The 56,242-nt window shown below is 69.2% G+C and carries 54 protein-coding genes (2 of these 54 cut by a window edge); 31 read left to right on the forward strand and 23 right to left on the reverse strand.

What is annotated here, in order from left to right; all coding sequences use genetic code 11:
- The 6 genes from aceE to ACFY5A_RS15355 form a co-directional block, all read left to right on the forward strand.
- Positions 1-2,222 carry the 3' portion of a pyruvate dehydrogenase (acetyl-transferring), homodimeric type gene (gene aceE / locus ACFY5A_RS15330; RefSeq protein WP_223586350.1) on the forward strand. It extends 505 nt beyond the left edge of the window, so the window shows 2,222 of its 2,727 coding nt (coding positions 506-2,727); its start codon lies beyond the left edge, outside the window; it ends in the stop codon at positions 2,220-2,222.
- Positions 2,223-2,254: 32 nt separating this feature from the next.
- Positions 2,255-3,451 (forward strand): CdaR family transcriptional regulator, encoded by a 1,197-nt coding sequence (locus ACFY5A_RS15335; protein WP_105673024.1) that lies wholly within the window; start codon positions 2,255-2,257, stop codon positions 3,449-3,451.
- 94 nt (positions 3,452-3,545) lie between these two features.
- On the forward strand, positions 3,546-4,466 hold the full coding sequence (locus tag ACFY5A_RS15340; RefSeq protein ID WP_223586349.1) for an ACP S-malonyltransferase: 921 nt from the start codon (positions 3,546-3,548) through the stop codon (positions 4,464-4,466).
- On the forward strand, positions 4,463-5,464 hold the full coding sequence (locus ACFY5A_RS15345; protein WP_341942037.1) for a beta-ketoacyl-ACP synthase III: 1,002 nt from the start codon (positions 4,463-4,465) through the stop codon (positions 5,462-5,464). The genes ACFY5A_RS15340 and ACFY5A_RS15345 overlap by 4 nt, the downstream gene beginning before the upstream one ends.
- 68 nt (positions 5,465-5,532) lie before the next feature.
- Positions 5,533-5,781 carry an acyl carrier protein gene (locus ACFY5A_RS15350; protein WP_017830435.1) on the forward strand — a complete coding sequence of 83 codons (249 nt, stop codon included), beginning with the start codon at positions 5,533-5,535 and terminating at the stop codon, positions 5,779-5,781.
- Positions 5,782-5,878: 97 nt separating this feature from the next.
- Entirely contained in the window at positions 5,879-7,117 is a 1,239-nt protein-coding gene (locus ACFY5A_RS15355; protein WP_223586347.1) for a beta-ketoacyl synthase, read from the forward strand.
- A 63-nt stretch (positions 7,118-7,180) separates the two neighbouring features.
- On the opposite strand, the gene ACFY5A_RS15360 is transcribed toward ACFY5A_RS15355, so the two are convergent.
- Positions 7,181-7,846: a hypothetical protein gene (locus tag ACFY5A_RS15360; RefSeq protein ID WP_341942035.1), complete on the reverse strand. Its 666-nt coding sequence runs from the start codon at positions 7,844-7,846 to the stop codon at positions 7,181-7,183.
- A 95-nt stretch (positions 7,847-7,941) separates the two neighbouring features.
- On the opposite strand from ACFY5A_RS15360, the gene ACFY5A_RS15365 reads away from it, so the two are divergent.
- The gene (locus tag ACFY5A_RS15365; protein WP_387235288.1) at positions 7,942-9,342 is read left to right on the forward strand and encodes a PLP-dependent aminotransferase family protein; all 1,401 of its coding nucleotides are present in this window, start codon (positions 7,942-7,944) and stop codon (positions 9,340-9,342) included.
- A gap of 135 nt (positions 9,343-9,477) precedes the next feature.
- Here ACFY5A_RS15365 and ACFY5A_RS15370 read toward each other — a convergent pair whose 3' ends face one another.
- Both ACFY5A_RS15370 and ACFY5A_RS15375 read right to left on the reverse strand, forming a co-directional pair.
- Positions 9,478-9,981, reverse strand: a complete 504-nt coding sequence (locus ACFY5A_RS15370; protein WP_105673019.1) for a DUF3145 domain-containing protein — start codon at positions 9,979-9,981, stop codon at positions 9,478-9,480.
- A 176-nt stretch (positions 9,982-10,157) separates the two neighbouring features.
- On the reverse strand, positions 10,158-10,931 hold the full coding sequence (locus tag ACFY5A_RS15375; RefSeq protein WP_105673018.1) for a hypothetical protein: 774 nt from the start codon (positions 10,929-10,931) through the stop codon (positions 10,158-10,160).
- Between the two features lie 125 nt (positions 10,932-11,056).
- On the opposite strand from ACFY5A_RS15375, the gene ACFY5A_RS15380 reads away from it, so the two are divergent.
- The 3 genes from ACFY5A_RS15380 to ACFY5A_RS15390 are packed head-to-tail and all read left to right on the forward strand — an operon-like array spanning position 11,057 to position 14,689.
- Positions 11,057-13,057 carry a DUF262 domain-containing HNH endonuclease family protein gene (locus ACFY5A_RS15380; protein WP_341942032.1) on the forward strand — a complete coding sequence of 667 codons (2,001 nt, stop codon included), beginning with the start codon at positions 11,057-11,059 and terminating at the stop codon, positions 13,055-13,057.
- A 46-nt stretch (positions 13,058-13,103) separates the two neighbouring features.
- Entirely contained in the window at positions 13,104-14,351 is a 1,248-nt protein-coding gene (locus tag ACFY5A_RS15385; protein ID WP_387235291.1) for an alpha/beta fold hydrolase, read from the forward strand.
- A gap of 53 nt (positions 14,352-14,404) precedes the next feature.
- The gene (locus ACFY5A_RS15390) at positions 14,405-14,689 is read left to right on the forward strand and encodes a hypothetical protein (protein WP_341942030.1); all 285 of its coding nucleotides are present in this window, start codon (positions 14,405-14,407) and stop codon (positions 14,687-14,689) included.
- Positions 14,690-14,753: 64 nt separating this feature from the next.
- Here the strand turns inward: ACFY5A_RS15390 and ACFY5A_RS15395 are convergent, their stop codons facing one another.
- The 3 genes from ACFY5A_RS15395 to glgA all read right to left on the reverse strand — a co-directional run bounded on the left by ACFY5A_RS15395 (position 14,754) and on the right by glgA (position 17,090).
- Positions 14,754-15,011: a type B 50S ribosomal protein L31 gene (locus ACFY5A_RS15395; RefSeq protein ID WP_017202258.1), complete on the reverse strand. Its 258-nt coding sequence runs from the start codon at positions 15,009-15,011 to the stop codon at positions 14,754-14,756.
- A 91-nt stretch (positions 15,012-15,102) separates the two neighbouring features.
- Complete coding sequence (locus ACFY5A_RS15400; protein WP_341942029.1) at positions 15,103-15,888, reverse strand: ABC transporter ATP-binding protein; 786 nt, start codon at positions 15,886-15,888, stop codon at positions 15,103-15,105.
- Positions 15,889-15,905: 17 nt separating this feature from the next.
- Positions 15,906-17,090 carry a glycogen synthase gene (gene glgA, locus ACFY5A_RS15405; protein WP_223586341.1) on the reverse strand — a complete coding sequence of 395 codons (1,185 nt, stop codon included), beginning with the start codon at positions 17,088-17,090 and terminating at the stop codon, positions 15,906-15,908.
- Between the two features lie 47 nt (positions 17,091-17,137).
- Between glgA and glgC the strand changes: the two genes are divergently transcribed.
- The 4 genes from glgC (at position 17,138) to ACFY5A_RS15425 (ending at position 25,474) form a co-directional block, all read left to right on the forward strand.
- Positions 17,138-18,379 (forward strand): glucose-1-phosphate adenylyltransferase, encoded by a 1,242-nt coding sequence (glgC, locus tag ACFY5A_RS15410; RefSeq protein WP_105673013.1) that lies wholly within the window; start codon positions 17,138-17,140, stop codon positions 18,377-18,379.
- A 46-nt stretch (positions 18,380-18,425) separates the two neighbouring features.
- Entirely contained in the window at positions 18,426-19,061 is a 636-nt protein-coding gene (serB, locus tag ACFY5A_RS15415; protein WP_341942027.1) for a phosphoserine phosphatase SerB, read from the forward strand.
- 200 nt (positions 19,062-19,261) lie between these two features.
- On the forward strand, positions 19,262-24,769 hold the full coding sequence (locus tag ACFY5A_RS15420) for a glycosyl hydrolase family 8 (RefSeq protein WP_387235296.1): 5,508 nt from the start codon (positions 19,262-19,264) through the stop codon (positions 24,767-24,769).
- A gap of 9 nt (positions 24,770-24,778) precedes the next feature.
- Entirely contained in the window at positions 24,779-25,474 is a 696-nt protein-coding gene (locus ACFY5A_RS15425; protein WP_341942025.1) for an alpha/beta fold hydrolase, read from the forward strand.
- Positions 25,475-25,477: 3 nt separating this feature from the next.
- On the opposite strand, the gene ACFY5A_RS15430 is transcribed toward ACFY5A_RS15425, so the two are convergent.
- On the reverse strand, positions 25,478-26,188 hold the full coding sequence (locus ACFY5A_RS15430) for a beta-ketoacyl-ACP reductase (RefSeq protein WP_341942024.1): 711 nt from the start codon (positions 26,186-26,188) through the stop codon (positions 25,478-25,480).
- A gap of 135 nt (positions 26,189-26,323) precedes the next feature.
- Here ACFY5A_RS15430 and ACFY5A_RS15435 point away from each other — a divergent pair, with 135 nt between their 5' ends.
- Genes ACFY5A_RS15435 through ACFY5A_RS15450 form a run of 4 tightly spaced genes read left to right on the forward strand, consistent with a single transcriptional unit; the run spans position 26,324 to position 28,322 of the window.
- On the forward strand, positions 26,324-26,920 hold the full coding sequence (locus tag ACFY5A_RS15435) for a DUF4190 domain-containing protein (RefSeq protein ID WP_341942023.1): 597 nt from the start codon (positions 26,324-26,326) through the stop codon (positions 26,918-26,920).
- 51 nt (positions 26,921-26,971) lie between these two features.
- Positions 26,972-27,322 carry a DUF3099 domain-containing protein gene (locus ACFY5A_RS15440; protein WP_341942022.1) on the forward strand — a complete coding sequence of 117 codons (351 nt, stop codon included), beginning with the start codon at positions 26,972-26,974 and terminating at the stop codon, positions 27,320-27,322.
- Entirely contained in the window at positions 27,319-27,513 is a 195-nt protein-coding gene (locus ACFY5A_RS15445; RefSeq protein WP_105673006.1) for a hypothetical protein, read from the forward strand. The genes ACFY5A_RS15440 and ACFY5A_RS15445 overlap by 4 nt, the downstream gene beginning before the upstream one ends.
- Complete coding sequence (locus ACFY5A_RS15450) at positions 27,510-28,322, forward strand: SURF1 family protein (RefSeq protein ID WP_341942021.1); 813 nt, start codon at positions 27,510-27,512, stop codon at positions 28,320-28,322. The genes ACFY5A_RS15445 and ACFY5A_RS15450 overlap by 4 nt, the downstream gene beginning before the upstream one ends.
- 4 nt (positions 28,323-28,326) lie before the next feature.
- Here the strand turns inward: ACFY5A_RS15450 and ACFY5A_RS15455 are convergent, their stop codons facing one another.
- The 5 genes from ACFY5A_RS15455 to ACFY5A_RS15475 form a co-directional block, all read right to left on the reverse strand.
- Positions 28,327-29,058 (reverse strand): hypothetical protein, encoded by a 732-nt coding sequence (locus ACFY5A_RS15455; RefSeq protein ID WP_387235302.1) that lies wholly within the window; start codon positions 29,056-29,058, stop codon positions 28,327-28,329.
- 76 nt (positions 29,059-29,134) lie between these two features.
- The gene (locus ACFY5A_RS15460) at positions 29,135-29,773 is read right to left on the reverse strand and encodes an HAD hydrolase-like protein (RefSeq protein WP_341942019.1); all 639 of its coding nucleotides are present in this window, start codon (positions 29,771-29,773) and stop codon (positions 29,135-29,137) included.
- A complete protein-coding gene (locus ACFY5A_RS15465; protein WP_387235305.1) occupies positions 29,761-30,195 on the reverse strand; it encodes a cupin domain-containing protein in 435 nt (144 codons plus the stop codon). Before ACFY5A_RS15465 ends, ACFY5A_RS15460 begins: the two co-directional genes overlap by 13 nt.
- Positions 30,192-30,776, reverse strand: coding sequence for a pyridoxal 5'-phosphate synthase (locus ACFY5A_RS15470; RefSeq protein WP_387235308.1), 585 nt, complete (start codon positions 30,774-30,776; stop codon positions 30,192-30,194). The genes ACFY5A_RS15465 and ACFY5A_RS15470 overlap by 4 nt, the downstream gene beginning before the upstream one ends.
- A gap of 59 nt (positions 30,777-30,835) precedes the next feature.
- Positions 30,836-32,434 carry an ABC-F family ATP-binding cassette domain-containing protein gene (locus ACFY5A_RS15475; protein ID WP_105673000.1) on the reverse strand — a complete coding sequence of 533 codons (1,599 nt, stop codon included), beginning with the start codon at positions 32,432-32,434 and terminating at the stop codon, positions 30,836-30,838.
- 164 nt (positions 32,435-32,598) lie between these two features.
- Between ACFY5A_RS15475 and ACFY5A_RS15480 the strand changes: the two genes are divergently transcribed.
- The 4 genes from ACFY5A_RS15480 (at position 32,599) to ACFY5A_RS15495 (ending at position 36,587) form a co-directional block, all read left to right on the forward strand.
- Positions 32,599-33,219, forward strand: coding sequence for a DedA family protein (locus ACFY5A_RS15480; RefSeq protein ID WP_387235311.1), 621 nt, complete (start codon positions 32,599-32,601; stop codon positions 33,217-33,219).
- A 4-nt stretch (positions 33,220-33,223) separates the two neighbouring features.
- Positions 33,224-34,423 (forward strand): histidine kinase, encoded by a 1,200-nt coding sequence (locus ACFY5A_RS15485; RefSeq protein ID WP_341942014.1) that lies wholly within the window; start codon positions 33,224-33,226, stop codon positions 34,421-34,423.
- A complete protein-coding gene (locus ACFY5A_RS15490; RefSeq protein WP_105672997.1) occupies positions 34,420-35,091 on the forward strand; it encodes a response regulator transcription factor in 672 nt (223 codons plus the stop codon). The genes ACFY5A_RS15485 and ACFY5A_RS15490 overlap by 4 nt, the downstream gene beginning before the upstream one ends.
- A 116-nt stretch (positions 35,092-35,207) precedes the next feature.
- Positions 35,208-36,587, forward strand: coding sequence for an acyltransferase (locus tag ACFY5A_RS15495; RefSeq protein ID WP_387235314.1), 1,380 nt, complete (start codon positions 35,208-35,210; stop codon positions 36,585-36,587).
- Here ACFY5A_RS15495 and ACFY5A_RS15500 read toward each other — a convergent pair.
- Genes ACFY5A_RS15500 through ACFY5A_RS15510 form a run of 3 tightly spaced genes read right to left on the reverse strand, consistent with a single transcriptional unit; the run spans position 36,473 to position 38,332 of the window.
- Positions 36,473-37,066 (reverse strand): energy-coupling factor transporter transmembrane component T family protein, encoded by a 594-nt coding sequence (locus ACFY5A_RS15500; protein WP_387235317.1) that lies wholly within the window; start codon positions 37,064-37,066, stop codon positions 36,473-36,475. The genes ACFY5A_RS15495 and ACFY5A_RS15500 overlap by 115 nt on opposite strands.
- Positions 37,063-37,755 carry an ABC transporter ATP-binding protein gene (locus ACFY5A_RS15505; protein WP_341942011.1) on the reverse strand — a complete coding sequence of 231 codons (693 nt, stop codon included), beginning with the start codon at positions 37,753-37,755 and terminating at the stop codon, positions 37,063-37,065. The genes ACFY5A_RS15500 and ACFY5A_RS15505 overlap by 4 nt, the downstream gene beginning before the upstream one ends.
- Positions 37,745-38,332 (reverse strand): biotin transporter BioY, encoded by a 588-nt coding sequence (locus tag ACFY5A_RS15510; protein WP_387235320.1) that lies wholly within the window; start codon positions 38,330-38,332, stop codon positions 37,745-37,747. The genes ACFY5A_RS15505 and ACFY5A_RS15510 overlap by 11 nt, the downstream gene beginning before the upstream one ends.
- Positions 38,333-38,426: 94 nt before the next feature.
- On the opposite strand from ACFY5A_RS15510, the gene ACFY5A_RS15515 reads away from it, so the two are divergent.
- Positions 38,427-39,005, forward strand: coding sequence for a TetR family transcriptional regulator (locus ACFY5A_RS15515; RefSeq protein WP_387235323.1), 579 nt, complete (start codon positions 38,427-38,429; stop codon positions 39,003-39,005).
- Here the strand turns inward: ACFY5A_RS15515 and ACFY5A_RS15520 are convergent.
- The 7 genes from ACFY5A_RS15520 to sufB form a co-directional block, all read right to left on the reverse strand.
- Positions 38,968-40,338, reverse strand: a complete 1,371-nt coding sequence (locus tag ACFY5A_RS15520) for an MFS transporter (protein ID WP_341942008.1) — start codon at positions 40,336-40,338, stop codon at positions 38,968-38,970. The genes ACFY5A_RS15515 and ACFY5A_RS15520 overlap by 38 nt on opposite strands.
- Positions 40,335-41,489 (reverse strand): aminotransferase class I/II-fold pyridoxal phosphate-dependent enzyme, encoded by a 1,155-nt coding sequence (locus ACFY5A_RS15525; protein ID WP_341942007.1) that lies wholly within the window; start codon positions 41,487-41,489, stop codon positions 40,335-40,337. Before ACFY5A_RS15525 ends, ACFY5A_RS15520 begins: the two co-directional genes overlap by 4 nt.
- An 86-nt stretch (positions 41,490-41,575) precedes the next feature.
- A complete protein-coding gene (locus tag ACFY5A_RS15530; RefSeq protein WP_105672990.1) occupies positions 41,576-41,905 on the reverse strand; it encodes a metal-sulfur cluster assembly factor in 330 nt (109 codons plus the stop codon).
- 10 nt (positions 41,906-41,915) lie between these two features.
- Positions 41,916-42,686 (reverse strand): Fe-S cluster assembly ATPase SufC, encoded by a 771-nt coding sequence (gene sufC / locus ACFY5A_RS15535; protein ID WP_105672989.1) that lies wholly within the window; start codon positions 42,684-42,686, stop codon positions 41,916-41,918.
- Positions 42,687-43,013: a non-heme iron oxygenase ferredoxin subunit gene (locus ACFY5A_RS15540; protein WP_105672988.1), complete on the reverse strand. Its 327-nt coding sequence runs from the start codon at positions 43,011-43,013 to the stop codon at positions 42,687-42,689.
- On the reverse strand, positions 43,010-44,215 hold the full coding sequence (gene sufD, locus ACFY5A_RS15545) for a Fe-S cluster assembly protein SufD (protein WP_387235328.1): 1,206 nt from the start codon (positions 44,213-44,215) through the stop codon (positions 43,010-43,012). The genes ACFY5A_RS15540 and sufD overlap by 4 nt, the downstream gene beginning before the upstream one ends.
- The gene (sufB, locus tag ACFY5A_RS15550; RefSeq protein ID WP_105672986.1) at positions 44,215-45,633 is read right to left on the reverse strand and encodes a Fe-S cluster assembly protein SufB; all 1,419 of its coding nucleotides are present in this window, start codon (positions 45,631-45,633) and stop codon (positions 44,215-44,217) included. Before sufB ends, sufD begins: the two co-directional genes overlap by 1 nt.
- A gap of 234 nt (positions 45,634-45,867) precedes the next feature.
- Between sufB and ACFY5A_RS15555 the strand changes: the two genes are divergently transcribed.
- Together ACFY5A_RS15555 and ACFY5A_RS15560 are read left to right on the forward strand one after the other, a co-directional pair.
- Complete coding sequence (locus tag ACFY5A_RS15555; RefSeq protein WP_341942005.1) at positions 45,868-46,818, forward strand: COX15/CtaA family protein; 951 nt, start codon at positions 45,868-45,870, stop codon at positions 46,816-46,818.
- Positions 46,819-46,883: 65 nt separating this feature from the next.
- Positions 46,884-47,351 (forward strand): hypothetical protein, encoded by a 468-nt coding sequence (locus tag ACFY5A_RS15560; RefSeq protein WP_341942004.1) that lies wholly within the window; start codon positions 46,884-46,886, stop codon positions 47,349-47,351.
- Here ACFY5A_RS15560 and ACFY5A_RS15565 read toward each other — a convergent pair.
- Positions 47,297-48,202: a heme o synthase gene (locus ACFY5A_RS15565; protein WP_341942003.1), complete on the reverse strand. Its 906-nt coding sequence runs from the start codon at positions 48,200-48,202 to the stop codon at positions 47,297-47,299. The genes ACFY5A_RS15560 and ACFY5A_RS15565 overlap by 55 nt on opposite strands.
- Before the next feature lie 265 nt (positions 48,203-48,467).
- Here ACFY5A_RS15565 and tkt point away from each other — a divergent pair, with 265 nt between their 5' ends.
- The 6 genes in view from tkt to pgl are tightly spaced (at most 23 nt apart) and all read left to right on the forward strand, a layout consistent with a single transcriptional unit that may run on beyond the window.
- On the forward strand, positions 48,468-50,564 hold the full coding sequence (tkt, locus tag ACFY5A_RS15570) for a transketolase (RefSeq protein ID WP_105672982.1): 2,097 nt from the start codon (positions 48,468-48,470) through the stop codon (positions 50,562-50,564).
- Positions 50,561-51,673, forward strand: a complete 1,113-nt coding sequence (gene tal / locus ACFY5A_RS15575) for a transaldolase (RefSeq protein ID WP_386952090.1) — start codon at positions 50,561-50,563, stop codon at positions 51,671-51,673. The genes tkt and tal overlap by 4 nt, the downstream gene beginning before the upstream one ends.
- The gene (locus tag ACFY5A_RS15580; protein ID WP_387235333.1) at positions 51,670-53,277 is read left to right on the forward strand and encodes a glucose-6-phosphate isomerase; all 1,608 of its coding nucleotides are present in this window, start codon (positions 51,670-51,672) and stop codon (positions 53,275-53,277) included. The genes tal and ACFY5A_RS15580 overlap by 4 nt, the downstream gene beginning before the upstream one ends.
- Before the next feature lie 23 nt (positions 53,278-53,300).
- Positions 53,301-54,848 carry a glucose-6-phosphate dehydrogenase gene (gene zwf / locus ACFY5A_RS15585; protein WP_105672979.1) on the forward strand — a complete coding sequence of 516 codons (1,548 nt, stop codon included), beginning with the start codon at positions 53,301-53,303 and terminating at the stop codon, positions 54,846-54,848.
- Positions 54,845-55,780 carry a glucose-6-phosphate dehydrogenase assembly protein OpcA gene (locus ACFY5A_RS15590; protein WP_387235336.1) on the forward strand — a complete coding sequence of 312 codons (936 nt, stop codon included), beginning with the start codon at positions 54,845-54,847 and terminating at the stop codon, positions 55,778-55,780. The genes zwf and ACFY5A_RS15590 overlap by 4 nt, the downstream gene beginning before the upstream one ends.
- Positions 55,777-56,242 carry the 5' portion of a 6-phosphogluconolactonase gene (gene pgl, locus ACFY5A_RS15595; RefSeq protein ID WP_387235339.1) on the forward strand. The gene runs 323 nt beyond the window's last position, so only the first 466 of its 789 coding nucleotides appear in the window; its start codon is at positions 55,777-55,779; the stop codon falls past the right edge of the window. Before ACFY5A_RS15590 ends, pgl begins: the two co-directional genes overlap by 4 nt.

Below are 56,242 nucleotides of genomic sequence, written 5' to 3' on the forward strand. Positions count from 1 at the left end.
TCGACGGTTTCCGCCAGGAGCAGTCGCGTGCGCCGTTCGGCATCCCCTCGTACCCGCACCCCCGCCAGATGCAGGACTACTGGCAGTTCCCGACGGTGTCGATGGGTCTGGGCCCGATCAACGCGATCTACCAGGCCATGTCGAACCGTTACCTGGAGAACCGCGGCATCAAGGACACCTCGTCCTCGCAGGTGTGGGCGTTCCTCGGCGACGGCGAGATGGACGAGATCGAGAGCCGCGGTCAACTCCAGGTCGCAGCCAACGAGGGCCTGGACAACCTCAACTTCGTGATCAACTGCAACCTGCAGCGCCTCGACGGACCCGTCCGCGGCAACGGGAAGATCATCCAGGAGCTGGAGTCGTACTTCCGCGGCGCCGGCTGGAACGTCATCAAGGTGGTCTGGGGCCGCGAGTGGGACGACCTGCTCGCCCGCGACACCGAGGGCGCCCTGCTGAACATCATGAACGCCACGCCCGACGGCGACTACCAGACGTACAAGGCCGAGTCCGGCGCGTACATCCGCGAGCACTTCTTCGGCAAGGACGAGCGTGCGGCCGCCCTGGTCTCGGACTACACCGACGACCAGATCTGGCACCTCAAGCGCGGCGGTCACGACTACCGCAAGGTCTACGCGGCCTTCAAGGCGGCGGCCGAGCACAAGGGCCAGCCCACGGTCATCCTGGCGAAGACGGTCAAGGGCTACGGCCTCGGCCCCCACTTCGAGGGCCGCAACGCGACCCACCAGATGAAGAAGATGACGCTGGACAACCTCAAGACGTTCCGCGACACGATGCACATCCCGATCACGGACGCGCAGCTCGAGGAGAACCCGTACCTTCCCCCGTACTACAACCCCGGGGCGCAGGACGAGACGATCCAGTACATGCTGGAGCGCCGTCGCAACCTCGGAGGTTTCCTCCCCGAGCGCCGTTCGACGCACGTCGGTCTGTCCCTGCCCGACGACACCGCGTACGCCCTGCCCAAGAAGGGCTCCGGCACGCAGGAGATCGCCACCACCATGGCCTTCGTCCGCCTGCTGAAGGACCTGCTCCGCTCGAAGGACTTCGGCAACCGCATCGTGCCGATCATCCCCGACGAGGCGCGCACGTTCGGCATGGACGCGTACTTCCCGACCGCGAAGATCTACAACCCGAACGGCCAGCACTACACCTCGGTCGACCGTGAGCTCCTCCTCGCCTACAAGGAGAGCCCGCAGGGGCAGATCGTGCACGTCGGCATCAACGAGGCCGGAGCGCTGGCCGCCTTCACCGGCATCGGCACGTCCTACGCGACGCACGGCGAACCGCTGATCCCGATCTACATCTTCTACTCGATGTTCGGCTTCCAGCGCACCGGCGACGCCCAGTGGGCAGCCGGCGACCAGATGGCCCGCGGGTTCATCATGGGCGCAACGGCCGGCCGCACCACGCTGACCGGCGAGGGCCTGCAGCACGCGGACGGCCACTCGCACCTGCTCGCCTCGACCAACCCGGCGACGGTGTCCTATGACCCCGCGTACGGCTACGAGATCGCCCACATCGTGCGCGACGGCCTGGAGCGCATGTACGGCGGGAAGCACCCCGACCCGAACGTCATGTACTACATCACGCTGTACAACGAGCCTTACGTGCAGCCGGCTGAGCCGGAGAACGTGGACGTCGACGGCATCGTGCGCGGCATCCACCGCGTGTCCGCCGGCGAGGGCGAAGGCCCCCGCGCGCAGCTGTTCGCCTCGGGCGTCGGCCTGCCGTGGGCGCTGGAGGCGCAGGAGCTGCTCAAGAACGACTGGGGCGTGATCGCCGACGTGTGGTCGGTCACCTCGTGGACCGAGCTGCGCCGCGACGGCCTCGCCGCCGACGAGCACAACTTCCTGCACCCGGAGGAGGAGCCCCGCACGGCCTACCTCACCCAGAAGCTGCAGGGCGCCGAGGGTCCGGTCGTCGCGGTGAGCGACTTCATGCACGCCGTGCAGGACCAGATCCGTCCGTGGGTCCCGAACCGCTACGCCACGCTCGGCGCCGACGACTTCGGCTTCTCCGACACCCGCGCCGCCGCACGCCGGTACTTCAAGATCGACGGTCCGTCGATCGTGGTCCGCACGCTGCAGTCGCTGGCCGAGGAGGGCAAGGTCGACCGGTCGCTCGCAGCGCAGGCGATCCAGAAGTACGACCTGCACAACGTGAACGCCGGAACCAGCGGCAACGCGGGCGGCGAAAGCTGAGCCCTTCGGTGACAGACTCGTCTCCCACCGGCATGGACAAGGCCGCGACGCTCACCTGGCTGCGCCGGATCTCCGGCGACATCGCCTCGGTGACGATCAAGCGCCTGGAGGACACCCTCCCCTGGTACGCCGACATGCCACCGGCCCGCCGCTCTGCGGTCGGGCTGGTGGCTCAGGCCGGCATCACCTCGTTCATCCAGTGGTACGACGATCCGACCTCGACGCCGTGGATCGCGGCCGACATCTTCGCCGCGGCTCCTCGTGAGCTGCTGCGCAGCGTCAGCCTGCAGCAGACGCTGCAGCTGATCCGCGTCACCGTCGAGGTCACCGAGGAGCGCGTCGCGGGCAAGGGCGACCTGCTGCGCGAGGCGATCCTGCTGTACTCGCGCGACGTCGCGTTCGCCGCCGCCGACGTCTACGCGCGCGCCGCGGAGGCGCGCGGCCTGTGGGACGCGCGTCTGGAGGCGCTCGTCGTCGACTCGATCCTCACCGGCGAGGCCGACGAAGAGCTTCCGAGCCGCATCGCGGCTCTCGGGTGGCACGGTCACGGCGAGGTCGCCGTCCTGGTCGGCACGACTCCCCCGCAGTTCGACGTCGATCTCGTCCGGCGCACCGCCCGCAAGCTCGCGGTCGACGTGCTCATCGGCGTGCAGGGCTCCCGCCTCGTGCTGGTGCTCGGCCGTGCCCGCATCGCGGGTCAGGAGGGCGAGGACGAGGAGCTCGGCTTCCAGGAGATCGCCACCAGGCTGGAGCCGTCGTTCGGCCCCGGATACGTCGTGCTCGGTCCGGCCGTCGCGGCACTCGTCGACGCCAGCCAGAGCGCTCGGGCAGCCCTCGCCGGCTTCGCCGTCGCGCGGGCATGGCGCAACGCCCCCCGTCCGGTCGAGGCGGACGACCTGCTGCCGGAGCGCGCCCTCGCCGGCGACCCGCTCGCGAAGCAGACGCTGATCGAGCGGATCTACCGACCACTGCAGGCGCACTCGACCGATCTCGTCACGACCCTGTGGAGCTACCTCGACAACGGTCGCTCTCTCGAGGCCACGGCGCGTGAGCTCTTCGTGCACCCGAACACCGTGCGCTACCGGCTCAAGCGCGTCAGCGAGGTCATCGGCTGGGACGCGACGGGTCCGCGCGAGGCGCTGATCCTGCAGACGGCGCTGATCCTCGGCTCGATCGGCGCGGCCGAGCAGGTGCGCCGTCGCGCGCCGCTGCGTCGACCGACCCGCTGACCCGCCCCCGGGCTGTACGCCACACACAAGGGATCTTCGGAATCTTGTGATGGATCATCCACCGTTCCTGCGTGATCGTTGGCAGACTGGGGAGGTGATCGTCTACGCCTGCCCTGGACAGGGTTCTCAGACTCCCGGCTTCCTCTCCCCCTGGCTCGAGCTCGACGGCGTCGCCGAGCAGCTCGCCGCCTACTCCGAGGCGGCACAGGTCGACCTCATCGCCCACGGCACGGAATCGGATGCAGACACCATCCGCGACACGCGCATCGCGCAGCCGCTGATCGTCGCGGCCTCCCTCGTCGCGGGTCGCGCCCTGCTCGAGCGCTCCGGACGTCAGCCCGACGGCATCGCCGGCCACTCGGTCGGAGAGCTCGCCGCACTCGTCGGCTCCGGAGTGATCTCCGCTGCGGACGCGATGCGGCTCGTCGGCATCCGCGGCCGGGCGATGGCGGATGCCGCGGCCCAGGAGGCCACCGGCATGAGCGCCGTGCTCGGCGGCGACGAGGATGCGGTCCTCGCCCGTCTCGCGGAGCTCGGCCTCACCCCGGCCAACTACAACGGCGGAGGGCAGATCGTGGCCGCGGGTGCGCTCGACAGCCTCGCCGCGCTCGCGGCGGAGCCTCTGCGCGGCACCCGCGTCATCGCCCTGCAGGTCGCCGGCGCGTTCCACACGAGCTACATGGCCTCGGCCGTGGCCGCGCTGCGCGACGCCGTCCAGGGCGTCGACGCCGCCGACCCGAACATCACGCTGTGGACCAACCGCGACGGATCCGTCGTCACCGACGGTGCGACCGCGCTGGACTACCTCGTCGACCAGGTGTCCTCCCCCGTGCGGTGGGACCTGTGCATGGCATCCTTCGCCGACGCGGGGATCACCGGTCTCATCGAGCTCACGCCCGCCGGAGCGCTCACCGGCCTCGCCAAGCGCGGACTGCGCGGCGTGCCGACCGTCGCCGTGAAGACCCCCGAAGACCTCGATGCAGCCGTCGCGCTGCTGAACGGAGAAGCCGCATGAGCGTCACCCTGAACCAGCTCACCGGGCCGGCCTACACCCGCATCTACTCCTATGGAGCGGCGCGCGGCGAGAACGCCGTGCCCAACGACGACCTGGTCGGGCCGATCGACTCCAGCGACGAGTGGATCCGTCAGCGCACGGGCATCGTCACGCGCGTGCGCGCCGACAAGGGCACCGACGCGATCGATCTGGCGACGGCTGCGGGCATCGAGGCGATCGAGAAGGCCGGCGTCCCCGCTGATCAGGTCGACCTCGTGATCGTCGCGACCATCAGCAACCCGAAGCAGACGCCGTCGGTGTCGGCCATCGTCGCCGACCGCGTCGGGGCCAACCCCGCTGCCGCGTACGACATCAACGCCGCATGCGCCGGATACGCCTACGCCGTGGCACAGGCCGACGCGCTGATCCGCGCCGGCGCCGCACGCTACGCGCTGGTGATCGGCACCGAGAAGCTCTCCGACATCGTCGACCCGACCGACCGGAGCATCTCCTTCCTCCTCGGCGACGGCGCCGGCGCCGCGCTCATCGGCCCGAGCGACACCCCGGGGATCGCGCCCGCCGTGTGGGGCTCCGACGGCTCGAAGGCGGATGCCGTCGGCATGAACTTCACCCTCACCGAGTTCCGCGACGGAGAGTCCCCCTGGCCCACGCTGCGCCAGGAGGGCCAGACGGTGTTCCGCTGGGCCGTGTGGGAGATGGCCAAGGTCGCCCGCGAGGCTCTGGACAAGGCGGGCGTCGAGCCGTCCGACATCGCCGCGTTCATCCCTCATCAGGCGAACATGCGCATCATCGACGAGTTCGCCAAGCAGCTCAAGCTGCCGGAGACCACGGTGATCGCCCGCGACATCGAGACCACGGGCAACACGTCCGCGGCATCCATCCCGCTCGCCAGCCACCGGCTGATGGCCGAGCACCCCGAGCTGTCCGGCGGTCTCGCCCTGCAGATCGGCTTCGGCGCGGGCCTCGTCTTCGCCGCGCAGGTCGTCGTCCTCCCCTGAGAACGTCCTGACCTTCCCTAGACTGTTCCACGGTTCCGAATACAACCCGCAAGAAAGAGGAAGACCACATGGCTTTCACCAACGATGAGGTCCTCGCCGGCCTCGCAGAGCTGATCACCGACGAGACCGGCATCAACGCTTCCGAGGTCGCCCTCGAGAAGTCGTTCACCGACGACCTCGACATCGACTCGATCTCGATGATGACGATCGTCGTCAACGCCGAGGAGAAGTTCGGCGTCACCATCCCCGACGACGAGGTCAAGAACCTGAAGACCGTCGGCGACGCCGTCAGCTTCATCGTCGCAGGCCAGGAGTAATCCCGGGGCACGGATGCCACCCCCGCCACCCGCGGGGCGTGGCATCCTCACCCCTGCCCTCACCTCGCACGCAACCCGTACGACAAGGAACCACACCATGACCAAGCGCATCGTCGTCACCGGCATCGGCGCCACTTCCGCCATCGGCGGGACCGCCCCCGAGAACTGGAGCAACCTCCTCGCAGGCGTCTCCGGCACCCGGACCCTCGAGCACGACTGGGTCGCGCAGTACGAACTGCCCGTGACCTTCGCCGCAGAGGCGATCGTCCGCCCCGAGGAAGTGCTCCCCCGCCACGAGGCGAAGCGTCTCGACCCCTCCTCCCAGTTCGCCCTGATCGCCGCACGCGAGGCGTGGGAGGATGCCGGATCGCCCGAGGTCGCCCCCGAGCGCCTCGGCGTCGACTTCGCCACCGGTATCGGCGGCCTCTGGACCCTCCTCGACGCGTGGGACACGCTGCGCGAGAAGGGGCCCCGTCGCGTCATGCCGCTCACGGTCCCGATGCTCATGCCGAACGCGGCCGCGGGCAACCTGTCTCTGCAGTTCTCGGCGCGCGCCTACGCGCAGACCGTCGTCAGCGCCTGCGCCTCCAGCACCGAGTCGATCATCCACGCCTTCCATCACCTGCAGGAGGGGCTCGCCGACGTCGTGATCGCCGGCGGTGCCGAGTCGGCCATCCACCCGATCACGATGGCGTCGTTCGCGTCCGCGCAGGCGCTCTCGCGTCGCAACGACGACCCCGCGACCGCATCGCGCCCTGGCGCCATCGACCGTGACGGCTTCGTCATGGGAGAGGGCGCTGCTGTGCTCATCCTCGAGACCGAGGAGCACGCGAAGGCCCGCGGCGCCAAGATCTACGGCTACGTCCTCGGAGGCGGCGTGACGGCTGATGCGTACCACATCACCGGCAACGACCCCGAGGGCAACGGCGCCGCCCGCGCTGTCACCCACGCCCTCGGCGAGGCGGGCATCACCGCCGACCAGGTGACGCATATCAACGCGCACGCCACGTCCACCCCCGTGGGCGACCCCAACGAGTACGTGGCACTCAAGAAGGTCTTCGGCGACCGGATCGACGAGATCCCGGTGTCCGCGACCAAGGCCTCGACCGGGCACCTGCTCGGCGGCACCGGCGCGCTGGAGGCGATCTTCGCCCTGCTCGCGCTCCGCGACCGCGTCGCTCCTCCGACGATCAACATGACCGAGCCCGACCCGGCCGTGCCCTTCCGGCTGTCCGGCGAGCCGCAGCCGCTGGGCGACGGTCCTCAGATCGCCATCAGCAACTCGTTCGGCTTCGGCGGCCACAACGCCGTCGCCGTCTTCGCCAGCGCCGACTGACGACAGGACGAACGACGAAGGCCCTCGGGAATCTCCCGGGGGCCTTCGTCGTTGGCGCCGCGGCTAGCGGCTCGAAGCCGGGGACAGCCGGCGAGAACGCGCCGTGCGCACCCTCGTCATCCAGGGCAGGAACCAGCCGATGAGCGGCCCTACTCCGAAGGCGAAGAGGACGGTGCCGACTCCGACCGGTCCGCCGAGCAGGAACCCGACGACGAGCACGGTGCCCTCGATGAGCGTGCGGACGATCCACACGCGCCACCCGGTCCTGCGCACCAGCCCGGTCATCAGGCCGTCGCGCGGTCCTGGACCGAAGTCGGCTGAGATGTACAGCCCTGTGGCGAACGCGAGCAGGAGGAGGCCGGCGACGAACATCGGCGCTCCCACCCAGATCGACGATGGCGCGGGCACGAGCGCGAGGGTCAGGTCGGCGCTGGGGCCGATCAGCAGGGCGTTGAGGACCGTTCCCAGCCCGACCCGCTGTCGCAGCGGGATCCACAGGAGCAGCACGACGAGCGCGACGAGGTTCGTGACGACGCCGTATCCGATCCCGGTGCGGCCGGAGACTCCGAGCGCGAGAACATCCCAGGGCGAGACGCCGATGCCGCCGCGCACCATCAGTCCCAGCGCCACACCGTAGAGGAAGAGGCCGAGGACGAGCTGCACGATGCGCTCGACGAGGTCGCGCCGGCTCGTGGCGGTGATCGGGAGGAAGACGGATCGGAGGAGCATCCCTCCATGGTGGCCTGCCCCTGAGGGCCGAAAGGGAGGCCACTCGACGAGAAGTGGCCTGACGAGACGAGGCCACTTTGCGGCATGCTGGGTGCATGGGATCTCGTCTGGTCGATCAGCTCGGCGCGCAGCACGTCGCCGGCGCCACCGCCGCGGCCCTCGCCGAGCGGATCCGCGCCCTGATCCTCGACGGGCGTCTGACCGTCGGCGAACGTCTGCCGAGCGAACGCGCGCTCGCCCTCGAGCTGCGGCGTTCGCGTTCCACCACGACCCGCGTGTACGGGCTGCTGGAGACCGACGGCTTCGTGACACGCCTGCACGGCGGAAGCACGAGGGTGGCTCTTCCGAACGTCGCGCCGTCGGCGAGGAGCGGCGACGACGAGTCGGCCATCGACCTCTCCATCGCGTCGATGGACTCGACTCCCGGACTGTACGACGCGACCGTCCGCTCGCTCCCCCGTCTCGCGGCCATGCGCGGCACCAGCGGGTACTCGCTGCAGGGCCTCCCCGAACTCAGGGACGCCGTCGCGCAGCGGTTCACCCGACGCGGCGTCGACACCGATGCCGACGAGATCATCATCACCTCCGGCGCGCTGAACGCCGTGAACCTCATCCTCGCGGCGATGGGCCGACGCGGAGAGCGGGCGCTCGTCGAGCAGCCCACCTTCCCGCACGCCCTGGAGGCGCTGCACCGTCACGGGTACCGGCTGGTACCGACCCCGGTCGATGCCGACGGCTGGGACCACCGGCACTTCACCGACACGCTGCTGCGCAGCCGTCCGCACGTCGCGTACCTGATCCCCGATTTCCACAACCCCACCGGTGCGACGCTGCCGGAACCGGAGCGGGCGCGCATCGCGACCACGGCGCGCAGCTCCGGCACGCGGCTCATCGTCGATGAGACCACGACCGAGCTCGACATCGACCGCGGCTCGTCCCCGCTCCCGATGGCGGCGTTCAGCCCCGAGGTGATCACGGTCGGCTCGATGTCGAAGATCGCCTGGGGCGGCATGCGCGTCGGGTGGATCCGCGCCGATCGGGCGGTGATCACGAGGCTTCTCGCCACCCGTCCATCGTTCGAGCTGGGAACCGCGCTGCTCGAGCAGTGCATCGCGGTCGAGCTGCTCTCCGATATGTCTTCGCTCACCGATCACGTCCGCACCCGGCTGCGCGCCGGACGAGCGGCGGTGGCCGAGGGATTGATCGGGCTCGAGGGCATCACGATGCCACCCACTCCCGGCGGCCTCTCCGCCTGGGTCGACCTCGGCGCACCGATCTCGACGTCGCTGTCCCTGGCGGCGCGCTCCCACGGACTCGTCCTGCCGCCCGGCCCTCGCTTCACGACCGGGGGCGTCCTCGAGAGGCGCCTGAGGATCCCCATCACCCTCCCGCCTGAGCGCATGGCGGAGGCGATGAACCGGCTGCGCCTCGCCTGGGACGAGGTGCGGCACGGCTCGCCTCAGCGCGGCGAGCTGCGGCACGAGGCCGTGGTGTGACAGACGAGGACCCCGTCCCTTGATGGGGGCGGGGTCCTCGTCATTCAGGATGGGGATACGTCTTCTCAGCGTCCGGGGCGAATCACCGGCATCCGATACTCACGCCTTCCCATCCCAGGTCTCCGGAGCATGGGGCTAGCCCACCTTGTGGAGCCAGACCACGCGGGCGTCATCGCTCGCGTGCCGGAAGGGCTCCAGCTCCTCGTCCCAGGCCGAGCCGAGCGCGATGTCGAGTTCACGCTGCAGCTCGGCCACGTTTCCCGCCGCGATCTCCATCGCGTAGCGGATGCGGTCCTCGCCGATCACCACGTTGCCCGCGGCGTCCGTCTGCGCATAGTGGATGCCGAGATCGGGCGTGTGCATCCACCGGCCGCCGTCGCTGCGAGGAGTCGGATCCTCGCTCACCTCGAAACGGAGGTGCTCCCACCCGCGGATCGCGGTCGCCAGAGCTGCACCCGTTCCGACCGGACCGTCCCAGTAGAACTCGGCGCGACGGGCGCCGTCGAGCACCGGCTGCTCGGTCCAGTCGAAGTTCACCGCACGCCCGATAGCGCGTCCAACTGCCCACTCAAGGTGCGGGCAGAGCGCGCGAGGCGCAGAGTGGATGAACACCACTCCGCGTGCGTAAGCCGTCGCCATGATCTCTCCGTTTCATCAGGTGCGTCTTCCCCAACGACCTGAACCACGAGAACTGGCGAGAATATGCGGTTGTGCGCCTATTGTCGCCCAGATCAGGAGAAATCACAAGCATGTGATTCACAGAGAGAAAGGGCCCCGGTCGATGTCGACCGGGGCCCTTTCGATGAGACGGAGGCTCAGGCCTCGCTCATCGCCATCTTGACCTGCTGGCCCTTGGCCGCGTAGTAGGCGGCGCGAGCGGCGTCACGCTGAGCCTGCTCGGCGTAGCCCGCCTCGAGCACATCCTGCGGGACCTCGACGTTCGGGACGTCCTGCGTGCCGTTGTACTTCTCGATGTAGGCGTCGAGCTCGGGACCGGAGGTCCACGAGGTGATCAGGCAGTAGCGGGGGTCGGTGCCCACGTGCGTGGCGGCGTGCCACAGGCGCTGGGTGTCGACGATCAGCTGCGCGCCGGCCGGAAGGGCGATGCGGTACTCGATGCTCGGGTCGGTCCGGTTCTCACGGAGGACGAAGAAGCTGTCCTTGTCATCGGTGAGGTTGAAGAAGCCGCGCACGACCCAGCCGGTGCCGTCGGGGTTCAGACGGTTGTTGTCGTCCTGGTGGAGGTTGTAGAGGCACTCGCCGTACGGGGTCGGCTGCAGCTCGATCACGCGGCAGCGGCCGACGTTGGCTCCCGGCTCCTGCGCGCGGCGCGTGAGGTTCGGCGCCTTGGCGGTCTGCGAGTCGATCCACACGCCGTCCTTGTCGGTGCGCGGCGGCTTGTGGTTCCAGAAGCCGTTGCACTCGATCTCGCCCTTGGCGCTCGCGAGAGGCGCGAAACGGGTGTCGCCCGAGGACTTCCAGTCGTTGTACTCGATGTCGAGCCACTCCTGGGGATCGAGCTCCTGGTTGTAGCTGTCGAGGACGACGAAGCCCTTGTCCTCGAGTGCTGCGGACTTGATGTATCCCATGATCTGAACCAGATCCTTTCATCGGGGGCCAGCACGTTTTAACAGGCCCTGATAAGGCAAGCCTAACAGGGCGCCCTGATCGCGCACCGGAGGGTCGCCGTGCATAACCGAATAGACTTTTTCCCATGAGCTCTGCCACCAACGTCGAGGCGACAGCTGTCAACACGATCGAGTGGCTCTCCGCCGGATCCACCACGATCGTCGTTCCCGTATACCAGCGCCAGTACCGCTGGGACATCGGCGGATGCGAACGCCTCCTCAGCGACATCCGCGCGGTCGCCGATCAGGAGCACGGCCACCGGCACTTCATCGGGTCCATCCTCTCGGCGCACGACACGGCTGCCGACGGCGATCTCATCCTCATCGACGGACAGCAGCGTCTCACCACGCTGATGCTGCTCGTCGCCGCACTGCACCACGCGGTCGGAGACACCGACCCTGAGCTGGCCGCGGAGCTCAGCGCGGTCCTCGTCCGCGACGAGGACTCCTCCCGCACCCGGCTCCGCCCGCACGAGGCCTGGGCCGACCTGTACGAGTCGGTGGTGCTCGACCGTCGCGACGACGTCGACCGGGAGTCGCGGTTCGACGACAACTACGCCTTCTTCCGCAGCCAGGTGCACGTCGACGAAGCGCCCCGCATCTGGCGCGGGCTGCAGCGCCTCGAGCACGTCTCGATCACGCTCGGCGCCGACGCGAACGCGCAGCAGATCTTCGAGAGCCTGAACTCCACCGGGGAGCCGCTGCGCGACCACGAGCTCATCCACAACTACATCCTGATGGGACTCACGCACGCCGAGCAGCTCGACGTCGAGGCGCGCTTCTGGCTGCCGATCGAGCAGCACACCGGCGAGACGATCGGCGCGTTCTGGCGCCACTACCTCGTGATGACGACGGGGCGCGAGGTGGCGGCCAACGGCGAGCACGGCGTGTACAGCGCCTTCCGTCAGTCCTTCCCGCGGGTGGACGTCGAGCATCTCCAGTCGGATGCCGAGGTCTGGCGCCACTACGCGGAGATCTACGGCATCCTGCTCGATCCCTCTCGGGAGCCCGATGCGGAGATATCCCGGCAGCTCGGATACGTGAACACGTTCGGGCGCGCCGCGTATCCGCTGGTCCTGAGCGTCTACAGCGATCACTCCCGAGGGGTCATCGACCGCGACGAGCTCATCGAGACGCTGGAGTGGATCCAGACCCTCTATCTGCGCCGCACCCTGGTCAACCTGCCGAACGAGCGTCTGGTCGCCCGACTCTGCCGCGCGCGTGCGGAGGGTCGCGACGCGCTGGCCCGGGCGTTCGCCCGCATCACCCCCTCCGACGAGCGTGTGAGCGCGGTCCTCAAGTACAGCGAGCTCCCCCACGCCGCGTACGTGCTGGGCAGGCTGGAGGGCGTCGAGAATCCCCAGGACTACGACGTCGAACGGATCGTGCCCGCGGTCCCCCACGACACCTGGTCCGGCGACGGCGTCCGCAGCTGGAACGACTACAGCGACGACGAGCAGAACAGCCTCCGCGCGCTCGCCCCGACGCTCGGCAACCTCACCCTCCTGGAGCCGCGTCTCGCCGAGCGCGTCTTCGGCGCGGCCTATCCGGTGAAGCGGGCCGAGGCCTACGCTCGCAGCTCCGTGCCGGCGACCCGCGACCTCGAGCACACGGAGGCCTGGAGCACCGCGGCCATCACTCGGCGCACGATCCTCCTCACCTCCGATCTGCTGCGGATCTGGGCGCGTCCTGCGCTGCCGGAGATCGACGACGACGGCCTCACCCCGATCCTCGACGCCGTGCGGCGACGTGGCTGGCCGGCCGGCTGGGAGCGGGAGTTCGACTACGTCGAGTACCGCGGAGAGCGCTGGGAGGTGCCCGACGTCAAGTACCTCTTCAACCGGGTCATGCGACGCGCCTGGACCGACACGCGCGAGGCCGCCCTCTCCTACTGCGCGACGCACGGCGGGCCGATCTACGCGGAGATGGCGTGGAAGGGCCACTGGGACCAGCTCGACGAATCGCACTTCCTCTACATGGGCTGGGACAGCAACTACATGATGACCGCGGTGCAGGGCGTGCTCGACGAATCGGGCCTCGCCTCCGAGGTGTTCGTGAAGTACTCCTACATCGGCAACGTGATGTAGTCGCTCTCGACGGCATTCCCGTCATCGCGGACGATAGGCTCGACGGGTGAGCACCATTGTCCGTCGCCTGTTGGATCTGACCGTCGAAGAGCACACGCTCACCGTTCCCCTGGTGTGGTCGGATCCGTCCGATCCCCGCACCATCGACGTGTTCGCCCGTGTGGTGTCGCGCGAGGGCGGCGAGGCGCTCCCCTACCTGGTCTTCCTGCAGGGCGGCCCCGGCCACGAGGCTCCGCGGCCGTTCCACTCGTCGACCGCCCCCGCGTGGCTCGACGAGGCACTCGCCCACCACCGCGTCGTCATGATCGACCAGCGCGGAACGGGCCTGTCGACCCCGGTGGGAGACGCCGATCTGCAGCGGGGCTCGACGGCCGTCGCCGAGCACCTCACCCATCTGCGTGCAGACTCCATCGTGCGCGACTGCGAGGCGATGCGCGAGCACCTGGGCGCTGCGACCTGGAGCGTGCTCGGGCAGTCCTTCGGCGGGTTCACCACCCTCGCATACCTGACGACGGATGCCGCATCCCTCGAGAACGTCTTCATCACCGGCGGCCTCAGCACCGTCACGCGCTCCGCCGACGAGGTGTACACCCTCTGCTACGACAAGATGCGGACCGCATCCGAGAAGTACTACCGCCGCTTCCCGGAGCACCGCGACGCGATGCGCCGCCTCGTCGACCTCGCGAGCGCGGGTGGCATCACCCTGCCGGACGGCGAGGTCGTCTCCGCGTCCCGTCTGCGCTCCGTGGGCTCCGCCCTGGGAACGAACGACGGCTGGCAGACCCTCTGGTCGCTCCTGGAGCGGGAGCCCTCGTCGAACGCCTTCCGCTACGACCTGATGCACGCCATGCCGTTCGACGGCCGCAACCCGCTCTACTTCGCATTCCACGAGTCGAGCTACGCCAGCGGTGAGGCGACGCGGTGGTCGGCGGAGCGCGTCGAGCCCGCCGACTTCGTCGACGACGTCACGCTGTTCACCGGCGAGCACATCCGCCGCGAGTGGACGGAGACCGTCCCCGCGTTCCAGCCGTGGCGTGAGGTCGTCCTGGAGCTCGCCGAGTTCGAGTGGCCGTCGATCTACGACGCCGACACGATCGCGTCGTCCGGCGCCACCGGAGCGGCCGCGGTGTATGTGAACGACGTCTACGTGCCCCTGGAGTTCTCGCTCGAGACGGCCGCGCTGCTGCCGGGCGTGCAGCTCTGGGTCACCAGCGAGCACGAGCACAACGGCCTGCGGTCGGGCCCCGTGCTGTCGCACCTCGTCGATCTCGCGCAGGGCCGCCGCCTCCGCTGAGAATCCCCCGCACGACGGATGCCGACGTCGCGCGCCCCGCGTAGCCTGGGCGCATGGAGGACGTGCTGGGATGGGCGACGATCGTCATCGTGCTGGGCATCGGTCCCGTGATGCTCGTGTCGGGCATGGTGCACTCCTTCTCGCGCAGGCCGATCGAGAAGAAGTACGAGAAGATGGCGAACGGGGGCCTGGTCGGCGTGTTCGACAGCGTCTGGTCTCCCACCGCGCATGAGGCGGGCATCGAACGGGATCGCCAGACCAAGAGAACCGCCCCAGCGCCGGCTCCGGGGGATCCGCCCTGGACGATCGACGAGGGACGCATCACGGTCGATATCTGACTGTGTGCGCGCAAATGACGAAGGCCCCGCTCTCCGAGGAGAGCGGGGCCTTTCGCGGCGGTCCTTACTTGGAGGAGCCGCCGAAGCCCTTGAAGCGCTGGTTGAACTTCTCGACGCGACCGGCCGAGTCCATGATGCGCTGCTTGCCCGTGTAGAACGGGTGCGAGGCCGAGGAGATCTCGACGTCGATGACGGGGTACTCCACGCCGTCCAGCTCGATGGTCTTGTCGCTCGTGACGGTCGAACGGGTGAGGAAGGTCTCGCCCGAGCCGAGGTCGCGGAACACGACGGCCTTGTAGTCGGGGTGGATGTCAGTCTTCATGGGATTCCTTAGTTGATGCCCTGGATTGTGCCAGAGTCGGGGAAGTCTGCGGTGCGGTGAGCACCAAGGATCGAGTTTAGCAGATGGGCGGTCAGGATGCCGCGCGCGCGGCGTAGCGTCCGCCATCCTCGGTGAGCACGATCGGCATGCCGAACGCCTCGGTGAGGGACTCGGCCGTGAGGGTCTCCGCGATCGGCCCTGCCGCGACGACCCTGCCCTCGCGGATCAGCATCACGTGGGTGAAGCCGACGGGGATCTCCTCGACGTGATGCGTGACCATGAGCATGGCCGGGGTCGTGGGCGACGAGGCGTAGCCGCTGAGCAGGCTCAGCAGCTCCTCGCGGGATCCGAGATCGAGAGAGGCGGTCGGCTCGTCCAGCAGCAGGAGCTCCGGATCGGTCATCACGGCGCGCGCGATCTGCACGCGCTTCTGCTCGCCGTCGCTCAACGTGCCGAAGGTGCGGTCGGCGAGGTGGTCCAGCTTCCACTCGGCGAGGACGCGCAGCGCACGGCGCTCGTCGATGCTCTCGTAGAGCTCGTTCCAGCGGCCGAGAACCGAGTACGCGGCCGTGAGGACCGTGTTCAGCACCGTCTCGTCCCTCGGCACCCTCTTGGCCATCGCCGACGACGCGAAGCCGATGCGCGGGCGCACCTCGAAGACGTCCGTGCGACCCAGGGTCTCCCCCAGCACCGTCACCGTTCCCGAGGTCGGGTGCATGAGCGTGTCGGCCAGCTGGAGGAGCGTGGTCTTGCCCGCACCGTTGGGCCCGAGGACGACCCAGCGCTGATCGTCCTGGACCTGCCAGGTCACGTGATCGATGATGTTGCGCCCCTCGCGGCGCACGACGACGTCGGTGAATTCCAGAGCGCTTGGCATGCTGCCAGCCTATCTGCTCAGTCCGTCAGCTCCGCGTAGAGCGCGCGCGTGGTGTCGGCGATCGCACCCCAACTGAACTCGTCGCGTGCACGAGCGCGACCGGCCTCGCCGTACTCCCTCGCCCTCGCCGGATCCGACGCCACCTCGGTGAGCACCGCGGCGAGGTCTGCGACGTACTTCTCCGGATCGACGGGGGTGCCGGTGCCGTCCTGCACCTGCTCGATCGGGACCAGGCGTCCGGTGCGACCATCGGCGACGACCTCGGGGATGCCGCCGGTCGCAGTGCCGACCACAGCGGCGCCGCACGCCATCGCCTCGAGGTTCACGATGCCGAGGGGCTCGTAGACCGAGGGGCAGACGAACGTGGTCGCCGCCGTGAGGATCGCGGAGAGCTCGTCGCGCGGCAGCATCCGCTCGATCCAGATGACGCCCTCTCTGGTCTGCTGCAGCAGGCGCACGCCCTCCTGCACCTCCGCCATGATCTCGGGAGTGTCCGGAGCGCCGGCGCACAGGATCAGCTGAACATCGGCGGGCAGCCGCCCTGCGGCCTGCAGCAGGTACGGCAGCCCCTTCTGGCGCGTGATGCGTCCGACGAAGACCACCGAGGGCCTCGACGGGTCCATGCCGATCGACGCCAGGAACTCCGGGTTCTGGACCGGACGCCAGCGTTCGACGTCGATGCCGTTGTGGATGACGCGGACCTTCGCGGGGTCGACGTTCGGGTAGCTCCGCAGGATGTCGTTGCGCATGCCGGCGCTCACCGCGATCACCGCGGCGGCGTTCTCGTACGCGAGCTTCTCGATCCCGCTCGACACCGCGTAGCCACCGCCGAGCTGCTCGGCCTTCCATGGTCGGAGGGGTTCGAGGCTGTGCGCGGTGAGCACGTGCGGGATGCCGTGCAGCTGCGAGGCGATGTGACCGGCGAAGTTCGCGTACCAGGTGTGACTGTGCACGAGGTCGGCGTCGGCGATCGCGGAGACGATCTCGAGATCGGTGCCGAGCGTCTGCAGCGCGGCGTTCGCGTCGGCGAGCTCCGAGGGGGTCCGATACGCGAACGTCCCCGGTTCGTCACGGGGCGCGCCGAAGGCGCGGACACGCACCTCGATGCTCTCTCGCAGAGCCGTGACGAGCTCCGCGACGTGCACGCCAGCACCGCCGTAGATCTCCGGCGGATACTCCTTCGTGATCATTTCAACTCGCATGTGCGAAACGCTAGTACACGCAGGGATTGGCACTCTAGGGTGGAGCCATGTCCGCTCCAAAGAAGATCTTCGGCATCATCCTCGCCGGCGGCGAGGGCAAGCGTCTCATGCCCCTCACGGCTGACCGCGCAAAACCTGCAGTGCCCTTCGGCGGACAGTACCGATTGATCGATTTCGCCATCTCGAACCTCATAAACTCAGGCCTGAGACAGATCGTCGTCCTCACCCAGTACAAGTCCCACAGCCTCGACCGTCACATCTCGCAGACCTGGCGGATGTCCGCCCTCCTCGACTCGTACGTCACCTCGGTGCCCGCCCAGCAGCGGCTCGGCAAGCGCTGGTTCTCCGGCTCCGCCGACGCGATCCTGCAGAGCCTCAACCTGATCAACGACGAGAAGCCCGACATCGTGATCGTCATCGGCGCCGACCACGTCTACCGGATGGACTTCCAGCAGATGCTCGACGCGCACATCGCGTCGGGCGCGAAGGCCACGGTCGCCGGCATCCGACAGCCCCTGGCCCTCGCCTCGCAGTTCGGGGTCATCGACGCCGACATCGAGTCCGGACGCATCAAGCAGTTCCTGGAGAAGCCCACGGACGCCGAGGGGCTCGACGATTCGCCGCACGAGGTCCTCGCGTCGATGGGCAACTACATCTTCGACGCCGACGCGCTGATCGCCGCCGTCGAGGCAGACGGGGAGTCCCCGACCTCCGGCCACGACATGGGCGGCGACATCGTCCCCTACTTCGTCGAACGGGGCGAGGCCGGCTACTACGACATGAAGCAGAACGACGTGCCGGGCTCCTCGCCGCGCGACCGCTCGTACTGGCGGGACGTGGGTACGATCGACTCCTTCTTCGACGCGCACATGGATCTGATCTCCACGCTGCCCGTGTTCAACCTCTACAACATGGAGTGGCCGATCCACTCGCAGGCGGTGAACTCCCCGCCGGCGAAGTTCGTGCGCGACTCGGTCGGACGCATCGGCAACGCGATCGACTCGATCGTGTCCCTCGGCTGCGTGCTCTCCGGAACGCACGTCGAACGCAGCGTGGTCGGCCCGTGGACCCTCGCGGGAGGCGGCTCGACCATCACCGACTCTGTCCTGTTCGATCACGTCCGCGTGGGCGCCGGCGCCCGCGTGCACAGGGCGATCCTCGACAAGAACGTCGTGCTGGCCGACGGCGCGACGGTCGGCGTCGACCGCGAACGCGACCTGGCTCGTGGCTTCACCGTCACGGACTCGGGGATCACCGTGGTCGGCAAGGGCGTCTTCGTCGACCGCTGACGTCATGCGGCGTTCGAGCTCGGCGGCTGTCGCTAGGCTCGAATCCGTGACCTCCGCGCGCTTCCTCGTCGTCCTCGATGCCGATTCCACCCTCATCCGCAATGAGGTGATCGAGCTGCTCGCCGACGAAGCCGGACGGCGCGAGGAGGTGCAGGCGGCGACCGAGGCGGCCATGCGCGGCGAGGTCGATTTCGCCACGAGCCTGCGCTCGCGCGTCGCGGCCCTCCAGGGCGTGGAGGTGTCGTCGTTCGAACGGGTTCTGGCCCGCATCGAGCCCACGACCGGAGTCCGAGAGCTCACGGCGGCGGTGCACGAACGGGGCGGGGTCGTGGGCGTCGTGTCCGGCGGATTCCACGAGATCCTGGACCACGTGGCTCCGGGTCTCGGTGTGGACCGCTGGCGCGCCAATCGGCTCGAGGTCTCCGACGGAGCGCTGACGGGTCGCGTGGACGGCGAGATCGTCGACGCCGAAGCGAAGGCATCATCGCTGCGGGAATGGGCCGCGGATCTCGGCGTGCCGTCGTCTGCGACGATCGCGATCGGCGACGGCGCCAACGACCTGAGGATGATGGCGGCCGCGGGCCTCGGACTCGCGTTCAATGCGAAGCCGGCCGTCCGCGCCGCCGCCAGCCTGGTCATCGGCCCGCAGGACCTCGGCGAGGTCATCGCTCTGCTTCCGTAGCGTCCCGTACCGGCCGATGAACGGCCGATGCGCCTTTCGTGCCGGCGGATGAACTCTCCTCCCGTTCGGTCTCTCGTCATTGACCCGTGCCTTCGCGTGTGGATAGCATTCCCATAACAGATCGTAAATGATCTTTACTATCGAAAATCCACCCTCGCCTCACAGGTCGCTGCCGCCGACCGCCCCACGAAGGACACTCGATGACCTCCTCGGACACCACGCACCCGCACCGGCTCTCCCGCTCCGGAGTCGTGCGCACCCTGGCCGCGATCACCGCGGCGCTCACGCTCTCGGCGCTCATCGCTCCGACCGCGCAGGCCGCCGGACCCGAATCGGTGGCGGAATGGCGTTTCGCGACGGCGCCCTCCGTCGTCGACGCCAGTCCGGCCGCGAACGTCTTCACCGCCACGGGCGGCGCGGACACCGCCGCGAGCCTGCGTCCCGTCACGACCGACCCGCTGCTCTCCTACACGTATGACGAGGCCGAGCGCTCGGTGCGATACCAGGGCTGGAACGACGGCGTGGGGATCAAGGGGTGGGTGGTCACCCTGGACACCCGTGGCTATGCCGACCTCACTCTCACCTCGCAGCAGCGCTCGTCCGGTTCGGGGCCGCGCGACTTCGCCGTGCAGGTCAGCACCGACGGCCAGAGCACCTGGCAGGACGTGCCGGGTGGCGCCGTCACCGTGGGCACCGATTTCGCGAGCGGCGGTTCCGTCGCGTCGCTCCCGCTGCCGGCATCCGCCGCCGACCGCGCCGACGTCGCGATCCGCTGGGTGGTGACCTCCACCACCAGCGCGAGCGGATCGACCGTCGGCGCGACCGGCTCCAGCCGCATCCGCGACATCTCGGTCTCCGGCACATCCACCGGCGCACCGGTCGAGCGGCCCACCGTCGCGACCGCGCTCTCCCCACTGAACGGCGCCGTCGACGCGCCGCTGGACGCTGCGCTCACCGTGACGTTCAACAAGCCGATCGCGCTCGCATCGGGCGCCACGGCATCGGTCATCGATGACGGTGGCTCCCCCGTCGCCGGCGTCGCCGCGACCGCGAACGGCACCCAGCTCTCGCTGACCCACGCTCCGCTCCAGCCCGGACGCGGATACACCGTCACCGTGCCCCGCGCCGCGGTGGCCGGAGCGGCGGACGGCATCGCCCCGGCATCCGACATCGTGTGGTCCTTCCGCACCCCCGCCGCCCCTCGCGACTCCGTGGCGGAGTGGGCGTTCACCGACGACGGCGACGACGGCGTCTTCTGGGCCACCGACGGCGCCTATGCCGACCACTCCGCCCTCACCAGCGTCGGCACCCGCGGCGAGTACGGCTTCCACGCCGACCGCGGCAACGCGATCTCCGTGCAGGGCTGGGGCGGAGGCGCCGGCACCAAGTACTGGCTGGCCTCGCTGTCCTCCGTCGGTTTCGAGAACCTCGCCCTCTCGTCGGAGCACAGCGCCTCGGGCTCGGGTCCCCGCGATTTCGTCGTCCAGATGAGCACCGACCGGGTCACCTGGACCGATGTCCCCGACTCCACGATCAAGACCGCGACGCACACCTTCACCTGCCCTGACGACACGTGCCGCCTCACGGACGTCCCGCTGCCCGCGGCCGCATCCGGGGCCTCGACGCTGTTCCTGCGCTGGCTGCAGGCCACGGACACGCCCTCCAACACCGACGACAACACCACCGTCGGCGGCTACGGCGACAGCTTCCTCCGCAACATCCGCATCACGGGCGACCGGATCGACGGCGCCCCGCTCGTGATCCCGACCGTCGACGTGCAGACGGCCCCGGTCGATGCCGCGGCGACCGTCGACCTCGCCGCGCCCGTGACCCTTCGCGTCAACAAGGACGTCTCGATCGTCGACGCCTCCTCCATCTCGATCGTCGACGAGACCGGAGCCGCGGCATCCGGAGTCGTCCCGACCGCGAAGGACGACCTCGTGTCGATCGCCCACCGGGACTTCGGATTCGGACACCGCTACACGGTCACGGTTCCGGCCGCGTCGATCGCGGGTGCCGACGGCGTCTCTCCCGTCCGCGACATCGTCTGGAGCTTCAGCACCTTGGCGAAGACACCCACCGCGTTCTCGATGAACTTCAACGGCGACACCCGCACCTCGATGAGCTTCGCCTGGTACACCCCACCGGAGGTCACGGCGACGCACGTCCAGATCGCTCCCGCAGGCGCCCGCGACGGCGAGGAGTTCCCCGACGACGGCGTGATCGAGTTCGACGGGAAGAGCGAGATCATCGACACGTTCGTGACGGAGAGCGACCGTGAGGCGCGCCGCACCACGAAGTACGCGAGCCACAAGGCGACGGCGGACGGGCTCGCCCCCGGAACCTCCTACGTGTACCGCGTCGGCGACGGCACACCGAACGGCTGGGGTGGGATCGGCAGCTTCACCACGGACTCGGCGATCGCGGAGCCGTTCCACTTCCTCTTCGGATCCGATTCCCAGGCCTCCGATCTCGGGAGCTTCCTGGAGTGGCAGGACACCTTCGAGAAGGCGTCGGCGAAGGTGGACGACCCGAAGTTCCTCCTCGTCACGGGCGACCTCGTCGACAACGGGGACCTCGAGGAGCAGTGGCAGTGGATGCTCAACAGCGCCGCCGACCAGTTCGCCACCGTGCCCTACGTACCGGTCCTCGGTGGGCACGAGGTGGAGGACTCGGGAACCCTTCCGAACAACAACTTCTTCAACCACTTCAACGAGCCCCGGGATGCCGCGGGCACCGGCGCCCACGAGGGCTCGGTCTACTCGTTCGAGTACGGCGACGCCCTGTTCATGCAGTTCAACTCTCAGTACGGCGGAGGACTCGACGAGAACGGTGACACCGCCTGGGTCGATCCGCAGTTCAGCAAGCAGCTCGACTGGCTTCGTCGCACCGTCGCCGAGACCGACAAGCGGTGGAAGTTCGTGTCCCTGCACAAGGGCGTCTACTCCGCAGGAGAGAACGTCTGCAACTGGGAGGCCGACCGCGTCGCGTTCTACGAGAGGACGCTCGTTCCGATCTTCCAGGAGACGGCGGTCGACGTGGTGCTCGAGGCGCACGACCACATGTACATGCGCTCCCACCAGATGCGCGACGGCCACCCGGTCGACACCATCACGGATGAGAACGGTCAGATCGTCGTGCAGTACGACGTGACGGATCCGAACGGCGTGCTCTACCTGATGCCCAACGCGCTCGGCAACAAGTTCTACGAGACGCCGGAAGGGTGCGACACCTCTTTCGCGGCGATCAACGCCCAGCCGGAGAAGAAGATGTTCGTGGACTTCTCCGTGTCGCGCGACACCCTGTCCTTCACCGCGTACACGGCGGCCAAGGAGGACGAGATCGCCGGCTCCGACGGACTGCGCGAGTTCGACCACTACTCGATCACCCGCACGGACGGCACACCCGATCCGGTACGCGACGCGAGCGTGCGCATCGCCGACGGCGCGGCGTCCTTCTCCTGGAAGGCGCCGACCGCTTCGGTCGAGCCCGTGCGCGGGTATCGCATCTACGAGAAGAACGACCGCGTGGGCGTGAACTGGAGCGCGTACATCCCCGCCGAGACCGGCAAGGAGCAGTACACGTTCGTCCAGCCCATCTCCGACGACCCCACGGTGCGCTACGAGTTCGTCGTGCGCGCCGTGGGCGCGAAGGACAACTCCGCGCCCGTGGCCGTCGCTCCGCCTCGGGTCTCTGATGACGAGAAGGCTCCGTCGGCCCCCGTCGGCGTGACCCTCAGAGCGGCGTCGCCGTTCCAGGTGAACGTGAGCTGGCTGCCGTCGGTGGACGACGTCGCGGTGGCCGGGTACAAGGTCTTCCGCGACGGCGAACTGGTCGCGCGGACCACGACGACGACCTTCCAGGACGCGGGGCGCGAGCCGGGCACGACCCACGAGTACCGGATCAGCGCCTACGATGCCGCGGGCAACGAGTCGGCGAAGAGCACCCCGGCGACGGTGTCGACCCCGCGGAACCCCACGACGACGGATCCGCAGCGCCCGTTCGGTCAGCACACGGTCTACGCACCGGGGACGCTGCGTCCCGGCGTGGGCCAGGAGCGGATGGATGCGACGGTCGCCTCCCTCTACGACGCGTGGAAGGACGCGTATCTGACGCAGAACCCCTACGAGTCGGACCAGTACTACGTCTACTACAACGGCAACGGCGAGGCGGGGGAAGACGCCCCCGATGCGGTGACCACGTCGGAGTCCAACGGCTACGGAATGCTCATCACCGCGATCATGGCCGGGCACGATCCGCAGGCGCAGACCCTGTTCGATGCGCTGCTGCGCTTCGCGAAGGCCCACCCGAGCAGCGTCGATCCCGACCTGATGGCCTGGCAGCAGCGGGATGACGGCACGGCGATCGTCAACACGACGGAGGTCGACGAGGAGGGCGAGGAGTACGGCGACGACGCGGCATCGGACGGCGACCTCGACATGGCCTACGCGCTGCTCATGGCCGACGCGCAGTGGGGCAGCGGAGGGGCGTTCGACTACCTCTCCGAGGCGCGTCGTCTCATGGCGGCGATCCTGAGGAGCGAGGTCCATCCGACGGATGACGTGATCCTCCTCGGCGACTGGACCAGGGACGAGATCGTCTTCGGCAGGTCGACGCGCACCTCCGACTTCATGCTCCAGCACTTCAAGGACTTCGCGAAGGCGACGGGGAACCCGCGCTGGACCGACGTGGTGGACGCGACGCAGTCGGCGTCTCACGACCTCTTCTCGCGCTTCAGCCCGACGACGGGTCTGCTGCCCGACTTCGCGATCCGCGACGGGGCCGGGTACCGACCGGTGGATCCCGGATTCCTGGAAGACGACAACGACGGCGCGTACAACTGGAACGCCAGCCGCGTGCCGTGGCGCCTCGGCACCGACTATCTCCTCACCGGCGACGATCGCGCTCAGGAGCAGCTGTCGACGATGAACTCGTGGCTGCAGACCGCGACCCACGGCGATCCCTCGGCCATCGCCCAGGGGTACTCCCTCGACGGGCAGCCGCTGGACGAGTGGACCGACCTGGCGTTCTCGGCGCCGTTCACGGTGAGCGCGATGGTCGAGGGCGGGAACCAGGAGTGGCTCGACGCGCTCTGGGAGGCGAACACCGCCGAGCCGGTCACGACGTACTTCGGCGACAGCATCCGGATGCTGTCCCTGATCGTCGTGTCGGGCAACTGGTGGTCACCCACCGGGGTCGGTCTGCCGGAGACGGCCGTCGCGCCCGTCGCACCGACGGGCCTGACGGCCACCGCGACAGCGCCTACCTCCGTGCGACTCGAGTGGCAGAGCACGGCGGGAATGCTCAAGACCGCGGCCACCGGCCGCGCCGAGGTGATCGGCTACCGCGTCTTCCGCGACGGCGTGGCGGTCGCGAGCGTCGCGGAGGGCACGTCCTTCGTCGACTCCGGCCTCGTCGGCGGCACCACCTACCGCTATCACGTGACCGCGGTGGACGCACTCGGACAGGAGTCGTCGCCCAGCGATGTCGCCGCGGTGACGACCCCGAAGTCCGGCGGCGGAACGCCCGTCGACCCGGGAACCCCCGGGTCCCCGCACGGCGGAGGACTCGCGACGACGGGCGGGAGCGTGCCGATCTGGCTGCTCCTCGGTGGCCTGGCGCTCATCGCAGTCGGAGGGATCGCGCTGATCCGTCGCGGACGCGGTGGACGATCCGGACGCTCGACGGATGTCGGAGGCGACGCGTAGGGTCTGCGCATGGACATCATCCTCATCCCCGGTCTCTGGCTCGACGCGTCCAGTTGGAACGAGGTGGTCCCCGCCCTGGAAAGGGCGGGGCACCGCGTGCATCCTCTCACCATGCCCGGTGTCGGCGCACCGGCCTCCGAGTCCGCCGACATCGGCATCGCGGACTGGGTGGCAGCGGGCGTCGCAGCGGTCGATGCCGTGGACGGCCCCGTCGTGGTGGTCGGACACAGCGGAGGCGGCAACGTCGCGTGGGGCGTCGTCGATGCGCGGCCCGATGCGGTGTCTCGCGTCGTCTTCGTCGACACGGTACCGCCGCCGCCTGGCCAGGGGATCAGTGAGTTCGAGACGATCGACGGCGTCGTCCCCTTCCCCGGGTGGGACTTCTTCCCTCCCGAAGACGTCGACGATCTCGACGAGGCGACGAGGGCGCGCACGGCTCCCCTGGCGCTGAGCGTTCCGGCGCGGGTTCCGACCGATCCGATCGCGCTCTCCGCAGACGCCCGTTACCGCGTTCCCGCCACGCTCCTCATGGGAGGGCTCGACCAGGAGACCCTGGAGTCTCTGCTCGAGCAGTGGGGTCCGTACGCCGAGGAGTACCGCGCCATCGAAGACGCCGAGGTCGTGCGCATCGGATCAGGGCACTGGCCGCAGTTCTCCGCGCCGGAACGTCTCGCGGCGCTTATCGACGCCGCGGCGTCGAGATGAGGGTCAGTGCCCCATCCCGAGACCGCCATCGACGGGGATGACGGCGCCGGAGATGTAGCCGGACTCGTCGCTCGCCAGCCAGGTGACGACGCCGGCGACCTCGTCGGGCGTCGCGAAGCGCCCGGCGGGGATGCTCGCCTTGTACTGCTTCTGCGTCTCTTCGGGCAGCTCCGCCGTCATGTCGGTCTCGATGAAGCCCGGTGCGACGACGTTCGCCGTGATGCCGCGGCCGCCCAGCTCGCGGGTGAGTGAACGGGCGAACCCGACCAGGGCGCTCTTGGACGCCGAGTAGTTGATCTGGCCGGCCGAACCGTAGAGACCGACGACGCTGGAGATGAGGATGACGCGACCGAAGCGGGCGCGCAGCATTCCCTTCGAAGCCCGCTTGACGACGCGGAAGGAGCCGCCGAGATTGGTGGCGACCACGCTGTCGAAGTCGTCCTCGCTCATGCGGAGCAGCAGCGTGTCCTTGGTGATCCCGGCATTCGCGACGACGACCTCGACAGGACCGAGCTTCTCCTCGACCTCGGTGAAGGCGGCGTCGATCGCAGCGGCATCCGTCACGTCGGCTCGGACGGTGAGTGTGCCCTCAGGCCCCTCGCCGCTGCGGACGGTGACCGCGACGCGGTAGCCGTCGCGGACGAATCGCTCGGCGATCGCTCGTCCGATGCCGCGGTTGCCTCCGGTGACGAGGACGACGCGCTGAGAACTCATTTCCACTCCTGATCCGGCCGGCTGGGTCCGTGGCCTGGTCGACATCGATCCTATCGATGATGCCGTGTGCGACCGGGATGACGTTTGACAGAACAACACGCGACTGAAACGCTGAAGGCGACGAAAGGCTTCGACGTGAGCGACAACAGCATCCCCGGCCCTGCAGGCGAGCCGCAGCCGATCCAGCCTCCGGCAGCTCCGCCCGCTTCTCCGCCCCAGGCCTACCCGGCGGGCGCTCCCGGCCAGGCATACCCCGGCGCGGCTCCCGCCTATCCCCCGGCTCAGCCCCCGTACGGCGCCCCCGCCGCTCCGCAGCCGTACGCGGCTCCGGCAGCTCCGCCCGCGTACGGCGCACCCGCACCCCAGCAGCAGTATTACGCGTCGGTGCCCCCGACCCAGCCGGCCCCCGGGTATCCGTACGGCGCCCAGGGGTACGCGGCTCCCCGTCCTAACAGCGGACTCGCGCTCACGTCGCTGATCTGCGGCATCGGCGGACTCGTGCTGTTCTGGCTGTGGGCCCCCGTCGTCGCCTCCATCATCGCCGTCATCACCGGCCACATGGCTCTGAAGCAGATCAAGGGCAACCCCGCCCTCGGCGGCCGAGGCATGGCCATCGCGGGGCTCATCACGGGTTACGCCGGCATCGGGCTCCTCGTCGCGCAGATCGCGATCGTCCTGTTCGCGTTCTTGTTCTTCGGCGCCTTCTCCCTGCCGTTCCTCGTCAACAGCTGATCCGCTGCGGCGAGCTCCACAGCCTCCCCGGCGGCGTAGGCTGGATGCATCGTGAAGAACAAGCGTCTGGTGCCCGCCGTCACCTCCCTGCCGCAGTCGCCGCGGGACGAGGCCGACCATCGCGTGCGCCGCTACGCGCTCACGATGACGATCCGCGTGGTGTGCTTCGGACTGATGGCGCTGGTCCAGCCCTACGGGTGGTACACCTGGGTGTTCGGGATCGCGGCTGCCGTCCTCCCCTACATCGCGGTCGTGTTCGCGAACGCGGGCAGCGACAGCACGGAGACGACCGCCGAGTCGCCGGTGCAGGAGATCGAGGCGACTCGCCTTTCGGAGACCGTCGAGACGCCGTCCGAGACGCACATCATCACGATCCACGAACGTCGGCAGGACGAGGAGTGACGGCACTGGAGTGCTCGCGCGCCGGCTGCCGGAGCGCGGCGACGAAGCAGGTCGTGTGGCGGAACCCGCGCATCCATGCGGCCGATCGCGAGAAGATCTGGCTCGCCTGCGACGACCACGCGGGATTCCTGCACGACTATCTCGCGGCAAGGGACTTCCCCGTGACGATCAGAGACGGAGTCCCCGCATGAGCCAGCGGATGCTGCGCTGGATGGTGTACGTGCTCATCGCGATCGGATTCGCGATCGCGTGCGTCTTCCTGTCGCACTGGCAGTTCGATCGCAATGCCTCCCGCACCGAGCAGATCGCCCTCGTCGAGCAGAACTACGAGGCCGATCCCGTACCCCTGGACGATCTGATCGGATCCGACGGACGCTTCCACGCCGGCGACGAATGGCATCCGGTGACGCTGAACGGCTCGTATCTCGCCGACCAGCAGCTGCTCGTCCGCAACCGCCCGCACGGAGGGACGGTCGCCTTCGAGATCCTGGTGCCGTTCCAGACCGACGACGGCCGAGTCTTCATCGTCGATCGCGGGTGGGTCGCGCCCGGCGAGGGCGACACCCCGGACGCCGTTCCCGCACCGCCGCAGGGAGAGGTCGAGGTCGTCGTGCGGCTTCGACCGGGCGAGAGGCTCCCCGCGTCCGGCCGTGGAGCCGCCGAAGGCCAGGTGGCGACCATCCACCTGCCGACGGTGGCCGCGCTCGTCGGAGGCGACGATGTCGTGACCAGCGCTTACGGCCAGCTCGTCAGCGAGAAGCCGGCGGCCGCACCCCTCGGCACCTTCGACTCCCCCACCGACGACCCCGGCCCTCACCTGTCCTATGCGATCCAGTGGATCCTGTTCGCGATCATGGGCTTCATCTTCATCGGATACATCATCCGCACCGAGATCGTGAAGCACCGCGAAGAGGTCGAGGGCATCCCGGCGAAGGAGAAGCGCAGGCGCAGCCGCGACCGTGACGCCGACATCGAGGACGAACTGCTCGACGCCCGCTGACCCGTCAGCAGTCCCACGCACGGACCCGACGGACGATCGCCGTCTTCGGGTACTCGCCGGAGGGCGACGCCGTCTCGAACAGATCGATCAGCAGGAACAGCGGGTACTCCGGCGCCTGGTGGATTCTGCGGAGGACGACCCCCTCGCATCCGATGATCGTCTCCCCCGCTCCCCAGATGACGGTCCACGTATGCGGAAGACTCGCGTCGAAGGGCAGCGTCACCTCGGCCATGTCGGTGGTCATCCGCGGGTCGTGATGCGCCTTCACGCCGGAGCGAGCGACCGTGGACGCGCCGATCGCGTCCGCATCGATCTCGAAGACGCAGATCTCTCCCGAGTCATCGGCGGACAGATGCTCCGTTCCCACGAGCCAGGCCGCGAGCATGCAGCCGGGATCGTTGCTGGCGCTCACGGTGATGTCGATGCGGCCGTGATCCGGTGCGAACAGCAGCTTCATCGGCGTCTCGGCGCGCACGACGAGACCATCGGGGCGGTGACGGTGGGTCCCCCGCGCCGACCCCGGAGGGCCCGAGAACACGCCCGTCTGGAGATTCGATACCCGAAGAGGCGCGTCCTCAGCACGCCAGTCGAGTTGATCCGCCTCGATACGCAGCTCCAGACCGTCGCGGCTGTTCGCGTACCTCGCCTCCGACCGCTCAGGAACGGTCCACTGCGGGAGATAGTGCGCGACCCAGCGGGCGGGATCGACGCCCGTGGAGAAATCGTCATCGAACACCGGGGGCGAGGATGGCTGATCCGGCAACCGGATGTCTGTTGTGCGCACGGCACATGGTCTCATCGACCGCAGACATTCAGCCGGCGAGCAGCGGGATCAGCTCCTCCAAGGCGGCGATGCGCGTCCGCTCTCCCGGTGCGACCTGGTGTCCGCCGTCGAAATGGACGAAGGATGCGCCGAGGGCGTCGGCGATCTCCCGGTCATGGTTGGTGTCGCCGACCATCAGCACCTCGTCGGCGTCGAGTCCCGACGAGGCGAGCCAAACCTGGATCGCATCGTGCTTGGATGCGCGGAACGGATCGTCAATGGACAGCACGGCCTCGAACTCATCGGCGATGCCGTGCGGCGCCATCTGCGCGCTCAGGACGTCGGTCAGGGTCGCCGAGGCGAGAACCTGCCGGTGTCCGAGTCCGGCGACGGCCGCGATCGTGCGGTGCGCACCGGCGTGCAGCGAGGCCTCCCCCGTGCGCCGCGCGAGGAGCTCGAGGTATCTCCGGGCAGCCGGTTCGAACTGCGCGCCGCGGATGCCCAGGTCGGCGTAGAAATCGCGGATCGGGAAGCGGAACGCGGAGCGGTAGGCCGAAGCATCCCCCAGCTCGTCGAGTCCGTGTTCCGACAGCACGCGGTTCATCACCTGTCGGCACAGGGCCGCGTCGTCGAGCAGCGTGCCGTTCCAGTCCCAGCAGACCGCGCGGACGCGCGTCAGTCCGTCCACGGCATCGGACGCTCGGGAAGACGGGAGCTGTCGTCCGGAAGGTGCGGCAGCTCCTCACCTCCGGCACGCACACAGAACCAGCGCAGTTCGCCTGGACTGTCTGGACGTGCACGCCAGGTGCGGGCGACACCCTGCCCGACACGGATGACGGTGCCTGGTCCGACCTCGACGACCTCGTCGTCCAGGCCCATCTGACCTCGCCCGCCGAGGAAGACGTAGACCTCCTCGACCTTCCGGTGCACGTGCCAGTACCCGGCCTCCTCGCCCGGCAGGAGCGCATTGGCCGTCATCCCGATGAACTGCATCGTGAGCTCGTGATCGACGACGCGACGACCGTCACGGGACCGCGCCTCGTCGAACCCGCCGAAGTGCCCCCGCCACTCGTCGAGGGCGCCGATCTCCGTCACCTGATATCCGGTCATCGTCCGTCCTCCGTTCCTGCGCCGCTGCGGCTCCAGCCCGCGGCATCCCTCGTGTACACGATTCTCGCGTGACGCCGATCGCCTGACCCCTGCCAGAACTCGATACGGTCGGGGATGAGACGCCACAGCACCCAGTCGCCTGCGGCCACCCCATCGCGTGCGGCGGCGGAGCGCGCAGCGAGGTCAGCGGCGCTCTCTTCGGGACTCGCCTCCTCGACGCGTCCGCGGACGCGGACGGCACGGACCTGCGGCTGCCACCAGAAGTTCAACGCCGCGACCGGACGCGCCGCCAGCTGCTCGCCCTTCGCCGAGGAGCGCGGACCCGCGAAGGCCCAGCCCTGCGGGGACACGTCCTTCAGGATGAGGGTGCGCGCATCGGGCATCCCCTCGGCGTCCACGGTCGCGAGCGTCATCGCGTGCGGCTCCGGAACCCCTGCCGCCACGGCGCGCTCGAGCCACTCGAGGAACAGCGCGACCGGGTCGGTCGGGAGAGCATCCAGCGCGAGGACCGGAGCACGTCCGGTCAGCGAGGCCAGCGCACGCAAACGGTCGACGACGGGGGCGGGAGATTCCTTCGGCACGCCCCCAGACTACGACCGAGCGCCGACAGAGCACCCCGCGCGGTCGACGACGGGTCAGGTCACGCGAGCTCGATGAGGTCCTGGTACTCCTGGCTCCAGATGTCCTCGACGCCGTCGGGCAGGATCAGCACGCGCTCGGGGTTCAGCGACTGCACGGCGCCGGGGTCGTGCGAGACGAGCACCACGGCGCCCTCGTAGTGCGCGAGCGCACCGAGGATCTCCTCGCGGGAGGCCGGGTCGAGGTTGTTCGTCGGCTCGTCGAGCAGCAGCAGGTTCGCCGACGACACGACCAGGGTCGCGAGCGACAGTCGCGTCTTCTCGCCACCGGAGAGCACGCCGGCCGGCTTCAGCACGTCATCGCCCGTGAAGAGGAACGAGCCGAGGACCTTGCGCGCCTCGGTCTCGGTGATGTGCGGAGCGGCCGAGACCATGTTCTCGAGCACCGAACGGCTCACATCGAGGTTCTCGTGCTCCTGGGCGTAGTAGCCGACCTTCAGCCCGTGGCCTGGTTCGAGCTGCCCGGTGTCGGGCTGGTCCACGCCCGCGAGCATCCGCAGCAGCGTGGTCTTGCCCGCGCCGTTCAGGCCGAGGACGACGACCTTGGATCCGCGGTCGATCGCGAGGTCGACGTCGGTGAAGATCTCCAGCGAGCCGTACGACTTCGACAGACCGCTCGCCATCATCGGCGTCTTGCCGCAGGGCGCCGGCTTCGGGAACCGGAGCTTGGCGACGCGGTCCTCCTGGCGCACCTCGTCCAGACCGGCGAGCAGCTTCTCGGCGCGTGCGATCATCTGGTGAGCGGCGGCGGCCTTGGAGGCCTTGGCGCCGAAGCGCGCGGCCTGCTGCTGCAGGGTCGTCGCCTTCTTCTCCGCGTTCGCGCGCTCCTTCTTGCGACGCTCCTCGTCGGCGGCGCGCTGACGGAGGTAGTTCTTCCAGTTCATGTTGTACGCGTCGATGACCTGACGGTTGGCATCGAGGTAGAACACGCGGTTCACGGTCTCGCCGACGAGCTCGACGTCGTGGCTGATGACGATCAGGCCGCCCTTGTAGTTCTTCAGGAACTCGCGGAGCCACACGACACTGTCGGCGTCGAGGTGGTTGGTGGGCTCGTCGAGGATCATCGTCTCAGCATCCGAGAAGAGGATCCGCGCGAGCTCGATGCGGCGGCGCTGACCGCCGGACAGGGTCTTGAGGGGCTGATCGAGGATCCGGTCGGGGAGCGAGAGGTTGTTCGCGATGGACGCCGCCTCGGCCTCGGCCGCGTAGCCGCCCTGCCCCTCGAACTCCTCGGTGAGCCTGGCGTAGCGCTTCATCGCCTTCTCGGCGACGGCCGGGTCGTCCGAGCCCATCGCGACCGTGGCCTCGGCCATGCCGAGCGCCAGCGTCCCGAGGCCGCGAGCGTCGAGGATGCGCGTGCGGGCGAGCATCTCCGGGTCGCCCGAGCGGGGGTCCTGCGGCAGATAGCCGAGCTCGCCCGAGCGCGTGACGCTGCCGCCCGACGGGAGCACGTCTCCGGCGAGCACCTTCGTCAGAGTGGTCTTGCCGGCGCCGTTGCGCCCGACCAGACCGATCTTGTCTCCATCGGAGACGCGGAACGAGACATTCTCCATGAGCAGGCGTGCGCCAACGCGGATTTCGAGTTCGTGCACGGCAAGCACAGCGGGATGTCCGTTCGTTCGGGGTGGGAGGCGGCCGATGGGCCAGCCTCCCAGTATAAACCGGCACGCTCATCGAGCATTCCCAGGAAGATCACCCCACAGGGTGACGAGGACGATACCGCGGGTGGATGCCGTCCGATGCGCCCGCTTCCTAGCGTGGAGGGGTGGACGTCATCAACGAGATCATCATGCAGACCGTCGCCTCTCCCTGGCTCTACGTCGTGCTCTTCGCCGTGACGATCATCGACGGCTTCTTCCCACCGGTGCCCAGCGAGACCGTGCTCGTCGCCGCGGCGGCGGTCGCCGCCTCCTCCGGCCAGGTCGTGACCCTGTGCGCCCTCGGCGTCATCGCGGCCGTCGGAGCGGCGATCGGCGACAACATCGCCTTCGCGATCGGGCGTCGCGTCGGCACCACCCGCTTCGCCTGGATGAGACGACCGCGCATCCAGGCCGCATTCGCCCACGCCCAACACGCGCTGGATCGACGCAGCGCCGCGCTCATCCTCGGGGCGCGGTACATCCCGGTCGGCCGGGTCGCGGTCAACATGTCGGCGGGGGCGCTCGGGTTCCCGTGGCGTCGCTTCGTGCCGCTCAGCATCGTCGCCGGCATCAGCTGGAGCGCCCTGAGCATCGCGATCGGGCTGTTGGCGGGGGCCTGGATCAAGGACCAGCCGCTCCTCAGCGCGGTCATCGGAGTCGCCGTGGCGCTGTCGATCGGGATCGTGATCGACAGGATCGCCTCGTCACGGCGTCGCCGCGAAAGCGCTCTGCAGCTGGCAGGATGACAGCATGGCCCGCCGCCTCCGTCTCCCCCGCATCAGTGCGCGCACCGGCGCGCTGATCGGTGTGTCCGCGGCGTCGGTCGCGCTGTTCGCCGTCCTGGTCTCCCTGCACGCGACGATCTACGGCACCCTGCTGCCGCTGGTGTTCATCCTCGGGGCCGCGATCTGCGCCGCCCCTCTTCTCTCGCTGACCCGCCCCCTGACCGCGATCGCGATGTTCTGCGGCGGCGCGTTCGCACTCCCCCTGCTGGTCTCCGCGTCGGGCGGACCCGCGGCTCCCTGGCCGTGGTCGGTGCCCGCCATGCTCGCCTTCGTGCTGTTCGTCGGCGTCGTGACCTTCCGTCACGGCGCCCGGATCGGCGCCTACCCGCTCGTGATCGGCATGATCGGTTCCCTCGCGGTTCCCCTGCTCCGCCCCGACGTCCACGCGGGCAATGCCGCGACCGCGAATCTGATCGTGACGGCATCCGTCGCCTGCGGCGGCTACCTGATCGCGATGCTCGCGGCCGGCAGGCTGCACGTCGCTCAGGAGCTGTCGCGCGAGAGGGAGCACTCGGCCCTCGAGCAGTCGCGCCGGGCGCTCATGGAGGAGCGCACGCGCATCGCCAGGGAGCTGCACGACGTCATCGCGCACAGCATGTCGGTGATCCAGGTGCAGGCCTCGACGGCCCGCTACCGCCTGCCGGGCATCGGCGCGGAGGCGACCACGGAGTTCGAGAGCATCGCAGCGACGGCCCGCACCTCGCTGATGGAGATGAGAAGGATGCTCGGCGTGCTGCGCACCGAGGATCAGAGCGCCGAGCTCGCTCCGCAGCACGACATCGAGGACATCCCCGGGCTGGTCGACAGCATCCGTCGGGCCGGGGTCACCGTGGGACTGGAGATCACCGGGGCGACCTCCACGGCCCCGGTGGCGGTGCAGATCGCCGCCTACCGCATCGTGCAGGAGGGACTGAGCAACGCCGTCAGGCACAGCCCGGGCGCCCCCATCGCGGTGCGGTTGCAGACAGACCACGGCGCGCTCCGCATCCGCGTCTCCAACCCGGCGGCACGCGCCGAGGGCCCTGCCGGCACCGGACACGGTCTGCGCGGCATGCGCGAGCGCGCGGAGCTCCTCGGCGGTTCCCTCACCGCAGGTCATCAGGACGACGGCAGCTGGTCCGTCATCGCCGAGCTGCCCCTCGACCTCGCACAGGAGACCCCATGACGATCAACGTCCTCATCGCCGACGACCAGGCCATGGTCCGGGCGGGGTTCGCCGCGCTCCTCGACGCCCACGATGGCATCCGGGTCGCCGGGCAGGCCGCCAACGGCGCGGAGGCGGTCGCGATGTCGGCCCGGCTCGACCCCGACGTCATCCTGATGGACGTGCGGATGCCGGAGCTCGACGGCATCGAGGCGACCCGTCGCATCCTCGGTCCCGGCTATCCCGCGGCTCACGTTCCGCGCATCCTGATGCTGACCACGTTCGACATCGACGACTACGTGTACGACGCCCTCGAGGCCGGGGCGAGCGGGTTCCTGTTGAAGGACGCTCTGCCCGAGGAGCTCGTGCACGCCGTACGCGTCGTGGCAGGGGGCGACGCGCTGCTGGCCCCGAGCGTGACCCGGCGGCTGATCGAGCAGTTCTCCAGCCGCAGGCCGCGCGCTCCCCGCGCCGCCACGGCTCTCTCCGACCTGACCGACCGCGAGCGCGAGGTGCTCGTGCTGATCGGTCGAGGGCGCTCCAACAGCGAGATCGCGGCCGACCTCTTCATCGCGGAGCAGACCGTCAAGACTCACGTCGGCAAGGTGCTCGCCAAGCTCGGGCTGCGTGACCGCGTGCACGCCGTCATCCTCGCGTACGACGCGGGCCTCGTCGAGCCCGCGTCCTGACGTCCGTCACTCCGCTGTCTCACCCCACGGTAGGGGGCGAGAACGGCACCGCGGGGTGATGCCTCGCCAGTCGCCGGCTCCATAGTCTCCTGGGACACCGCTCCCGAGGAGGACCCATGAGCACCGTTCAGACACCGCCCGCCGTCGCATCGTCGGCCGTATCGCGGAGCACCCGCGACACGGGGATCGATCTGCTCCGCGCGCTGTGCGTGACCGGGGTCGTGCTGCTCCACTCGATCATGGTGGGTGTGACGGTCTCCGGAACGGACCCCGTATTCGCGAACGCCGCGGAAGGCTCCTGGTGGATCGTCCCGGTGAGCTGGATGCTGCAGGTGATGCCGCTCTTCTTCATCATCGGCGGATTCGCCGGCGTCATCGCGTACCGCAGGCAGCGCGAGCGCGGCGGAACCGCCACGGCCTTCGTCGCCGCCAGGGTGCACCGCCTCCTGCGCCCCGCCGTCTTCGCGATCGGCCTGGTCGGTGCGGCTCTCGCGGTGCTCGCTCTCTCGGGCGTGCCCGCCGATCTCATCGCGATCGCCGGATTCCGCTACGGGCAGCCGCTGTGGTTCCTCGGCGTCTTCCTGCTCTGCCAGGCGCTGCTGCCCGCGCTGTCGGCGGCCCATGACCGGGCTCCGCTGCGCACCCTCGGCGCGCTCGTCGCCGCGGCCCTCATCGTGGACGGCATCCGCGCGGCGACCGGCATCGACGGCATCGGATTCGTGAACCTCGCCTTCGTGTGGATGGCTCTGCAGCAGCTCGGGCTCTTCTTCGCCGACGGCTCGATCGATGCCCTGAGCCGTCGCGTCCGGAAGGGCGTCGCCGTCGGCGCCGCCGCGCTCCTGGTCCTCTCCTTCGCGACCGGGGTGTACTCCCCCGACCTCATCGCGAACATCAACCCGCCCACGGGCGCCCTCCTGCTCGTCGGCGCGGTGCACCTCAGCCTCGTCTCCCTGTTCCGCGATCGCATCTCGGCGTTCAGCCGTGGGGCGCGCGCGGCCGCGTTCAGCTCCTTCGTGAACGGACGCACCATGACGATCTACCTGTGGCACATGCCCGTGCTGCTCGTGATGGCCGGGGCCTCGGCGATGGTCGCCCTGGGCACCGGAATGGCGCTCCCCGAACCGAGCAGCACCCTCTGGTGGCTCGGACGGCCGCTCTGGCTCGCCACCGCTCTGGCGCTCACGGCGCTGGTCGCGCTCGCCCTCACGCGGTTCGAGACCGCAGCGGCGCCTTCTCCCTCGATCTCGAGGCGCGGAGTCGCCGCCGCGACGCTGATCGGTCTGTGCGGGGTCGTGCTCCTTCTCGTCGCGGGGACCTCCGTCCTGACCGCGGCCATCGCGGTGGGCGCGCTGCTGATCGCGCTGCGTCTCGCCCGCGCTGCTCAGCCGAGCCCGCGCGCCGCCAGCGCATCGCCCACATCGTCGGCATGGCGCAGCGTCCGCACCATGAGCGGAACGATCCAGCGGATGCCGAGTCTCGCCCCCCGCGCGCGCTGAGCCTCGTGCACCTGATCGGCGAAACCCGCGACGACGGGGACCAAGGTGATCGCCAGCGACACCGTCATCGCCACGGCCTCGACGTCCACTCCGCAGCGACGGAGCGGCCGGAGCACCGCATGGAGCACCGCCAGCAGCTCCCCCATCCTCGTCGTCAGGGTGAGCAGCCCGGCCAGCAGCACCAGCGCGACGACACGTCCGGTGTTGATCCAGGCGGTGAGCGGACCGACGAAGATCCACAGCGCGGCGCCCAGCACGAGCACGATCCACCGGAGGCGCCAGAGCTCGGCGGCAGGCACGATCGGCGGGAACCGCGCGAGTCCGTACAGGGAGAACACCGCCGCCAGAGCGACCCCGATGATCCACGGGTCCGGAGGGGCGAGGGACAGCGCGACGGCGGTCACAGCGAGCACGGCGAGCTTCACCGCTGCGGGGACCCGGTGCACGGTACTCGTGCCAGGGCGATAGAGCTGGATCATCCGCACATCCGCCGATACGTCGGGATGAGCTCGTCAGGATCGCCCACGTCCACCAGGCGGCCGTCGGCGAAGAGCACCGCCGCATCGCATCGCCCCGCGAGCTCGAGGTCGTGGGTGACGACGACCACCTGAGCCTCCAGGGACAGCAGCAGATCGCCGACACGGCGCGCGTTGCGCAGATCGAGCAAGGTCGTCGGCTCATCGGCCACCACGAGCGACGGCTCGGTGATCAGCACCGAAGCGAGGGCCAGCAGCTGCTTCTGCCCTCCCGACAGCGCCGATGCGGGAACGTCGGCGTGACCGGCGAGCCCGTGCTCGGCCAGCGCCTCCGCCACCCGACGGTCGATCTCGGCCCGAGGAAGGCCGCGGAGCGACAGCGCCACATCCTCGGCGGGTGTCGGCATCAGGATCTGCGCCTGCGGATCGGTGAACACGAAGCCGACTCGGCGGCGGAGCGCCGCGCGGTCGCGCGAGGAGTCGAGGCCGTGCACCGACACCCGCCCCGTCGACGGGGAGACGAGTCCGTTCAGCAGCCGGGCGAAGGTCGACTTGCCTGAGCCGTTCGCCCCGATCACCGCGATCCGCGGCGCGTCCATCGCGAGGCTGACCTCCGAGAGGATGCACCGGCCGTCGCGCTCGACCGAGACTCGGTCGAGCGCGATGGTTCGCAGATCGGTCTCAGGCTGCACGCGCCCGCGTCCGCTCGAGCCGGATGGAGCCGCCGAAGGCCGGCGGGTATGCCTTGGCCAGCGCCAGGGTCAAGGCGGTGGCCGCGGCCGCCTTCAGCAGATCCCCGGGGAGGAAGACCACCGTCGATGCCGCCGTGGGGAGAAGATCGACGCCGAGCACGAGCGACTGCACGGGGATGCCGAACAGGTAGACCACGAGGATGCCGCCGACGACCGTGCCGATGGCTGTGCGCCACCAGGTCAGCCGTCCGCTGCGGACGATGAGGCCGATCACGATGACGCCGAAGATCCAGCCCAGCATGTAGCCGGCGGTCGGCCCCACGAACACGCCGAGGCCTCCCCGCCCGCCCGCGAGCACGGGGAGTCCGATCGCTGCGAGCACCAGGACCAGGAGCACGGCGAGCGGTCCTTTGCGGGGTCCGAGCACCGTGCCGGCCAGCATGACTCCCAGGGTCTGCGCGGTGATCGGGACTCCGGCGGGCAGCGGGATCGTGACCGTTCCGAGGACGATGATGAGCGCGGCGAAGATCGCGATACGTGCGAGATCACGGCCGAGATCGCGGGGGGCGTCGGTCATGGGTTTCCTTCCGTCGAGGTTCAGGGGTCTCGGTCGGGTGCCGATCCGCTTCCTGAATACTGTTCACTTGAACGGTGTTCACTATAGTGGGGTCATGAGTCCCGACCACAACTCCGTCCGTCACGACCGCGATGGGGTCGCCAGTGCAGCGCTCGCCCTGCTCGACGAGGTCGGGCTCGCCGATCTGTCGATGAGACGCATCGCCGGGCGGCTGGACGTCCAGCCGAGCGCGCTGTACTGGCACTTCCAGAGCAAGCAGGAGCTCCTCGCGGTCCTCGCCGACCGCATCACGGCCGGGATCCCCCGCGACGACGCCGACGTGCTCACGATCGCGCGGAGCATCCGCGACGCGCTCTTCGCATACCGCGACGGCGCCGAACTGGTGCTCAGCACCTATGCGCTGCGCCTGGGATCCTCCTACGCGCAGACGGCCCTCGAAGAGGCTCTCGGCGGCCTGCCCGATGCGCAGGATCGGGCCACCGCCATCCTGCACTTCGTGCTCGGCCACTCCACGCTCGTGCAGCAGCGCATGCACGCCGACAGTCACGGCGCGGCGAACACGGGCGACGAGATCGACGTCACGGCCGGACTCGACCTCGTCTTCGACCTCGGCGTGCGTGCACTCGCCGGAGAGGTCAGCGCAGCGGCGTCTCCGCCGCGTGACCGAGTCTGAGACCGGGCACCACGGCCACCACCGCCAGCGCGATCCCGAAGACGAACACCGCGCCGAAGGCGCCGGCGCCCCCGCCCAGCGTCGCAACGCCCAATCCGGCGAGGGCGATCGCGACGGCGGAACCGGTCGAGTCCGCGATCGACAGCGCCGAGGAGTTGAAACCCTGGTTGGTCTCGTCGGAGTACGCGAGCGTCAAGACCGTGAGGCGCGGATAGAGGAGCCCCATGCCGCCGCCCGCGAAGCCCCATCCGACGATCACGAGAACCGGTGAGAGGCCGAGCAGCGCGGCCGAGAGCACGCACAGCAGCGCCAGCACGATGAGCCCGGTGCTGATCACCGCGATCCTGCGATTTCCGAGCCGCTCCCCGAACCGGCCCTGCAGCTCAGAGGCTCCAGCCCACGCGAACGCCGAGAGCATGAGGCCGACGCCAGCCCAGGTCGCCGTGAACCCGAAGCGCTCCATGAGCAGGTACGGCACATACGCCTCGGAGGCGAAGAACGCTCCGGAGGCGATCCCGCGCATCAGGACGACGCTGGGCAGTCCGTGCCGCGACCGCAACGTGCCCCGCGGCAGCAGCGGCAGCACCGCGAAACCGATCAGCAGGACCGCGCCCGCTGCGACCGGCCAGCCGATGCCCGGCTCCATCTCGGCAGCGAATCCGACGAGAACGGCGAGCACGGCGACGACGACGGCGAGCAGGAGCCGAGTGACGAGCGCCCGTCGATCCTGCGGCTCACCGTGGCCGAGGTCGACTCCGCGCAGACGGACCGCGATGGTCAGGAAAGCCGCAGCGGTGAGCACGGCCACGCCGAGGAACGTCCAGCGCCAGTCGACGTACTCCGCGACGGCGCCGGCCAGGAACGGACCGATCATCGACGGCACGACCCAGGCCGCCGCGAAGGCCGCGAACACCTTGCCGTGCAGCTGCGACGGATAGAGCCGCGCGACCACGACGTAGAGCGCGACGGTCTGGCCACCGGTGCCGAGCCCCTGCACGAGCCGCCCGATCAGGAACTGGTGCATCGTGACGGCGAAGCCCGAGATCAACAGCCCCAGGATGAACAGCGAGACTGCGACGTAGAGGGCGCCTCGCGGACCCCGCGCATCAGACCAGGCGCCCGCGGCGACCATGCCGATCACACTCGTCGCCAGCGTGCCGGCGAACGCGACCGCGTACAGCGACTGGCCGTCGAGCGCGTCGCTCACGACCGGCATCACCGTCGTCACGGCGAGAGCCTCGATGGCCCCGAGGAAGATCAGTGCGATGGCGCCGACGGTGACCCAGATGCGTTCGCGGTCCCAGATCGAAGCGGCGGTCGCGGTCTCCGTCATCGGCCCACGAGCGCGGCGATGCGCTCGACGGCCTCGGTGAGGATCTCGGGATTCGTGCCGAAGTTCAACCTCACGAACCCCTCCCCCTCTGCACCGAAGGTCGATCCGGCGTTCAACGCCACCTTCGCGTCCTTGAGGATGCGGCGGGCGGGGCTGTCGCCGAGTCCGAGGCGGGAGACGTCGATCCACGCCAGGTAGCCCGCATCGGGGATGCGATAGCGGGCGCCGGGCAGGAGCCGTGCGAGGAGGTCCTCCAGCAGCACCCGATTGCGATCGAGGGTGCGCACGAGACCGTCGAGCCACTCGTCGCTCTCCTCGCCGAACGCGGCGACGGCGGCGAGGAGACCCAGCTGCCCTGTGCGCCAGACGACCTCGACCGGCAGAGAGCGGAGCACAGCCGTCGTCGCGTCGTCGGCGGTGACCATCAGCGCGCACTTGAGGCCCGCCAGGTTGAAGGCCTTGCTGGCGCTGACGACCGCGTAGCCGACGCGCTGGGCGACCGGACTCACCGAGAGGAACGGCGTGAACCCGGTGCCGGGCTGCGCGAGCAGCGCATGGATCTCATCCGACACCACCGCGGCGTCGAACTCGTCCGCGAGGTCCGCGAGCGCGGCCAGCGCGTCGCGGTCGTGCACGGTACCGGTCGGGTTGTGCGGGTTGCACAGCAGGATCGCCCGCGCGCCGTCTTCGAAAGCAGAGCGGATGCCGTCGAGGTCGAGCTCCCAGGCGGTGCCGGTGTCGCGGAGCGGCACCCGTTCCACCTCGGCTCCCGCTTCCTCCACGAGGTCGTAGAACGGCGGGTAGACGGGCGGCGTCACGATCACGCGCTCGCCCGGCTGCACGACGCGACGGAGGATCTCGACGATCCCCATGCTGACATCGGCCGTGGACCGCAGGCGCGCCGGGTCCACCTCCCAGTCGAAGCGGCGCTTCGCGAACGCGGCATACGTCTCGGCCAGCGGGCCCCGCGACGCGATGTACCCGGTGTCGCCCGTCTCGATCGCGCGCCGCAGCGCCGCCTGCACCGTCGGCGCCAGCGGGAAGTCCGTCTCCGCCACGAACAGCGGCAGGACGTCGGCGGGATACTCCCGCCACTTCTCGCTGGTGCGCTCACGGAGCTCGCTCAACGGCAGCGCTTCGACCTCGACCATGTTCCTCCGGGCTTCCCCTCGCTGGTGCGCGCTCGGCGATGAGGCACGAGCGCGTCGGCCGCCGCGCGGCAGTGCTCCGATCCGCGTCAGATCGCGAAGCCGAGCGCGCGCATCATGTCGCGTCCGTCGTCGGTGATCTTCTCGGGACCCCACGGCGGCATCCACACCCAGTTGATGCGGAAGCGATCGACGACGTTGTCCAGCGCCTGGGCCGTCTGGTCCTCGAGGACGTCGGTGAGCGGGCACCCGGCGCTGGTCAGCGTCATGTGGATGACGAGAGCGTCGTTCTCGTCATCCCAAGCGAGATCGTAGATGAGGCCGAGGTCGACGACGTTGATCCCGAGCTCGGGATCCATGACGTCCTTGAGCGCCTCGGTGACCTCGTCGTACTTCTCGTCCGTGAGGGTCGCTGTCATGGCTGTCAGCCTACGCCTCGACGGGAGCCGTGGGGTCGAGGAAGCGGTCGTAGCCCTCTTCCTCGAGACGGTCGGCGAGCTCGGGGCCGCCCTCCTCCACGATCTTGCCCGCGACGACCACGTGCACGAAGTCGGGGCGGATGTAGCGGAGGATGCGCGTGTAGTGCGTGATCAGCAGCACGCCGAGACCGGTGGCCTCCTTGGCGCGGTTGACGCCCTCGGAGACGATCTTCAGCGCGTCGACGTCGAGACCGGAGTCGGTCTCGTCGAGGACGGCGAACTTCGGCTTGAGCACCTCGAGCTGGAGGATCTCGTGGCGCTTCTTCTCGCCACCGGAGAAGCCCTCGTTGACGTTGCGCTGCGCGAACTTTGGGTCCATGCGCAGGTTCGACATCGCCTGCTTGACGTCCTTGGTCCAGCTGCGGATCGCGGGGGCCTCGCCGTCGAGCGCGGTCTTCGCCGTGCGCAGGAAGTTGGTCACCGTGACTCCGGGGATCTCGACCGGGTACTGCATGGCGAGGAACAGACCGGCGCGGGCGCGCTCATCCACGCTCATCTCCAGGACGTCCTGGCCGTCGAAGGTGATGGAGCCGGAGGTCACCGTGTACTTCGGGTGGCCGGCGATCGTGTACGCGAGGGTCGACTTGCCCGAGCCGTTGGGGCCCATGATGGCGTGAGTCTCACCCGTGTTCATCGTGAGGGTGATTCCATTGAGGATCGGGGTGGTCCCCGCCTCCGTCTCGACCGTCACGTGGAGGTCGCGGATTTCGAGAACAGACATTCAAACTTCCTTTGTCACAGTCGGATCGATGAGCACGTCGTCGCCGTCGATCTCGACGACGTAGACCGGGACGGGCTCGAAAGCGGGGAGATTCTGGGGCTTGCCGGTGAGCAGCGAGAACGCCGAGCCATGAGCCCAGCACTCGACGGTGTCGCCCTCGACGAAGCCCTCGGAGAGGGAGATGTCGCCGTGCGTGCAGGTGTCTCCGATGGCGTGGATCACGCCGTCGGAGTCCTTGATGACGGTGATCGGCACGCCGGCGGGGTCGACCCGCAGCGGCATGTCGGTCTCGAGGTCGGCGACGCCGCAGACGCGCTCGGCGCTCACGCGGTCACCGCCGCGAGCTCCGTCTCGATCGTCGCGAGCAGCTCGGTCTCGAGCGCCGGGATGCCGAGGCGCTGGACGATGTCGCTGAGGAAGCCGAGCACCACCAGGCGCCGCGCCTCCTCCTCGGAGATGCCGCGGGCCTGCAGGTAGAACAGCTGCTCGTCGTCGAAACGTCCCGTCGCGCTGGCGTGGCCGGCGCCGAGGATGTCGCCCGTCTCGATCTCGAGGTTAGGGATCGAGTCGGCGCGCGCGCCCTCGGTGAGGACCAGGTTGCGGTTCGCCTCGTAGGAGTCGGTGCCGGTCGCGTTCGCGCCGATCAGCACGTCGCCGATCCAGACGCTGTGCGCTCCCTCGCCCTGCAGCGCGCCCTTGTAGAGGACGTCGCCCTTGGTGTGGGCGCCCTTGTGGTGCAGGTAGACCTGGCTCTCCAGGTGCTGACCGGCATCCGCGTAGGAGAGACCGTAGAGGTACCCCTCCGAGCCGTTGCCCGCGAGCTCGACGTTCGGGTTCACCCGGACGAGAGCGCCGCCGAAGCTGATCACGAAGTGCTTGAGGGTCGCGTCCGCGCCCACGCGGGCCTGGTGCGCCGACGTGTGGATCGCGTCGTCCTGCCACTGCTGCAGGCTCACGACGGTGAGCCTGGAGCCGTCACGGGCGATGATCTCGACGTTCTGCGAGTACTGCGCCGAGCCGGAGTGCGCGAGGACCACGGTCGCGGAGCTGTGCTCGAGCGCCTCGATCACGATGTGCGCATCAGCGCGGAGCCCGGCGCCGAGTCCGGTCACCTGCACGAGGATGGGCTCGGCGACCTCCTCCTCGCGCGGGATGCGGATGTGCAGAGCCTCGGTGGCGCCTTGCCAGGCGACGGCGGCTGTGATGTCCTCCGCGAGGAAGACCTCACCGCGCGGAGCGTCGCCCGCCGCGAGCGGAGCCGCGACGTACTCCTCACCCGCGGGGAAGGCGTAGCTGACGCCGTCGTTGGGCGCGGCGACCTCGAAGAGCGACTTCAGCTGCGCGACCGGGGTGTGCTTCCAGTTGACCTCGCGGCCCGAGGGGGCGCCGAAGTCGGTCGGATCGAAGGAGTGCGGACGCTCTGAGCGGGTCTGCACCGGGACGAAACCGGCGTCGGCCACCTGGGCGGCCGGGTCGATGTGCGCGTTCGTGTGCTGCGCCTCTGCGGGCGCGGTCGTAGGGGCCGTCACTAGCCGACCGATCCTTCCATGCCCATCTCGATGAGCTTGTTCAGTTCCATCGCGTACTCCATGGGCAGCTCACGCGCGATCGGCTCGATGAAGCCGCGCACGATCATCGCCATCGCCTCGTCCTCGGGCATGCCGCGGGACTGCAGGTAGAAGAGCTGCTCCTCGCTGACCTTCGAGACCGTGGCCTCGTGACCCAGCTGGACGTCGTCGACGCGGATGTCGATCGCAGGGTAGGTGTCGCTGCGGGACTTCGTGTCGACGAGCAGCGCATCGCAGCGCACGGTGTTCGCGGAGTGGTGCGCGGCGGCATCCACCCGCACCTCGCCGCGGTAGCCGGCGCGACCGCCGCCACGGGCGATCGACTTCGAGACGATCGACGACTGCGTGTACGGCGCCATGTGGATCATCTTGGCGCCGGCGTCCTGGTGCTGGCCGGGGCCGGCGAAGGCGACCGAGAGGGTCTCGCCCTTGGCGTGCTCGCCCATCAGGTAGATCGACGGGTACTTCATCGTCACCTTGGAGCCGATGTTGCCGTCGACCCACTCCATGGTCGCGCCCTCGTGGGCGACGGCGCGCTTGGTGACGAGGTTGTAGACGTTGTTCGACCAGTTCTGGATCGTCGTGTAGCGCACGCGGGCGTTCTTCTTCACGATGATCTCGACGACGGCCGAGTGCAGCGAGTCCGACTTGTAGATCGGAGCCGTGCAGCCCTCGATGTAGTGGACGTAGCTGTCCTCGTCGGCGATGATCAGGGTCCGCTCGAACTGGCCCATGTTCTCCGTGTTGATGCGGAAATAGGCCTGCAGCGGGATCTCCACGTGAACACCCTTGGGGACGTACACGAACGAGCCGCCGGACCAGACGGCCGTGTTCAGCGCCGCGAACTTGTTGTCGCCGGCGGGGATCACGGTGCCGAAGTACTCCTCGAAGAACTCGGGGTGCTCGCGCAGCGCGGTGTCGGTGTCCATGAAGATGACGCCCTGCTCCTCCAGGTCCTCGCGGATCTGGTGGTAGACGACCTCGGACTCGTACTGCGCGGCCACGCCGGCGACGAGTCGCTGGCGCTCGGCCTCGGGGATGCCGAGACGCTCGTAGGTCTCGCGGATCTCCGCGGGGAGCTCCTCCCACGACTGCGCCTGCTTCTCCGTGGAGCGCACGAAGTACTTGATGTTGTCGAAGTCGATGTCGCTGAGGTCGGCGCCCCAGGTCGGCATCGGCTTGCGTCCGAAGAGCTGATAGCCCTTGAGACGCGTCTTCAGCATCCATTCGGGTTCGTCCTTGAGGGCAGAGATGCCTCGGACCACCTCTTCGGAGATGCCGCGCTTCGCCACGGCTCCCGCGGCGTCGGCATCGTGCCAGCCGAACTCGTACACCCCCAGACCGTCAAGCTCCGGGCGGTCGATCAGCACATCCGACATCACACACTCTCCTTATTGGGCCTCAACGGTGTCATCCGCCCCGACACACCTGATCCCCGTCGAGTCTGCGGGAGCGGGTGCCGCTGGTGGGGCCCTCATCACCGGCGCTTCCATCGCGCCTAAACTGTCAGGGATGCGTTCCGCGGTCACGCGGGCATCCCAACACCCCGATTCTACAGGTTCCCTCAGACGTGCGGGCCGTCATGTCCGCGTCACGGGGGTTCCGGAGGACCCATGCCCGACACCGCCACCGCCGACTCCCCCGCAACGAGGACCGGCTTTCTGTCCCGCGTCCATGATTGGCTGCCCTCCGAGATCGGCCGCCGACTGACCGTCGCGGCCTGGCTGTCGTTCCTCGCCGAGGTCATCATCATCGGCACCGGAGGGGCCGTCCGCCTCACCGGTTCGGGGCTCGGCTGCTCGCAGTGGCCGCTGTGCACGCCCGAGTCGCTCGTGCCGACGCCCGAGCAGGGCATCCACGGCATCATCGAGTTCGGCAACCGCACCATGACCGGAGTGGTCGGCCTCCTCGCACTCGCCGTGGTGTTCTTCGTCCTCCGCTTCCGCGCCCGGCGTCGCGACCTCTGGGTGCTCTCGATCGTTGTGCTCGGCGGCATCGTGATGCAGGCCGTCGTGGGCGGCATCACCGTGTGGACGGGCCTGAACCCGTTCATCGTCGGCTTCCACTACGTGTCGTCGCTGCTGCTGGTGTGCATCACCGCGGCGTTCCTCGTTCGTCTGTACGCGGTCCCCGGACCGCGCGAGAAGGCGGTGCCCGCCTGGTTCGCGATCCTCTCGCACGTGACCGGCCTCGCCCTCGCCGTCACGATCGTCTTCGGCGTGCTGACCACGGGTTCCGGCCCGCACTCCGGTGACGCCGAGGTGCTCCGTCACGGCTTCGACGCCACCGTCCTCGCGCACGTGCACTCGTGGCCGGGCTACATCCTCGCCGGACTCGTCGCGGTGCTGACGATCTCCGCCTGGGCGCTGCGCCTCGAACCCCGCAGATGGCTGCTCGTCCTCGTGGCGGCGATCCTCGTGCAGGTCGGGGTCGGCGTGTGGCAGGCCCGCGAAGGACTCCCGGAGATCCTCGTCGGCATCCACATGGTGCTCGCCGCCCTGTCGGCGGCGACCTACACCGTCGTGGTGCTCCACCTCAAGCGCCCCGCATCGCCGCGATCCTGATCCGCCCAGCCGACACATAGACGGCACATCGGAGACGCAACAGAAGCTGCGTCAAGGTGGGCGGCATGAAAAAGTCACTCACGCACAGCATCGGCTTCTGGCTCCTCCTGCTCGTCTCCCTCGTCGCCGCGGCGGTCGGCGGATGGATCATCTCGGGCCAGCTGAGCACGATGACCTCGACGCTGCTCGACGGCACCGCCACCGGTGTCGAGGTCTACGTCGGGCAGTCGCTCATCGTGTTCGGCGCTGCGCTCGTCGGCGCCGGCGTGCTCGGGATCCTGATCGCGCTCGCGCTCGTCGCCGTGCAGTCGATCCTTCCGACGTCGCAGCCGGTCGCCGTCGAGGCCATCGACTGGACTGCTCAGAGCGCGCCCGCCGAGGACGTCGCGTCGGCAGAGCTCGAGGCCGTGGAGCCCGAGTCGGTCGTCGATCCCGAGACTGTCGCGGAGACCGCGTCAGAGGACTCCGCGACCGAGGATCAGAACGGGAGCAGCGGGTCGATCGCGACCGCGACGAAGATCAGCGTTAAGTAGGTGATCGAGGCGTGGAAGACCCTCATCGGACGCGCCTCGGTCCCCCGCACCGCACGGTTGTACAGGCGGTGCGACTCGTAGATGAACCAGCCGCCGAAGACGAGCGCGGAGACGGTGTAGACGAGCCCCATGTTCGCGATCGGCACGAGCAGCAGCGAGCAGGCGACGGTCGCCCAGGCGTAGAGGATGACCTGGAGTCCGACCTGCGACGCGTTGCGGGTGACGCCGAGCATGGGGACATCGACGTCGTCGTAGTCGTCCTTGTACTTCATGGAGAGCGGCCAGTAGTGCGGCGGCGTCCAGAGGAAGATCAGGGCGAAGAGGATGAAGGCCGGCCAGTCCAGGGAGCCGGTCACGGCCGCCCAGCCGATCAGCACGGGGAAGCATCCGGCGATGCCGCCCCACACGATGTTCTGCTCCGTGCGGCGCTTGAGGATCATCGTGTAGATCACGACGTAGAAGAAGATGGCGGATGCCGAGAGCACCGCGGCCAGCCAGTTCGTCGTCACGTACAGCCACACCGTCGAGAGGACGGCGAGGGTCCACGAGAACACGAGCGCACCGCGCGGCGTGATCTCGCCGGTGACGAGCGGCCGGTTCTCGGTGCGGTGCATGTGCGCGTCGATGTCGCGGTCGAGGTACATGTTGAACGCCGCTGCGGAGCCGGCGCTCATGGAGCCGCCGATCACCGTCGCGAGGACGAGCCACAGGTTCGGCAGACCGCCCTGAGCGAGGAACATCACCGGGACGGTGGAGACCAGGAGGAGTTCGAGCACGCGCGGCTTCGTGAGGGCGACGTAGGCCTTCACCGTACGACCGACGGACTTCTTCGCAACGGTCTGATCAGACATCGTCGAGATCTCGATCGCCTCCTCCGGGCACGCGTGGGCAGCCCTTTCAGTCTAGGGCACGGGGCGAGAGCCGCCGTCCGCCCGTCCGCGCACCAGCAGGGGAATTCCTCTCCCCTGAATGCGTTGTAGTCCGATGTAACGCGGTAACACGCACCGCTATGCTGAAAACACTCGCGCGCCCGGCGCTCAAGCATCCCCTTCCGTATCGTTGCGGACCGCGACAGTGCATACCGGGCGCTCTCGAACTGTTGAGAAGGGCTTCACCGTGTCGGAATTGCAGTGGGAAGAGATCGATCGGCGCGCGGTGGACACCGCTCGGCTGCTGGCGGCGGATGCCGTGGAGAAGGTCGGCAACGGCCACCCCGGCACCGCGATGAGCCTGGCGCCGGCCGCCTACCTGCTGTACCAGCGGGTACTGCGTCATGATCCCGCCGACACCGACTGGCTCGGCCGCGACCGCTTCATCCTCTCCGCTGGCCACTCCTCCCTCACGCAGTACGTCGAGCTCTACCTCGGCGGCTTCGGACTGGAGCTCGACGACCTCAAGGCTCTGCGCACGTGGGGCTCGCTGACCCCCGGCCACCCCGAGTACGGCCACACCAAGGGTGTGGAGATCACCACCGGCCCGCTCGGCCAGGGTCTCGCCTCCGCGGTCGGGTTCGCCTACGCCTCGCGCTACGAGCGCGGCCTCTTCGACCCCGAGGCCGCTGCGGGCACCAGCCCCTTCGACCACTTCATCTACGTGATCGCCGGCGACGGCGACCTGCAGGAGGGCGTCACCAGCGAGGCCTCGTCGCTCGCGGGCCACCAGCAGCTCGGCAACCTCATCGCGATCTACGACTCCAACCAGATCTCCATCGAGGACGACACGAACGTCGCCTTCACCGAGGACGTCGCGAAGCGCTACGAGTCCTACGGCTGGCAGGTCCAGGTCGTCGACTGGAAGAAGACCGGCCAGTACGTCGAGGACGTCGCCGAGCTCTACGCCGCGATCGAGGCGGCCAAGGGCGAGACCGACAAGCCGTCGCTCATCATCCTCAAGACGATCATCGGCTGGCCGTCGCCCGGAAAGCAGAACTCCGGCAAGATCCACGGCTCCGCCCTCGGCGCGGACGAGCTCGCCGCGACCAAGAAGGTCCTCGGCTTCGACCCTGAGGAGCACTTCGCGGTCGCCGACGACGTCATCGCCCACACCCGCGGCCTCGCGGCACGCTCCGCAGAGGTCCGCGCGGCCTGGCAGGAGTCGTTCGACGCCTGGGCGGCGGCGAACCCCGAGCGCAAGACCCTGCTCGACCGTCTGGAGGCCAAGGAGCTTCCGGCCGGCATCGACGCGGCCCTCCCCGTGTTCGAGGCGGGCAAGGACGTGTCGACCCGTGCCGCATCCGGCCAGGTCATCAACGCCCTCGCCGCCGAGCTCCCCGAGCTCTGGGGCGGTTCGGCCGACCTCGCGGAGTCGAACCTCACCACGATCAAGGACGCCAAGTCCTTCATCCCCGCCGAGTGGTCCACCCACGAGTGGTCGGGCAGCCCCTACGGCCGCGTGCTGCACTTCGGCATCCGCGAGCACGCGATGGGTGCGATCGTCAACGGCATCAAGCTGCACGGTCCGACCCGTCCGTTCGGCGGCACTTTCCTGATCTTCAGCGACTACATGCGCCCGCCGGTGCGTCTGGCCGCACTCATGGACGTGCCCAGCATCTTCGTGTGGACGCACGACTCCGTCGCCCTCGGAGAGGACGGCCCGACACACCAGCCGATCGAGCAGATCGCCACGCTGCGCGCCATCCCGAACTTCACGCTCGTGCGTCCGGCCGACGCCAACGAGACCGCGGCGTCCTGGCTGGAGATCCTCCGCCGCCAGGGAGGCCCGACCGGCATCGCCCTGACCCGTCAGAACATCCCCGTGTTCGCGCGCGGCGAGGGCGCGGCATCCGGCGACACCTTCGCCTCCGCGTCGAACGTCTCGAAGGGCGCGTACGTGCTGGCCGAGGCGCCGAACGGCACCCCCGACGTGATCATCATCGCCACCGGTTCCGAGGTCCAGCTGGCCGTCGACGCGCGCGCGGCGCTCGCTGCCGAGGGCGTGAACGTCCGTGTCGTCTCGGCGCCCTCTCTGGAGTGGTTCGCCGAGCAGGACGAGGCGTACCGTGAGAGCGTGCTCCCGAAGAGCATCACCGCCCGAGTCTCGGTCGAGGCCGGTTCCGTGCTCAGTTGGCGCGGGATCGTCGGCGACCGCGGCCGCTCGGTCGGCATCGACCACTTCGGCGCCTCCGCCGACTACAAGACCCTGTTCGAGAAGTTCGGGATCACCACCGAAGCCGTCATCCAGGCGGCACGCGAGACCATCAAGGAGAACGCATGAGCACCCCCACCTCAGACCTCGCAGCCGCCGGTGTCAGCATCTGGCTCGACGACCTGTCCCGCACCCGCATCTCCTCCGGCAACCTCGCCGAGCTGATCGCCTCGCGCAACGTCACGGGCGTCACCACCAACCCGACGATCTTCGCGAACGCCATCACGAACCCCGACGACACGTCGTACGACGCGCAGGTCGCCGAGCTCGCGGCATCCGGCGCGACCGCGGAGGAGGCCGTGTTCGCGGCCACCACGCAGGACGTGGCCGCCGCGCTCGACGTGTTCCGCCCCGTGTGGGAGGCCACCGGCCACGTCGACGGACGCGTGTCGATCGAGGTCTCCCCCGACCTCGCGCACGACACGGACGGCACGGTCGCCCAGGCCACGCAGCTGTGGGCCACGGTCGACCGTCCGAACCTGCTCGTGAAGATCCCCGCGACCAAGGCCGGCCTTCCCGCGATCGCGCAGGCGATCGGCGCGGGCATCAGCGTCAACGTCACGCTGATCTTCAGCCTCGAGCGCTACGCCGAGGTCATCGAGGCGTACCTGACCGGTCTCGAGACCGCGAAGGCGGCGGGCATCGACCTCTCGACCATCGAGTCGGTCGCGTCCTTCTTCGTGTCGCGGGTCGACACCGAGACCGACAAGCGCCTCGCCGCCATCGGCTCGGACGCCGCGGACGCCCTCAAGAACAAGGCCGGCCTCGCCAACGCGCGCCTCGCCTACGAGCTCTACGAGAAGACCTTCGCCGGTGAGCGCGCGCAGGCGCTGATCGCCGCGGGCGCGAACCCGCAGCGCCCGCTGTGGGCGTCGACCGGGGTCAAGGACCCGAACCTGCCCGACACCCTCTACGTCACGGAACTCGTCGCCGCGGGCGTCGTCAACACGATGCCCGAGAAGACGCTCGAGGCGACGTTCGACCACGGCGTCGTCACCGGCGACACGATCACGGGCGGCTACGAGGAGGCCCGTGCGGTCTTCGCGGGGCTCGCCGACCTCGGCATCGACTTCGCCGACGTCACCCAGGTGCTCGAGGACGAGGGCGTCGCGAAGTTCATCGACTCCTGGCACGACCTGCTCAGCCAGGTGAGCGAAGGGCTCGAGGCGCAGCGATGACCTTCGCGCTGCACGCCTCGGGCGCGGCGAAGGCCGCGATCGAGGAGAGCGTCCCCGGACTGGTGCACGACCTCGTCGCGTCGCGCATCACCGGGGGCGACGCGACCCTCTGGGGCCCGGATGCCGAGTCCGAGGCCGCCGTGCGGCTCGGATGGGTCGAGGCCGTGTCGGTCTCGCGTCCCCTCGTGGGTGAGATCGTGGCGCTGCGCGACGAGCTCGCCGCGAAGGGCGTCACGCGTGTCGTCCTCGCGGGCATGGGCGGATCCTCCCTCGCCCCCGAGGTCATCTCGCAGACGGCGGGCGTTCCGCTCACGATCCTCGACTCGACCTCGCCGGCGCAGGTGCTCGCCGCCCTCGACGACGGGCTCGAGAGCACCGTCCTCGTCGTGTCGTCGAAGTCCGGCTCCACCGTGGAGACCGACTCTCAGCGCCGCACGTTCGAGACGGCGTTCCGCGACCTCGGCATCGATCCCGTCGAGCGCATCATCGTGGTCACCGACCCCGGTTCGCCTCTCGACGCCTCGGCCCGCGACGCCGGCTATCGCGTCTTCAACGCCGATCCGAACGTGGGTGGACGCTACTCGGCGCTCACCGCGTTCGGTCTCGTCCCCTCGGGGCTCGCCGGCGTCGACATCGACGAGCTGCTCGACGAGGCCGAGGCCTCGCTGCTGGAGGTCGCGGTCGACTCCGCCGAGAACCCGGCTCTCCGCCTCGCAGCGGCGATCGCGGCCACCAGCCCGCGCCGTGACAAGCTCGGGCTCATCACCGACGGCACGCACATCAACGGCCTGCCCGACTGGATCGAGCAGCTCATCGCGGAGTCCACGGGCAAGGACGGCACCGGCATCCTCCCCGTCGTCCTGCTGCCCGTGTCCCCGGAGCTCGACGCGAACCCCGCCGACCTGCAGATCGTGCGCCTGGTCGATGACGCGAACGAGTTCCACCTCCGCGAGAAGCACCAGGGCGAGATCCTCGTCTCCGGCACGCTCGGCGCGCAGTTCATCGTCTGGGAGTATGCGACGGCCATCGCCGGATACCTGCTCGGCATCAACCCGTTCGACCAGCCCGACGTCGAGTCCGCCAAGATCGCTGCCCGCGGTCTGCTGGACGCCCGCCCGGAGGCCACGGCTCCGGCGTTCGTCGAGAACAGCGTCGAGGTCCGCGTGTCCGACCCCGAGCTCGCCGCCTCAGGCACGATCGAGGGCGTCCTCGACGCCCTGTGGGCCCGACTGGGCGACGACGGCTACGTCTCGATCCAGGCCTATGTGAACCGACTCGACGTCCCGCAGCTGCAGGGCCTCCGCGAGCTCGTCGCCGCCGACTCCGGTCGACCGACGACCTTCGGCTGGGGACCCCGCTTCCTGCACTCCACCGGTCAGTACCACAAGGGCGGTCCGGCGCAGGGCGTGTTCCTCCAGCTCCTGGAGCGCACCGACGTCGACCTCGAGATCCCCGGTCGGCCGTTCACGTTCGGTCAGCTCATCGAGGCGCAGGCCGCGGGTGACGCCGCGGTGCTCGCGGAGCACGGCCGTCCGGTCGTCACGCTGACGATCACCGACTCGTCGGCAGACGTGCTCACCCTTTTCGAAGCAGCACAGAAGTAAGCAGCCAGGAGAATCCCCCACCGATGTCTGTTCCCATCTCGCGCGGGCACAACCCGCTGCGCGACCCCGATGATCGCCGTCTCAACAGGATCGCCGGGCCCAGCGCCCTGGTGATCTTCGGAGTGACCGGCGATCTGTCGCGCAAGAAGCTCATGCCCGCGGTCTACGACCTCGCCAACCGGGGCCTGCTCCCGCCGGGCTTCGCGCTCGTCGGATTCGCCCGAAGGGACTGGGAGGATCAGGACTTCGCGCAGGTCGTGTACGACGCGGTCAAGCAGCACGCGCGAACCCCCTTCCGCGAGGAGACCTGGACGCAACTGCTCCAGGGCATCCGCTTCGTGTCCGGCGAGTTCGACAACCCCGAGTCGTTCCGCAAGCTCCGTGAGACGGTGGATCAGCTCGACGTGGAGCGGGGCACGATGGGCAACCACGCGTTCTACCTGTCGATCCCGCCGAAGTCGTTCGCGGTCGTCGCGCAGCAGCTCAAGGACTCGGGCCTCGTCGGAGACGACGAGGGAGAGGACCGCTGGCGCCGGGTCGTGATCGAGAAGCCCTTCGGGCACGACCTCGAGTCCGCTCGCGAGCTGAACAAGGCCCTCGAGGTGGCGTTCTCCGCGGACTCGATCTTCCGCATCGACCACTACCTCGGCAAGGAGACGGTCCAGAACATCCTGGCGCTGCGCTTCGCCAACGAGCTGTACGAGCCGATCTGGAACCGCAACTACGTCGACCACGTGCAGATCACGATGGCCGAGGACATCGGCGTCGGCGGCCGCGCCGGCTACTACGACGGCGTCGGCGCGGCCCGTGACGTCATCCAGAACCACCTGCTGCAGCTTCTCGCCCTCACCGCGATGGAAGAGCCGATCAGCCTGTCCGCGGAGCACCTGCGTGCCGAGAAGGAGAAGGTCCTCGCGGCGGTGCACGTCCCGGACGACCTCGCCCTGGCGACCGCACGCGGGCAGTACGCCGGCGGGTGGCAGGGCGGCGAGAAGGTCACCGGCTTCCTCGACGAGGAGGGGATGAACCCCGAGTCGGCGACGGAGACCTACGCGGCCATCAAGCTGGAGATCGACACCCGCCGCTGGTCGGGGGTGCCGTTCTACCTGCGCACCGGCAAGCGGCTCGGCCGACGGGTGACCGAGGTCGCGGTCGTCTTCAAGCGCGCACCGGAGCACCTGTTCGGGCGCAGCAACACGTCGGAGCTCGGTCAGAACGCGCTCGTGATCCGCGTGCAGCCCGATGAGGGCGTGACCATCCGGTTCGGCTCGAAGGTGCCGGGCAACGGCACGAACGTCCGCGACGTGACGATGGACTTCGGCTACGGGCACGCCTTCACCGAGGCGAGCCCCGAGGCCTACGAGCGCCTGATCCTCGACGTCCTGCTGGGCGATCCGCCGCTGTTCCCGCGGCACGAGGAGGTCGAGCTCTCATGGAAGATCCTCGACCCGGTCGAGGAGTACTGGGCTGCCGAGGGCGGCCCCGTCGAGCAGTATGCACCCGGATCGTGGGGCCCGGCATCCGCTGATGCCCTGTTGGCCCGCGACGGACGAGTCTGGAGACGCCCGTGATCATCGACCTTCCCGACACGACCGTCAGCCAGGTCGCGAAGAACCTCGTCAAGGCCCGTGAGGAGGGCGGCGTCGTCGCTCTCGGCCGCGTGCTCACCCTGGTCATCTCGGCGCGGAACGGCGTCGCGGAGGCCGCCATCGACGCGGCCAACGACGCATCACGCGAGCACCCGATGCGCGTCATCGTGCTCACCACCGGTGGTGGCGAGTCGCGACTCGACGCCCAGATCCGCGTCGGCGGAGACGCCGGAGCCAGCGAGGTCGTCGTGCTGCGCGCCTACGGCGATGCGGCGAGCAACGAGGAGAGCCTCATCACCGGCCTCCTCCTCCCCGACGCCCCGGTGGTGGCCTGGTGGCCGGAAGAGGCGCCCGTCTCCCCCGCGACCTCACCGCTCGGCAGGATCGCCCAGCGCCGCATCACGGATGCCGCGACCTCCCCCGACGTGCGCGACCGACTCGCCCTGCTCGGCGAGACGCACGCCCCCGGAGACACGGATCTGGCCTGGACCCGGCTCACGCACTGGCGCGAGCAGCTCGCCGCCGTGCTCGATCAGCCTCCGTACCTCGAGGTGACGGACGTCGAGGTGCGCGGCGCCGTCGCTTCGCCCTCGACCGCGCTGCTCGCGGCCTGGCTGCAGATGGCGCTCGACGTGCCGGTGCGCTGGTCGTACGAGGACCCTGAGCACTGGCAGGAGGGCATCAAGTCGGTGCGGCTCACCCGTGCAGACGGTGACATCCTGCTGGAGCGTCCGACCCCGGGCATCGCCGTGCTCACGCAGCCCGAGCAGCCCGACCACGACCTCCACCTGCCGCGCCGCACGCTCAGGGAGTGCCTCGCCGAGGAGCTGCGTCGCCTCGACCCCGATGTCCTGTACGGTCGAGTCATCACCGAGGGCTGGGAGAAGCTGGGTCCGCCCGAGACAGGAGAATGATGTCGATGCAGACAGCGTCCGCAGAGAAGCGGGTCGTCGTCGAACCCACCCCCGCCGCCGTCGCGGCGCGGGTGGCCGACCGGTTCATCGCTCGGTTGCGAGCACGCACGCGCAACGGCCGGATCGCCCACATCGCCCTCACGGGCGGTTCGATGGGCGGTGCGGTGCTGCGCGCGACGGCGGAGAATCCGCGGTCGGCCGACATCGACTGGTCTCTCGTCCACTTCTGGTGGGGCGACGAACGCTTCGTGCTCCGTGCTCACGCCGACCGCAATGCCGTGCAGTCCCGAGCGGCTCTCCTGGACAGCATCCCGGTCCCCGTCGAGAACGTCCACGAGATCGCGGCATCCGACAGCGGCCTCACCCTCGACGAGGCGGCAACCGCGTACGCGGCGGAGCTCGCGCGGTTCGGAACCGATGAGAATCCGTGGCCGTCGTTCGCGGTGTGCTTCCTGGGCGTCG

Origin of the sequence: Microbacterium sp. NPDC012755, assembly GCF_042901325.1 — a bacterium.
Lineage (GTDB): Bacteria > Actinomycetota > Actinomycetes > Actinomycetales > Microbacteriaceae > Microbacterium > Microbacterium natoriense.

What these genes read in the sequence shown, in the direction of transcription:
- ACFY5A_RS15335 (WP_105673024.1), top strand. Translation starts at nt 2,255, where the DNA reads ATGGACAAGGCCGCGACGCTCACCTGGCTGCGCCGGATCTCCGGCGAC.
- ACFY5A_RS15345 (WP_341942037.1), top strand. Translation starts at nt 4,463, where the DNA reads ATGAGCGTCACCCTGAACCAGCTCACCGGGCCGGCCTACACCCGCATC.
- ACFY5A_RS15350 (WP_017830435.1), top strand. Translation starts at nt 5,533, where the DNA reads ATGGCTTTCACCAACGATGAGGTCCTCGCCGGCCTCGCAGAGCTGATC.
- ACFY5A_RS15355 (WP_223586347.1), top strand. Translation starts at nt 5,879, where the DNA reads ATGACCAAGCGCATCGTCGTCACCGGCATCGGCGCCACTTCCGCCATC.
- ACFY5A_RS15360 (WP_341942035.1), bottom strand. Translation starts at nt 7,846, where the DNA reads ATGCTCCTCCGATCCGTCTTCCTCCCGATCACCGCCACGAGCCGGCGC.
- ACFY5A_RS15365 (WP_387235288.1), top strand. Translation starts at nt 7,942, where the DNA reads ATGGGATCTCGTCTGGTCGATCAGCTCGGCGCGCAGCACGTCGCCGGC.
- ACFY5A_RS15370 (WP_105673019.1), bottom strand. Translation starts at nt 9,981, where the DNA reads ATGGCGACGGCTTACGCACGCGGAGTGGTGTTCATCCACTCTGCGCCT.
- ACFY5A_RS15375 (WP_105673018.1), bottom strand. Translation starts at nt 10,931, where the DNA reads ATGGGATACATCAAGTCCGCAGCACTCGAGGACAAGGGCTTCGTCGTC.
- ACFY5A_RS15380 (WP_341942032.1), top strand. Translation starts at nt 11,057, where the DNA reads ATGAGCTCTGCCACCAACGTCGAGGCGACAGCTGTCAACACGATCGAG.
- ACFY5A_RS15390 (WP_341942030.1), top strand. Translation starts at nt 14,405, where the DNA reads ATGGAGGACGTGCTGGGATGGGCGACGATCGTCATCGTGCTGGGCATC.
- ACFY5A_RS15395 (WP_017202258.1), bottom strand. Translation starts at nt 15,011, where the DNA reads ATGAAGACTGACATCCACCCCGACTACAAGGCCGTCGTGTTCCGCGAC.
- ACFY5A_RS15400 (WP_341942029.1), bottom strand. Translation starts at nt 15,888, where the DNA reads ATGCCAAGCGCTCTGGAATTCACCGACGTCGTCGTGCGCCGCGAGGGG.
- glgA (WP_223586341.1), bottom strand. Translation starts at nt 17,090, where the DNA reads ATGCGAGTTGAAATGATCACGAAGGAGTATCCGCCGGAGATCTACGGC.
- glgC (WP_105673013.1), top strand. Translation starts at nt 17,138, where the DNA reads ATGTCCGCTCCAAAGAAGATCTTCGGCATCATCCTCGCCGGCGGCGAG.
- ACFY5A_RS15420 (WP_387235296.1), top strand. Translation starts at nt 19,262, where the DNA reads ATGACCTCCTCGGACACCACGCACCCGCACCGGCTCTCCCGCTCCGGA.
- ACFY5A_RS15425 (WP_341942025.1), top strand. Translation starts at nt 24,779, where the DNA reads ATGGACATCATCCTCATCCCCGGTCTCTGGCTCGACGCGTCCAGTTGG.
- ACFY5A_RS15430 (WP_341942024.1), bottom strand. Translation starts at nt 26,188, where the DNA reads ATGAGTTCTCAGCGCGTCGTCCTCGTCACCGGAGGCAACCGCGGCATC.
- ACFY5A_RS15450 (WP_341942021.1), top strand. Translation starts at nt 27,510, where the DNA reads ATGAGCCAGCGGATGCTGCGCTGGATGGTGTACGTGCTCATCGCGATC.
- ACFY5A_RS15465 (WP_387235305.1), bottom strand. Translation starts at nt 30,195, where the DNA reads ATGACCGGATATCAGGTGACGGAGATCGGCGCCCTCGACGAGTGGCGG.
- ACFY5A_RS15485 (WP_341942014.1), top strand. Translation starts at nt 33,224, where the DNA reads ATGGCCCGCCGCCTCCGTCTCCCCCGCATCAGTGCGCGCACCGGCGCG.
- ACFY5A_RS15490 (WP_105672997.1), top strand. Translation starts at nt 34,420, where the DNA reads ATGACGATCAACGTCCTCATCGCCGACGACCAGGCCATGGTCCGGGCG.
- ACFY5A_RS15495 (WP_387235314.1), top strand. Translation starts at nt 35,208, where the DNA reads ATGAGCACCGTTCAGACACCGCCCGCCGTCGCATCGTCGGCCGTATCG.
- ACFY5A_RS15500 (WP_387235317.1), bottom strand. Translation starts at nt 37,066, where the DNA reads ATGATCCAGCTCTATCGCCCTGGCACGAGTACCGTGCACCGGGTCCCC.
- ACFY5A_RS15510 (WP_387235320.1), bottom strand. Translation starts at nt 38,332, where the DNA reads ATGACCGACGCCCCCCGCGATCTCGGCCGTGATCTCGCACGTATCGCG.
- ACFY5A_RS15515 (WP_387235323.1), top strand. Translation starts at nt 38,427, where the DNA reads ATGAGTCCCGACCACAACTCCGTCCGTCACGACCGCGATGGGGTCGCC.
- ACFY5A_RS15520 (WP_341942008.1), bottom strand. Translation starts at nt 40,338, where the DNA reads ATGACGGAGACCGCGACCGCCGCTTCGATCTGGGACCGCGAACGCATC.
- ACFY5A_RS15525 (WP_341942007.1), bottom strand. Translation starts at nt 41,489, where the DNA reads ATGGTCGAGGTCGAAGCGCTGCCGTTGAGCGAGCTCCGTGAGCGCACC.
- ACFY5A_RS15530 (WP_105672990.1), bottom strand. Translation starts at nt 41,905, where the DNA reads ATGACAGCGACCCTCACGGACGAGAAGTACGACGAGGTCACCGAGGCG.
- sufC (WP_105672989.1), bottom strand. Translation starts at nt 42,686, where the DNA reads ATGTCTGTTCTCGAAATCCGCGACCTCCACGTGACGGTCGAGACGGAG.
- sufB (WP_105672986.1), bottom strand. Translation starts at nt 45,633, where the DNA reads ATGTCGGATGTGCTGATCGACCGCCCGGAGCTTGACGGTCTGGGGGTG.
- ACFY5A_RS15555 (WP_341942005.1), top strand. Translation starts at nt 45,868, where the DNA reads ATGCCCGACACCGCCACCGCCGACTCCCCCGCAACGAGGACCGGCTTT.
- ACFY5A_RS15560 (WP_341942004.1), top strand. Translation starts at nt 46,884, where the DNA reads ATGAAAAAGTCACTCACGCACAGCATCGGCTTCTGGCTCCTCCTGCTC.
- ACFY5A_RS15565 (WP_341942003.1), bottom strand. Translation starts at nt 48,202, where the DNA reads ATGTCTGATCAGACCGTTGCGAAGAAGTCCGTCGGTCGTACGGTGAAG.
- tal (WP_386952090.1), top strand. Translation starts at nt 50,561, where the DNA reads ATGAGCACCCCCACCTCAGACCTCGCAGCCGCCGGTGTCAGCATCTGG.
- ACFY5A_RS15580 (WP_387235333.1), top strand. Translation starts at nt 51,670, where the DNA reads ATGACCTTCGCGCTGCACGCCTCGGGCGCGGCGAAGGCCGCGATCGAG.
- zwf (WP_105672979.1), top strand. Translation starts at nt 53,301, where the DNA reads ATGTCTGTTCCCATCTCGCGCGGGCACAACCCGCTGCGCGACCCCGAT.